Source organism: Azotobacter tropicalis, from assembly GCF_059739045.1.
In genome coordinates, this window is the sequence record NZ_AP046059.1 from 1,413,317 (window position 1) to 1,468,748 (window position 55,432).

Below are 55,432 nucleotides of genomic sequence, written 5' to 3' on the forward strand. Positions count from 1 at the left end.
GCCTTCAACTGGCCATGGCCGGACCACTTCCGCGTGGTCACCCTGCCGCGGGTCGACGACCTCGAGCAGGCCATCGGCCGCATCGGCAACTTCCTCAAGACCTACCGTCAATAAGAGACGGCGATGGACCTGCAGATCGACGACTTCCACAAAGACGCCGCGGCCGGCCTGCTGCGGCTGCACCAGGCCTTCCCGCGCAAGATCGCGCTCTATGTGGAAGACCTGATCGGCCGCGAAGAGCCGGACGAGTTCGGCCTGCCGAGCGTGCGCCACCAGAGCTGCTTGAGCGCCCTGCTCTGGCTGGCCGAGGAAGGCTACCTGCGCTTCGACTCGACCATCCGCCACGAGGCGCTGGATCAAGCCGTGCTCAGCGAAAAGGGCTTCCTGCGCCTGTCCCGCGCAGTTGCCTCCGCGCTGCCAGCGGACCCTGCGCTGCCGGCCAGCGTGCGGCGGGTGCGGGCGACCCTGGCCTGGCAGTTGCGCGAGGCGCTGGCAGAGGAAGACAGCGAACGCCTGGTACGCCTCGGCTGTCTGCTCTTCGACCAGGCACAGCCCCGTCCAGAGGACACAGTTTGAAATAGTCGCCCGGTTGAAGAGCCCGCGGACGCGACCTTATATACCCCGGCATGAAACCCATGCCTCTGTGAGGAGAACCTGATTCCATGATGCGCATCCTGCTGTTCCTGGCCACCAACCTGGCGGTGCTGGTCATTGCCAGCATCACCCTGAAGCTGCTCGGGGTCGACCGCTTCACCGGCCAGAACTACGGCAACCTGCTGATCTACTGCGCCGTGTTCGGCTTCGCCGGCTCGCTGGTGTCGCTGTTCATCTCCAAATGGATGGCGAAGATGAGCACCGGCACCGAGATCATCAGCCAGCCGCGCACCCGCCACGAGCAGTGGCTGCTGCAGACCGTCGAGCAGCTGTCCCGCGAGGCCGGCATCAAGATGCCGGAAGTCGGCATCTTCCCTGCCTACGAGGCCAACGCCTTCGCCACCGGCTGGAACCGCAACGACGCACTGGTCGCGGTCAGCCAGGGCCTGCTCGAGCGCTTCTCGCCAGACGAGGTGCGCGCCGTGCTGGCCCACGAGATCGGCCACGTGGCTAACGGCGACATGGTCACCCTGGCGCTGGTCCAGGGCGTGGTGAACACCTTCGTGATGTTCTTCGCACGGATCTTCGGCACCTTCGTCGACAAGGTGGTGCTGAAGAACGAGGAAGGCGAAGGCATTGGCTACTTCATCGCGACCATCGCCGCCGAACTGGTGCTCGGCATCCTCGCCAGCATCATCGTCATGTGGTTCTCCCGTCGTCGCGAGTTCCGCGCCGACGAGGCCGGTGCCCAGCTGGCCGGCACCCGTTCGATGATCGGCGCCCTGCAGCGCCTGCAGGCCGAACAGGATGTCCCGGTGCACATGCCGGACAGCCTGACCGCCTTCGGCATCAACGGCGCGAAGAAGGCCAGCCTCGCCGCGCTGTTCATGAGCCATCCGCCGCTGGAGGAGCGCATCGAGGCGCTGTACCGGCGCGGCTGACAGGACATGCCGCCGGGAACGGCGGCCTGTTAAGATGCCGGACGGTAAAAGGGGCGACCGCAGGTCGCCCCTTTCGTTTGTGCCGAAAACGGGAGATCCCATGCGCCGATTGATTCTCGCCTGCTGCACCCTGCTCACCCTCGGCGGCTGCCAGAGCGCCTATTACTCGATGATGGAAAAGGCCGGCGTCCACAAGCGCGACATCCTCGCCGAGCGGGTCGAGGCCGCGCGCGACAGCCAGCAGGAAGCCAAGCAGCAGTTCAAGGACGCCCTGGAGCGTTATCGCAGCGTGGTGCAGGTCCAGGGCGGCGACCTGGAGGCACGCTATACCGCCCTGGACCGCGAATACCGGGCCAGCGAAGCCAGTGCCAAGGCCGTGCGCCAGCGCATCGCCGCCGTCGAGGACGTGGCCGAGGCGCTGTTCGCCGAGTGGGAAGGCGAGTTGGACCAGTACAGCAACGCCACCCTGCGCCGGGCCAGCGCCAAGGAACTGGAGCGCACCCGCAAGCAGTACAAGACCCTGCTGACCCGGATGCAGGCCGCCGAGAAGCGCATCGAGCCGGTGCTCAGCGTGCTGCGCGACCAGGTGCTGTTCCTCAAGCACAACCTCAACGCCCGCGCCATCGGCGCCCTGCAGGGCGAGTACCGCAGCCTGCAGGGCAACGTCGATCAGCTGCTGCGCGACATGCAGCGCTCCATCGACGAGGCCGACAGCTTCGTGCGCCGCCTGCAGGCGCCGATCGGCTGAACTATCGACGCTCCAGGCGGTAGACGCGCTCCTCCAGCCGGTCGAGACCACGCTGGAGGAACTTCCAGTTCTCCCTGAGCACGTCGGGCGCCTCCAGCAGCTGCAGCTGCCAGTCATGCGTCAACAGGCGCTGCACCTCTTGGTCAGGAACCGCGAAGGGCGGGCCGTCCATCTGCGACTGGTCGTAGTCGAGGGTGACCAGCAGCCCTCGGCAACCCGACGGCAGGATCGCCGACAGGTGGGCGACATAGCGCTCGCGCATCTCCGTCGGCAGGGCGATCAGCGCCGCGCGGTCATAGAGTCCCCGGCAATCGGCGACATCGGCGGCGCCCAGGGCGAAGAAATCACCGCAGCGGATCTCCACCGAGCCGGCCCGGTAGACCGTGAAGGCGCCTTGTCGGCTAACCTGCGGGGCCAGCCGATGCTCGTCGAAGAAATCGCGCACCGCCTTTTCCGCCAGTTCGACGCCCAGCACCGCGAAGCCCTGCCCGGCCAACCAGGCCAGATCAAGGCTCTTGCCGCACAGCGGCACCAGCACCCGGCTTCCCGGCGCCAGTCCCAGCGTCGGCCAGTGGCGGCCCAGGTAGGGGTTGACCTCCGTCTGGTGGAAGCCGATCTCGTTGCGCGTCCAGCGCGCTTGCCAGAAATCCTCGTGCACCTGTTTCTCCTGCAAAGTCGATGATGCCCAGAAGACTCTACACGCGAAACGCCCGACCCGGCTGCAGAAACAAAAAAGCCCTGCCGACAAGGCAGGGCTTTTGCGGTTCGCCGGGACCTCAGTCCTCGCGATAGCGGCGCAGCTTCAGCTGCTTGCCGGCAACGCGAGTGTCGCGCAACTTGCCGAGCAGGCGCTCGAGGCCGTCCTCCGGCAGCTCGATCAGACTGAAGCTGTCGCGGACCTGGATGCGGCCGATGGCATCGCGGGCCAGGCCGCCCTCGTTGAGGATGGCGCCGAGCAGGTTCTTCGCGGCAATCCCGTCGCGCGCCCCCAGCGCGGCACGGCAGCGGACCCGGCCTTCCGGCAGGAGAGGCATCGGTGCACGCCGCTCGCGGTGCACACTGCCACGCTCGCCACGTTCGGCAGAACGGTCGCTGCGCTCGCGCCGCTCGCGCGGCACCGACACGCCCGGCACCAGCGGCTGCTCGCGCTCGACCTCGGCCAGGGTCAGCGCCTGGCCGTTGGTGGCCTTGCGCAGCAGCGCCGCAGCCAGGACGCGCGGGCTGCAGGCGAGATTGGCGGTCAGGCGGTCGAGCAGCTCGCCGTGGCTGGCCTCGGCCTCGGCCAGCAGCGGCTGCAGGCTGGCGGTCAGCTTGCGGATGCGCGCATCCAGCACCTGCTGGGGATTGGGCAGTTGCACCTCGGCGACCTTCTGCCCGGTGACCCGCTCGATCACCTGCAGCATGCGCCGCTCGCGCGGGGTCACCAGCAGCAGGGCACGGCCGTCGCGGCCGGCACGACCGGTGCGGCCGATACGGTGCACGTAGGACTCCGGGTCATAGGGCATGTCGACGTTGAACACATGAGTGATGCGCGGCACGTCGATGCCGCGGGCAGCCACGTCGGTGGCGACGACGATGTCCAGACGGCCATCCTTGAGCGACTCGATGACCCGCTCGCGCTGGTTCTGGGCGATGTCGCCGTTCAGCGCAGCGGCCTTGTAGCCCTTGGCCTCGAGGGCACTGGCCAGGTCCAGGGTGGCCTGCTTGGTGCGCACGAAGGCGATCAGCGCGTCGAACTCCTCGACCTCCAGCAGGCGCAGCACGGCGGCGGTCTTCTGGTCGGCGTGGACCATCAGGTGGGCTTGGTCGATGCGCGCCACGGTCTGGGTCTTGGCGGCGATCTTGACGTGCTGCGGCTCGTGCAGATGCTTCTCGGCGATCTCGCGGATCGAGTGCGGCAGGGTCGCGGAGAACAGCACGGTCTGGCGGCTTTCCGGCAGGGCGGCGAAGATCACTTCGAGATCGTCCATGAAGCCGAGCTTGAGCATCTCGTCGGCCTCGTCGAGGACCAGGTGCTTCACGGTGGAGAGCAGCTGCTCGTCGCGGCGCAGGTGGTCGCACAGCCGGCCGGGAGTGGCCACCAGGATCTGCGCGCCCTGGCGCAGCGCCTTCAGCTGCGGGCCCATGGGGGCGCCGCCGTAGACCGCCACCACGCCGACGCCGGGCAGCTGGCTGGCATAGCTTTCGAAAGCGGTGGCCACCTGCAGGGCCAGCTCGCGGGTCGGCGCCAGAATCAGCACCTGCGGCTCGCGGCGCGCCGGGTCGATGCGCGAGAGCATCGGCAGGGCGAAGGCGGCGGTCTTGCCGGTGCCGGTCTGGGCCTGGCCGATCATGTCGTGGCCGGCGAGGATCACCGGGATCGACTGGGCCTGGATGGGGGATGGTTCTTCGTAGCCCACCGCGGTGATGGCGGCGAGTACAGCGGGATGAATGCCGAGTGCGGCGAAGCCGCCGGTCTCCTGGGTCATGGGATCTGCCTCATGTGCATCCGCAAACCCAAGGCCCAAGGCTGCGCGCATGCCATGCAAAGACCCGAAGGTCACCCTGGCAGCCCGGTCGGCAGGAATTTGCGAGAACGCGTGATGGATAGGATGAATCGTCAAGGATAGTCCGCAGGACTGGCCTGCAGCCGAAGACAAGGCTTCGGGGAGGGTGCTACCTGAACGTGGCCGCTTGGGCCAGTGCCTACTATACAGCAAAAAGCCGGCCGGTGTGCGCTCTTTGCCGGACAGGTCGCACCGCCATTGGTCGGCATGGGCTGGCCTCAGCCGAGCCTGCCGCCCGCCCCCTCCTGCCGCGCAGCGGCCCGCAGCAGCTCCGCCAGCCGCCGCCCCGCCCGGCCCAGCGGCTTGTCCAGCCGCTGCACCAGCACCGGCGTGAAGCGATAGCGCGAGCCGCCCCGGTAGCGCACCTCGACCAGCGCGCCGCACGCCAGCTCGTCGGCCACCAGATACAGCGGCATCCAGCCGAAGCCCAGGCCCATGTGCAGCGCCTGCTTCTTGGCGGAAAAGCCCGAAAGGTAATACACCCGGTCGCCGCCGAACATATGGCGGTCGTCGCCGCGCTCGCTGGAATCCTGCACCGTCAGTTCCACGTGCTCGTGCAGCAGGGCCAGGTCCACCTCGCCGGCGGTGGCCAGCGGGTGGTGGGGCGAGGCGCAGAGCACGCATTCGATCTCCGGCAGCGGCTCGGCATGCAGCAGGCGATCGGGTTCGTAGTCCTTGACGATCATCAGGTCGGCGCGCTCCTTCTCGAAGCGGTACTGCACGCCGAACATGAACTCGATCTTCACCTGCACGCGGGTCGGCACATGCTCGTCGGCCAGGGCCTTGAGCGCCAGAAACACCGCATCGAGCGGCAGGATGCCGTCGGCCACCAGCAACAGGCGCGGCTCCCAGCCATCGATGAACTGGCGGGCCAGCGCCTCGAAGCGGTCGGCCTGCCCGAGCAGGCGGCGGCCCTCGGCCAGCAGCGCCTCGCCGGCCGGGGTGAGCCGTACCCGGTAACCTTCGCGGTCGAGCAGCGCCAGACCCAGCTGTTCCTCCAGCTTGCGCACCTGGTAGCTGACCGCCGACTGCACCTTGTGCAGGTGCTGCGCGGCGCGACCGAAGCCACCGTGACGCACTACCGCATCGAGCGCGATCAGAGATTCGAGATCAATCGACACAGAGCAATCTTCCCGATCAAGATAATCTATATTTTAGATCAACAAAGACGAATATTTCTGCTTTTTCAGATACAGATCAATACCTAAAGTCGTAATCGCGCGCTGCCCAGTTCCTTTCGGCGGTAGTCCACCCTTCAAGGAGATGCGACATGAACGACAAGAATCCCATCGGCCTGCGCGGCATCGAATTCATCGAGTTCACCGGCGAGACGCTCGAACAGCTCGACGCCCTGTTCTGGGCCTTCGGCTTCTCCAAGAAGTACCGCCACCTGAAGCTCGACATCACCGTCTACAACCAGAACGGCATCAACTTCCTGCTGAACGGCGAGCGCAACGGCTTCTCCGGCCGCTTCGCCAAGCTGCACGGCCCGTCGATCAGCGCCATGGGCTGGCGCGTCGACGACGCCGCCTTCGCCCAGCAGGAAGCCATCCGCCGCGGCGCACGCGCGGCCGATCCCCAGGACTGCGACCTGCCCTACCCGGCCATCTACGGCATCGGCGACAGCCTGATCTATTTCATCGAGCGTTTCGGCGCCAAGGGCTCGATCTACGCAACCGACTTCGTTTCGCTCGACCAGCCCAGGCTCCAGCCGGACAAGGGCTTCCTGGAGATCGACCACCTGACCAACAACGTACCGCAAGGCCAGATGCAGAAGTGGGCCGATTTCTACAAGGGCATCTTCGGCTTCACCGAAGTGCGCTACTTCGACATCAAGGGCGTGAAGACCGGCCTGACCAGCTACGCGCTGCGCTCGCCGGACGGCAGCTTCTGCATCCCGATCAACCAGCCGAAGGACGCCAAGGACCAGATCGCCGAATACCTGAACGAGTACCACGGTCCGGGCGTGCAGCACCTGGCCTTCAGCACCGACGACATCCTCGCCTCGCTGGACGCGCTCAAGGGCAGCGCCATCGAGATGCTCGACATCGACGACAGCTACTATGACGACGTGTTCCAGCGCCTGCCCAACGTGCGCGAGGACAAGGCGCGCATCCGCGCCCACCAGGTGCTGGTCGATGGCGACCAGGACGGCTACCTGCTGCAGATCTTCACCAGGAACATCATCGGCCCGATCTTCATCGAGATCATCCAGCGCGAGAACAACCTGAGCTTCGGCGAGGGCAACTTCGGCGCCCTGTTCCGCTCCATCGAGAAAGACCAGGAACGCCGCGGCGTGCTCTGAAGGAGGCCGGCGTTGCGCAAGCGGAATCTTCCGCCACGCTAAGGTTTAGAAGGCATGTCTTCCGACAGCCCCGGAAAAGACGGGAAGACCCGATGAACACCGCTCCGCTACTCGATGCCACCCACGACCCGGCCCTGCAGAGCTGGGTCGCCTCGGCCAATGACCCCGCCACCGATTTTCCCATCCAGAACCTGCCCTACGCCCGCTTCCGCCGCGCCGCCAGCGACGAGCCCTGGCGCATCGGCGTGGCCATCGGCGACCAGGTCCTCGATCTGGCCCGTGCAGCCGCCGCCGGCGGCTGGAGCGACGCGGTGCAGGCCGCGCTCGCCCCCCTCGCCGCCGGGGATCTCAACGCCCTCATGGCGCAGGGCCCCGCGCTGCGCCGCCGGGTGCGCGCCGAATTGTCCGCGGCGCTGAACGCCGGCAGCCCGCGCCAGGCCGACCTCGCCGGCGCCCTGCTGCCCCAGGCCCAGGCGGAGTACGACCTGCCCTGTCGGATCGGCGACTACACCGACTTCTACACCGGCATCCACCACGCCACCACGGTCGGCAGCCTGTTCCGCCCGGACAACCCGTTGCTGCCCAACTACAAGTGGATTCCCATCGGCTACCACGGCCGCTGCTCGTCGCTCGGCGTCTCCGGCCAGGCCTTCCACCGCCCGCGCGGCCAGGTGAAGGCACCCGACGCCGAACGCCCCGAGTGCGTGCCCTGCCGCCGCCTCGACTACGAGCTGGAACTGGGGGTGCTGGTCGGCCGCGCCAACGCCCTCGGCGAGCCGGTGCCGATGGACGCGGCCGAGGACCACCTGTTCGGCGCCGTGCTGCTCAACGACTGGTCGGCGCGCGACATCCAGGCCTGGGAATACCAGCCGCTCGGCCCCTTTCTGTCCAAGAACTTCGCCACCACGCTTTCCCCCTGGGTGGTGACGATGGACGCCTTGGCCCCGTTCCGCGTCCCCTTCGTGCGCCTGGCCGGCGATCCGCAGCCTTTGCCCTACCTCGACAGCGCCTTCAACCGCGACTCCGGCGCCCTCGACCTGCGTTTCGAGGTGCTGCTGCAGAGCGCCGCCATGCGCGAGCGCGGCGAGGCCCCGCACAAGCTCATGGAAAGCAACTTCCGCGACGCCTACTGGACCTTGGCGCAGATGCTCGCCCACCACACCGCGGGCGGCTGCAACCTGCAGCCGGGCGACCTGCTCGGCAGCGGCACCCAGTCCGGCCCGGCGCCCGGCCAAGGCGGCTCGCTGCTGGAGCTGACCCTCGGCGGCAAGCAGCCGCTCGCCCTGCCCAGCGGCGAGACCCGCACCTTCCTGGAAGACGGCGACACGGTGATCCTGCGCGGCCACTGCGAGCGCGAAGGGGCCCGGCGCATCGGCTTCGGCGACTGCGCCGGCACGGTGCTGCCGGCCCGCGAGGCGCGCCCATGATCCGCCTCTACAGCGCCGCGCGCTCCTCGGCCTCGTTCCGCGTGCGCATCGCGCTCAACCTCAAGGGGCTGGACTACGAGTACGTGGCGGTCGACCTGCGCGCCGGCGAGCAGCTCGGCGAGGCCTTCCGCGCCGTCAACCCGGCGACCCTGGTGCCGGTGCTGGAGATCGACGGCCAGCGCCTGGTGCAGTCGCTGGCCATCCTCGAATACCTGGAGGAAACCCGCCCCGAGCCGCCCCTGCTGCCCCGCGAGCCGGCGGCGCGGGCGCGGGTGCGGGCCGCCGCCCTGGCCGTCGCCTGCGACATCCACCCGCTCAACAACCTGCGCGTGCTTGGCTACCTCGGCCGCGAACTGGGCGCCGAAGAAGCCGCCCGCAACGCCTGGTATCGCCACTGGGTGGCGGACGGCCTGGCCCAGCTCGAAGCGCAGATCCGCGCCGGCGGCGCCCACGGCCGCTTCGTCGAGGGCGACCGGCCGAGCCTGGCCGATCTGTGCCTGGTGCCGCAGATCTTCAACGCCCGGCGCTTCGACGCACGGCTCGATCACGTGCCGCTGCTGATGGGCATCTTCGACGCATGCATGGCCCTGCCGGCCTTCGCCGAGGCGCAGTGGGCGCGGCAGCCGGACTTCCACTAGGCAGGCCAGGGCTCCGGAACGCTCGGACCGGCACGGCCCGATACAACGACAGCGAGGTCGCCATGCACACACCCGCACCACCGGAGCCGAACTACCAGACGGGCTTCGGCAACACCTTCAGCAGCGAGGCCCTGCCCGGCGCCCTGCCCATCGGGCAGAACTCGCCGCAGCGCCTCCCCTACGGCCTGTATGCCGAGCAGCTCTCCGGCAGCGCCTTCACCGTGCCGCGCAGCGAAGTGCGACGCACCTGGCTGTACCGCATCCGGCCCTCGGCCAGCCATCCGGAATTCCGACGCCTGGATGCGCAGATCAACGGCATCGAGCAGGGCCCCGTCACTCCCAACCGGCTGCGCTGGTCGCCTTTCGACGTGCCGGCGGAGCGCACCGACCTCCTCGACGGCCTGATCTGCCTGGCGGCCACCGCCCCGGCGGAGCAGGCCAGCGGCGTGAGCGTCTACGTCTACCGGGCCAACGCCTCGATGGAATCGGTGTTCTTCGACTGCGACGGCGAACTCCTGATAGTGCCCGAGTCCGGGCGCCTGGGCATCGACACGGAGCTCGGGCGGCTGGAGATCGGCCCCCTGCAGATCGCCGTGGTGCCGCGCGGGGTGCGCTTTCGCGTCGAGCTGCTCGACGCCACGGCGCGCGGCTACCTGTGCGAGAACCACGGCAACCCGCTGCGCCTGCCCGAGCTGGGGCCGATCGGCAGCAACGGCCTGGCCAACCCCCGCGACTTCCTCGCCCCGGTCGCCCGTTACGAGGACCGCGGCGGGCCGGTGCAACTGATGCAGAAGTTCCTCGGCGAGCTGTGGGCCTGCGAGCTGGACCACTCGCCGCTGGACGTGGTCGCCTGGCACGGCAACCACGTGCCCTACAGCTACGACCTGCGCCGCTTCAACACCCTCGGCACGGTCAGCTTCGACCATCCCGACCCGTCGATCTTCACCGTGCTGACCTCGCCCGGCAGCGCGCCCGGCCAGGCCAACGTCGACTTCGTGATCTTCCCGCCGCGCTGGATGGTGGCCGAGCACAGCTTCCGCCCGCCGTGGTTCCACCGCAACCTGATGAACGAGTTCATGGGCCTGATCCAAGGTGTCTACGACGCCAAGGCCGGCGGCTTCCTGCCCGGCGGCGCCTCGCTGCACAACCGTATGAGCGCCCACGGCCCCGACGCGGCGTCCACCCGCCAGGCCATCGCCGCCGACCTGCAGCCGCAGAAGATCGAGAACACCATGGCCTTCATGTTCGAAACCGGCCAGGTCCTGCGCCCAAGCCGCCTCGCCCTCGACTGCCGGGAGCGACAGACCGACTACGACGGCTGCTGGTCGGGGCTGGCCAGGACCTTCGATCCGAACCGGAAGTAAGTCTCGCCCCACGGACTCCGGGGACAATTCCAAGGGCCGTCGTTCACGACGCTGCTCTCCCCCGGTGCGGTTTCGCACGGGGAAATCGCGGTGAGCAGGCCCCCAGGCTCTCCTCTTAACCTGCACACCAGCCAGTCCTGCCCCGACCGCTGGCCGGGCATAATGGGGAAGTGCGCATATGCTTCCCTGAGCCCCGCAGGAACCTGCCGTGAAACCTCTGAGCCTTACCCGGTTTCTTGTCATTGTCGCTTTGCTCTGTGGAGTGTTCGGCTCCCTTCCCGGCGCTGCCGAACCCTTGCAGTTCGCCTTGCTCGCCAAGCGGGTCGACGACCCCTTTTTCATCGGAGTCGCCGAAGGCTGTGCCGAGGCGGCCCGGGCCCAGGGCGATACCTGTCTGTTGCTCGGCCCTTCGGGGACAACCCATTTCCGTCAACAGGACGAAGCCCTGGAGCGCGCCATCGAGCAAGGCTTCGATGGCATCGCCCTGTCGGTCACCCACTCGAAGTGGCTGGCCGATCACGCCCTGCAGCGCTTGGGCAAGACCCTGCTGATCACCTTCGACTCGGACCTGGAGCCCGGCGAACGGCATCTGCGACGTGGCTATGTCGGGCTCGACAACCTGGCCTTCGGCCGTCACCTGGGCCGGCTCGCCCAGCGCTTCCGGCCGCACGGCGGCTGGCTGTGCATCCTGGGCGCCAGCCCGCAGAACACCAATCTCCAGGAGCGTCTTCGGGGCATCCGCCAGCAGTTCGGCGGCATCGAGCCTTCTGCTCCGGGAGAGGTCGGACGGCTGAACGGCGAGAATGGCTGGAGCGAGTTGAAACGCTGTCCGCTGTACGGCAGCGGAGATCAACAGAGCGCATTGCGCCAGCTCACCACCCTGCTGAATGCCAACCAGGCCGACACCATCATCAGCCTCGGTGGCTGGCCGGTACACGAGGCCGCCGAGTTCCGCCGGCAGCTCGGCCCGCTGCTCGCCGAGTACGGGGCCAAGGGCACGCGCCCGGTCATCGTCGTTCCCACCCCACGGCTCGACAGCGCGCAGCGTGCGTTGCTCGAGGAGGGTCTGATCCAGGCTTACCTGAGCGTCGAAAGCCAGGAGATCGGCCGCCAGAGCTACTGGATGATGAAGCGCCTGGTGCAGGGCCTGCCCGTTCCCGAGCAGATTCTCCTCGACAGCCACCCCCATTTGCCCGAAGCGCTGCCGCACAGCGGCACGGAACCTTGAGCAGCGACGCCCTGGACATGCTCCGAGCGAAACGGTTTCGCCCGGAGCCCTGCAAGGCGCTCCCGTACCGAACCGCGTGGTCCCGGGGCTTTCCCAGGCGCAGACTTCACCCCGGCCGGCGGTCTGGCCAAAGGAATATTTGCGCGTATCATGTCCGCCACCCTACTGGGCACTGCAAGGATTCGCGGTGAAACGCTCATTCTTCACACGTCTCCTCTCCACCCCCCTCCTGCTCTGCGGACTGCCGCTCGTGCCGCTTGCCGACGGCAGCGAACCCCTGCGCTTCGCGCTCGTCGCCAAACAGGTCGACCAGCGCTTCTTCGTCGAGGCCGGCGAGGGCTGTGCCGAGGCCGCCCGGGGCCAGGGCGATACCTGTCTGTTGCTGGGCCCTTCGGGATCGTCGCATTTCCGCCTGCAGAACCAGGCCCTGATACAGGCGCTCGGCATGAGACTGGATGGCCTCGCCCTGTCGGTGACCCATTCGAAATGGCTGGCCGAGCATGCTCTGAAACGGCTGGGTCAGACGCCGCTGATCACCTTCGACTCGGATCTGGAGCCCGCCGAGCGGCATCTGCGCCGGGGCTATGTCGGCATCGACAACCCGGCCTTCGGCCAACGGCTGGGCCAGCTCGCCCAGCGTTTCCGGCCGCACGGCGGCAGGCTGTGCATCCTGAGCGCCAGCCCGCAGGACACCAACCTCCAGGAGCGCCTTCGGGGCATCCGCCAGCAGCTCCGCGGTATCGGAGCCTCCCATCATGGGAGGCCAGCCGGCTGACCGGGGAAAATGGCTGGAGCGAGTCGCAGCGTTGTCCCCTGTACAACGCCAAGGACCAGCAGGGCGTGCTGTTCCAGCTCGTCACCCTGCTGAACTCCGGTCAGGCCGACACCATCATCAGCCTCGGCAGCTGGCCGACCCAGCAGGCCGACGAGTTCCGCCGGCAACTCGGCCCGCTGCTCGCCGAACTCGATGCCAAGGGCGCCCGCCCGGTCATCGTCATCGGCACCCCCACCCCAACAGCGCCCAGCTCTCCCTGCTCGAAGAAGGCCTGGTCCAGGCTTATCTGGGCTTCGAAAGCCGGGAGATCGGCCGCCAGAGCTACCGGATGATGAAGCGCCTGGCGCAGGGCCTCGACGTCCCGGAAAGGGTTCTCGTCGATGCCCACGTCTATCTGCCCGAAGCGCCGCTGCAGAACCAGGCGCGCCCCTGAGAGAGGGAGCGGCGGATCAGCTCGCCGGCCGCAGGACCTCGAGCAGCGGCCGCAGCGAATAGCCCAGCTGTGGCGCCAGGGCCTCGGCGCGCGCCAGCAGGCCCGCGTGGTCGAGGGTCTGGTCGAGCTCGGCGGGCACCAGCAGGATCACGTTGCCCTCCTTCACCGGACATTCCCAATAGTGGCGGTGGTAGAGCCCGCGCAACAGCGCGGCGCCGAGGGGCTTGCCGTCGTCGCCGGCCCACTGATTGATGACCAGCCAGCCGCCCGGATTGAGGCGCTTCTGGCAATCGGCCAGGAAATTCCACGCCAGATGGGCGACGTTCGGTCCGGTGTCCATGTACAGGTCGACGAAGATCAGGTCGGCGCTTTCCGCGCTGGGCAGCAGGTCCAGGGCATCGCCGATGCGGATGGTCAGCCGCGGGTCGTCGGCCAGCCCCAGGTATTCCATGGCTAGGCGCGGCACGTCGGAGCGCAGCTCGATGACCTCGACGTCCTCCAAGGGCAGGAAGGCCAGGCAAGCCTGGGTCAGGTTGCCGCCGCCCAGGCCGAGGAACAGCGCGCTCTCCGGCGCGGCGTGGCAGAGCGCGCCGATCAGCATGGCGCGGGTGTAGTCGTACTCCAGCCAGCTCGGATCGCTGGTGAACACGCAGCTCTGCTCCACCGCCTCGCCGAATTCGAGGAAGCGGTAGTCACCGACTTCCAGCACGCGGATCAGGCCGAACTCGTCACGCACCTCGGCGAGCAGGCGCTCCTCTTTTTCCATTGCCATCCCCCTGCGATGAGCCGGCTATGTTACCAGTCGGCACGGGCGGTGATCGGTTAACATGCACGGTCATGCCAAAAACAGCCTGTCCGAGCCACCGATGATGAAGCAGAACTGGAGCCCCGCCAGCTGGAGGGCCAAGCCCATCCAGCAGCAACCCGAATACCCCGATGCCGCCCACCTCGCCCAGGTGGAGCAGACCCTGGCCGGCTATCCGCCGCTGGTCTTCGCCGGCGAGGCGCGCGAGCTGCGCCGGCTGTTCGCCGAAGTCAGCCAGGGGCGCGCCTTCCTGCTGCAGGGCGGCGACTGCGCGGAGAGCTTCGCCGAGTTCTCCTCGACCAAGATCCGCGACACCTTCAAGGTGTTGCTGCAGATGGCGGTGATCATGACCTTTGCCGCCGGCTGCCCGGTGGTCAAGGTCGGCCGTATGGCCGGCCAGTTCGCCAAGCCGCGCTCGGCCGGCAGCGAGACGGTGAATGGCGTCACCCTGCCCGCCTACCGCGGCGACATCGTCAACGGCATCGACTTCGATGCGAAGAGCCGGGTGCCGGACCCGCAGCGCCTGCTGCAGGCCTACCACCAGTCCACCGCCACCCTCAACCTGCTGCGTGCCTTCGCCCAGGGCGGCTTCGCCGACCTGCACCAGGTCCACCAGTGGAACCTCGACTTCATCGCCGACGCGGCGTTGTCGGAGAAGTACAGCCAGCTCGCCGACCGTATCGACGAGACCCTCGCCTTCATCCGCGCCTGCGGCCTGGAGAATGCGCCGCAGCTGCACGAGACCAGCTTCTTCACCGCCCACGAGGCGCTGCTGTTGAACTACGAGCAGGCCCTGACCCGTCAGGACAGCCTGACCGGCGAGTGGTACGACTGCTCGGCGCACATGCTGTGGATCGGCGACCGCACCCGCCAGCCGGACGGCGCCCACGTGGAGTTCCTGCGCGGGGTCGGCAACCCGATCGGCGTGAAGGTCGGGCCGACCACCGACCCCGAAGGGCTGCTGCGGCTGATCGATCTTCTCAACCCGGACAACGAGCCGGGCCGTCTCAACCTGATCGCGCGGATGGGCGCGGACCGGGTGGAGGAGCACTTGCCGGCGCTGATCCGCACGGTACAGCGCGAAGGCCGCCAGGTGCTGTGGAGTTCCGATCCCATGCACGGCAACACCATCAAGGCCGGCAACTACAAGACCCGGGAGTTCGGGAGCATCCTGCGCGAGGTGCGGCAGTTCTTCGCCGTGCATCAGGCCGAGGGCAGCCATGCCGGCGGCATCCATATCGAGATGACCGGGCAGAACGTCACCGAATGCATCGGCGGCAGCCGCGCAGTCACCGAGGACAGCCTGTCCGATCGCTACCACACCCACTGCGACCCACGGATGAACGCTGACCAGGCCTTGGAACTGGCCTTCCTCATCGCCGAAACCCTGAAACAAGTGCGCCGTTGAGGTGCAGCGGGGGCATCTCCGATGCCCCTGACGCGTGGCCCGCCCGACATCGGGCCACGCACGGCGCCGACCAGTGATCGGTGGCAATGGAATTGCATAGCCTTTCTGGCCATCGAAAGTGGCCTAGCCTTCAGAGGGTGGAGCAGTCCGAACAACAACAATGCCGAACCATCGGCCCTGATATCTGAGGGGGTTGGAAAAATCTCGTTTCCGAGGTGATCGACATGAAACTCTCGTATCTGGTGTTGCCCTTCCTGTGCGTGGCCGCTGTCAGCCAGGCCGCCGAAACCCCCGTCCAGCAGTACCACTATGGCTTACCCCTGGACATCGCCAAGGTCATTTCCATCGACGCTCCGTACGACCCCTACGTCTGCGAGATCATCGACGCCAAGATGACCTACCTGAATTCCGCTGGCGAAACCAAGGTCGTTGCCTATCGCAAGCTGTCCGCCGGCTGCCTCCTGAAGACCTGATCCGCAGCCTGCCTATGCCCCCACAGGGACGTGGGGTGCAGGAATCGGCGACTCCGCTCCTGCCCAGCCTGCCCTAGGCGAGCAGCAGAAGCAGCGCGCAGAAGGTCATGAAAGAACAGAACAACAGGGCCAATGTCCGCTCCGACAGGGCATGGGCCATCCGCACGCCCCAGCCGACGCCGGACAGACCGCCGATCGCCAGGGGAATGCCCAACAGCCAGTCGACCCGCCCGTGCAGGGCGTAAGTGGCCAGGCTGACTGCCGTGCTGGGGCGGCCAGCGCCAGCGAAAGACCTTGGGCGACGACCTGGCTGGCGCCGAACAGGGTGATCAGCAGCGGCGTCGCCACCAGTGCCCCGCCCACCCCGAACAGCCCGCCCAGGGTGCCCGAACCGATGCCCAGCGGTACCAGCCAGGGCCAGGACCGGCGCAGCTCGCCGCCGGGCGTGCTGCGCAGGAACAGGCGCAGACCGCTCCACAGCGCCAGCACGATGAGAAAGCCGCAGAAGGCCAGGCGCATGCGCTCGGCGTCCAGCAGGTTGGCCGCCTGGGCGCCTAACCAGGCGGCGCAGAAGCCGGTAACCACCATCACCAGCGCATGGCGCAGGTCGATGCGGTTGTGCTGGTGATAACGGCGCAGCGCCAGCAGCACGTTGGGCACCACCATGACCAGGGCCGAGCCCTGGGCCAGGTGCTGGTCGAGCCCGAACAGCAGGCCGAGCACCGGAATGGCGATCAGCCCGCCACCGATGCCGAACAGCCCGCCCAGGCAACCCAGCACGAGCCCCAGGCCGATATCGAGAAAAAACTGCAGCAGACTCATCGCACCTCCAGGAAAAGGCACATGCTAGACAGACATGGCTAGCCGGGAAATGCAAAGCAGCGCAAAATGGCTTTGCATATTTCGCATAACAGGCTCCCATGAATCCCGATGCCCTCAGCAGCCAGCTGGAACTGTTTCTTGAGGTGCTGGAGTGCAGTAGCTTCTCCGCCGCGGCCCGGCGCCGGCAGCTGACGCCCTCGGCAGTGGCGCGGCGTATCGACGGTCTGGAGCAGGCGCTCGGCAGCCCGCTGTTCCAGCGCAGCACCCATGAGGTGCGCGCCACCCCCGCCGGCCAGGCCTTCGCCGAACGCGCCCGGCGCATCCTCGACGAGCTGCGCCTGGCGCAGGCCGAGGTGGTCTCCCTGGACAGCGCCCCGGAGGGGCTGATCCGCGTCGACGCCCCGGCGCCCTTCGGGCGCCGCCGGCTGGCCCCGGTCATCGCCGAATTCCTCGTCGCCTATCCGCGGCTGGACGTGCAGTTGCGCCTGATCGACAGCTTCGTCGATCTGCAGGGCGAGCATCTGGGACAGGTCGATCTGGTCCTGCGCATCGGTCCGCTGACCGACAGCCGCCTGGTCGCCACGCCGCTGGCGCCGATGCGGCGCATCGCCTGTGCCAGTCCGGACTACCTGCAGCGCCGCGGCGTCCCCGGCGATCCGCGCGAGCTGCCGGAACACGACGGCCTCGACTGGGACGGGCTGGCCCCGCCGCATGCCTGGCGCTTCGCCATCGACGGACAGGTCCGCACCATCCGTCCCGGCCGCCGGCGGATGACCGCCAACAATGCGGAAACCCTGCTGTTCGGCGCTCTCGCCGGCCTGGGTATCGCCCACCTGCCGACCTGGCTGATCAGCGAGCACCTGCTGCGCGGCGAACTGCTGCCGCTGTTCTGCGAGAACGGCCTGCCGCCGCCCGAGTCCAGCGGCGTCTATGCCCTGCGCCAGCACCCGGCCGGCGCCTCGCGCATGCGCCTGCTGCTGGAGTTCCTGAAGAACCGCTTCGGCCCGGTGCCACCCTGGGATCTGACCCTGCTCAACAGCCTGAGCCGCGCCTGACTGGCCAGCCAGCCATGCTGGTTGCATTTTGCCCACGAAAGGCTTGCGCGCTAAATTAGTTGCTCATTATCGGGAGATCGCCATGTCCGCCGACGAAACCTGCCAGGAACTGCTGCTCGACAACCAGCTGTGCTTCGCCCTCTACTCCACCTCGCTGCTGATGACCAAGGTCTACAAGCCGCTGCTGCAGGAGCTGGGCCTGACCTACCCGCAATACCTGGCCATGCTGGTGCTCTGGGAACGCGACGGCATCACCGTCGGCGAGATCAGTGCGCGTCTGCTCAGCGATCCCGGCTCGCTCACGCCCCTGCTCAAGCGCCTGGAGGCCGAAGGGCTGCTGAGCCGCACCCGCAGCAGCAAGGACGAGCGCGTGGTGGAACTCCATCTCACCGAGCGCGGCCGGGCTCTGCACGACAAGGCCAGGAAGATTCCCTCCTGCATCGTCGCCGCCAGCGAGCAAACGCCGGACGCCCTTACCGCCCTCAAGGAAGAACTGATTCGCCTGCGCAACAGCCTGCAAAAGGCCCTCTGACCGGCTTATTCCAGTTCGTCCCGGTCGTTATCCCGAAATCTTCCAAAAATTACCTTGCGCGCAAGGTAAATACGCTCTAACTTTCACCTCACGCAATTACTTAGCACGCAAATTTTTATCGCACAAATCTACTGGAGATACCACCATGCAACGCATCCAAGCCCTCTATACCGCCACCGCAACCGCTACCGGCGGCCGTGACGGCCGTGCCGTCTCCTCGGACGGCGTCCTCGACGTGAAGCTGACCACCCCGCGCGAACTGGGCGGCCAGGGCGGCGAGGCCACCAACCCGGAGCAGCTCTTCGCGGCCGGCTACTCGGCCTGCTTCATCGGCGCGCTGAAGTTCGTCGCCAGCCAGAGCAAGCGGCAGATTCCCGCCGACGCCTCGATCACCGGCAAGGTCGGCATCGGCCAGATTCCCGGCGGCTTCGGCCTGGAGGTGGAGCTCGACATCCACCTGCCGGGCCTGGAGCGCAGCGTGGCCGAGGAACTGGTCGCCGCCGCCCATCAGGTCTGCCCCTACTCCAACGCCACCCGCGGCAACATCGAAGTGCGCCTGAACGTCGCCGTCTGAGCCTGCGGCAGGCGGATACCGGAAACGAAAAAGCCCGGCGCAAGGCCGGGCTTTTCGTGGCAGCGGGGAGATCAAGCCTTGACGCGGGACTTGTACTCGCCGGTGCGGGTGTCGATCTCGATGAAGTCGCCGATTTCGCAGAAGGCGGAAACCTGCAGCTCGGCGCCGTTGTTCAGACGGGCGGTCTTCATCACCTTGCCGGAGGTGTCGCCGCGCACGGCCGGCTCGGTGTAGGCGATCTGACGCACGATGGTGGTCGGCAGTTCGACGGAGATCACCTTCTCGCCGTAGAACACCGCTTCGCAGACGTCGGTCATGCCGTCCTCGATGAAGGCCATGACCCCTTCCAGGTCGCCCTTCTCGATTTCGTACTGGTTGAACTCGTTGTCCATGAACACGTACAGCGGATCGGCGAAGTAGGAGTAGGTCACTTCCTTGCGATCCAGGATGATCGGCTCGAGCTTGTCATCCGCGCGGTACACGGTTTCGGTGCCGGCGCCGGTGAGCAGGTTCTTCAGCTTCATCTTGACCACGGCGGCGTTGCGGCCGGACTTGTTGAACTCGGCCTTCTGGATGACCCAGGGCGAGCCGTTGATGTTGGCGACCTGGCCAGCACGGAATTCTTGAGCGGTTTTCATTCGGTGTATCCGTTTGGATGAATAACGAAAAGCAGGCCGCGTATCATAGCCAATCCGTGTAAAACTGCACCAGTGCCGCGGCCAGATCCGGCCGGATGGCCTGGCGGGCGCACCAGTGCTCGGCATGCGCGCACAGTTCCGGCCACTCGTCCTGCAGCGCCGTCCAGGCCGCGCCCATCCCCTGTCCGGCGTTCCAGGCCTGCCAGAGCACCTGCAAGGCGCCTGCAGCGTCCGGCGACAGACCGGCCGAATAAAGAGCGAGGAAGGCCTCCAGCTTGTCCCAGTGGGCCCCCTCCGCCTGCGGATAGATCTGCCAGAGCAGCGGCCTTCCGGCCCACTGGGCGCGCAGGAAGGAGTCCTCGCCGCGCACGGCATTGAAATCGCAGCACCAGAGCAGGCGGTCGTAGTCGTCCTGACGGACGAACGGCAACACCTGGATGCGCAGGGCGCCGCGTTGCGCCTGGGCACCGACCGCCAGCGTCGGCACGTCCAGCCAGCGCCGCAGGTCGCCGAGGATGCGCCCCTCCGGCACCAGCAGCAACGTGGAACTGCTGTCCTGCGCCAGAGCGTCCAGCCAGCCCGGCAAGGCGGCATTCTCGTAAGCGAACAGCGAGATCAGCCGCTCGCCGGGGCGCACCTGGACGCCGAGCGAGCGGAGAAACCCCGCGCGCGCCGCGGCATCGGCCTGAAAGGCCCGGCGCCGCTCGAGCAGGCCGCGCTCGCGGAGCAAGCCGCCGGTGTTCTCAGCAAAGCCGGGAAAGAAGAAGAACTTCTGCAGGCCCTCCGGTTGCAGGGATGGCAGGCCGTGGCAGCCGCCGACCCAGTCTTCGGCGCTGAGGTACTCCAGGTTCAGCCAGAGCACCCGGCGCCCGCAGTTCGCCATGGCCACGACGTGCGCCTCGGGCAGCTGGCAGGCAAAAGCCTCGATGACCACCTCGGCCGGTTCGACCGGCTGCCAGTCCGCCGGCCATTGGCAAATCTCCACCCCGGCCTGCCACTGCCGGGAAACGCTGGCGTCCGCCTCGGGACAGAGACGCACCAGGGCCGCCGGATCGTCGATCCACAGCCTGACCCACAAGCCGTGCTCGGCCGCCAGCTGGCGGGCCAGGCGCCAGGTCACGCCGGCGTCGCCGTAGTTGTCGACGACGCTGCAGAAGATCTCCCAGGAGGCCTGCATGTCCGCTCCTCTCTCCGATGCGCAGGAAAGGGCGGATTATGCCAGTAGGCACGGGGCGGAAGGTCGCGCCGGGCTCAGCCGGTGCAAAGGGAGAGCGGGAGTAGGCGGCGAACGAACGGGAAGCGGCGCAGAGGTGCCGTCAGGCGGCCTCGCTCCTGCCGAAGAAACGCTTCATGGAACGGGACAGCCAGCCGCCCGAGCTGCGGTCGCTGGCCAGGTTCTGCATCTGCATGCGAACCGCACCGACATAACTGGCATCCTCTTCCTTGATGTGGCTGAACAGCCAGCGCGACAGCAGCTCCTGCAGCTCCTCGGCGACGTCCTCGCCGGCCGCGTAGCGCCCGCGGTAGTCGGACACCCGCTTGATGAAGAGGTCGTGGATGCGCTTGTGGGCGCGGCTGAACTGGTAGCCGGCGTCCTCCATCAGCGACTCCTCGAAAGCGAAATGCGACACCGTGTAGTCGACCAGCGCCTCGATCACCACCCCGACCGCCGCCCGGTCCTGACCCTGGGTTTCGTCCAGCTGGTTGATCATCTCGACGATGCGCCGGTGCTGCGTGTCGATCACATCGATGCCGGTGTTCAGGTCGTTGCGCCAGGTCAGATAAGCCACTTCGGTACTCCCCATCTCGAGCGGCACGGATGCCAATGCCGCGCAGGGTAGAGGGAGGCAACCATGATGGCGTTGAGCCAGATCAATCCCTGACAAAGCGCCGCGATGGGTATCACGGACGTCCGTACAGCTCCGAAGCGCCCCTGAAGAACACCAGGGCCAGCGCCAGATGGGCGCCCAGCAGGGGCAGCACGGCCTGTGCCGCGAGCACCAGGGAGGCCAGCATGAGTCCACCGGCGATCGCCAGCCAGCCCATGCCGCGCAAGGCCTTGAAGCCTCCCGGTGCGGCGAGCAGACGCACCCCGAGCCAGACCAGCAGGCCGCCATAGCCGGCCAATGCGCCGGCGTACAGCCAAGCCTGCCAGAAGCCGAGCGGGGCGGGCTCGAAGAGCAAGACGGCGGCCTCCAGCAGCAGCCCCAGTGCGACACTCAGCCACACTGGCCAGCCCAGGCCGCGGGCGGCGAAGCGTGCCTCGGCGAAGCTCTTCAGGCGCAGCAACAGGTAATTGCCCAGCAGCGCCAGGGTCAGGCCGAGCCAGTCGACATACTGGGCCACCCCGCGCATCCGGGTAAGCCCCGTGACGGACAGCAGCACGACGACCAGGGTACCGAGCACCGAGGTCAGGGCGAGCCAGCCGAGCACTCGCAGCTGGGCGGACGACCAGCCGGGCATCGGCGGCGCCTCCGGCGCATCCAGCAGGGCTCCCCGGGGCGGCGCATAGGGGTTATCGTCGCGCAGGTCTGCCGGATCATCGCGCATCGGCCGACGCCTCCGCCGGCCGGGCGCATGCCCGGCGCAGGCTATATCCGTGCATCTCTCCCTCCACCCTGCAAGGAGCTTCGCTAGTGACCGCCGCCCCGAGGGCAGTCCTTCGCCCGCTGGCCGATTCGTCCCTCTCGGCGATCGTCGCCGGTTTCGTCGCCATGCTCACCGCCTATACCAGTTCCCTGGTGCTGATGTTCCAGGCCGGCCAGGCCGCCGGCCTGAGCGGCGCACAGATCGCCTCGTGGATCTGGGCGCTGTCGATCGGCATGGCGGTCTGCACCATCGGTCTGTCGCTGCGCTACCGTGCGCCCATCGTGATCGCCTGGTCGACACCCGGTGCGGCCCTGCTGGTCGGCAGCCTGCCCGGTGTCGGCTACGCCGAGGCGATCGGCGCCTACCTGCTGTGCGCCGCGCTGCTCGCCGCGGTCGGCCTGAGCGGCGGCTGCGAGCGCCTGATGCGCCGTCTGCCCGCCCCGCTGGCCGCCGCGCTGCTCGCCGGCATCCTGTTCGACATCGGCAGCGAGATCTTTCTCGCCGCCGAGCGCCGCCCTCTGTTGGTCGGCGCCATGTTCTTCGGCTACCTGCTGGCCAAGCGACTGAACCCGCGCTATGCGGTGCTCGCCGCACTGCTGATCGGCAGCCTGCTCGCCGCCCTGCTCGGCCTGCTGGATTTCCGCAGTGTCGCGATCCAGCCGGCGCAGCCGCTGTGGACCACGCCAGGCTTCTCCCTGCAGGCCATGGTGAGCATCGGCATTCCGCTGTTCGTGGTGGCCATGGCCTCGCAGAACATTCCCGGCCTGGTGGTGCTGCGCGCCGACGGCTACCAGGTGCCGGCCTCGCCGCTGATCGCCACGACCGGCCTCGCCTCCCTGCTGCTGGCGCCCTTCGGCGCCCACGGCATCAACCTGGCCGCCATCAGTGCGGCGATCTGCACCGGCCGCGCCGCCCACGAGGACCCGCAGCGACGCTACACCGCCGCGCTCTGGTGCGGGCTGTTCTATGCCGTCGCCGGCACCTTCGCCGCCACCCTGGCCTCGCTGTTCGCCGCCCTGCCGGGCGAGCTGGTGCTGTCGATCGCCGCCCTGGCGCTGTTCGGCTCGATCGGTGGCGGCCTGAGCAGCGCTATGGCCGCGCCCGCGAACGCGAGGCGGCGCTGGTCACCTTCATGATCAGCGCCTCGGGGATGACCCTGCTGTCGATCGGCGCGGCCTTCTGGGGCCTGCTCGGCGGCGTGCTGACGCTGGCGATCCTCGAATGGCGCCGGCCGGCCTGAGCCTGCTTCAGCGCAGCTCGGCGACCAGCGCCGCCAGCGCCTGGGCCGGGTCGGCGGCCTGGCTGATCGGCCGGCCGATCACCAGATAGTCGGAACCGGCCTCCAGCGCCTGGCGCGGAGTGAGGATGCGCCGCTGATCGTCCTGGGCGCTGCCGGCCGGGCGGATGCCCGGGGTCACCAGCTGCAGCCGTGGCTGGGCGGCCTTCAGCGCCGGCGCCTCCTGAGCCGAGCAGACCAGCCCGTCCAGCCCGGCCTGCTCGGCCAGTGCGGCCAGGCGCAGGACCTGCTGCTGCGGCTCGACATCCAGGCCGATGCCGGCCAGGTCCTCGCGCTCCATGCTGGTCAGCACCGTCACGCCGATCAGCAGCGGCCGGCGGCCGGCGATGCCGTCCAGGGTCTCGCGACAGGCGCGCATCATGCGCAGGCCGCCGGAGCAGTGCACGTTGACCATCCACACGCCCAGCTCGGCGGCGGCCTTCACCGCCATCGCCGTGGTGTTCGGGATGTCGTGGAATTTCAGGTCGAGAAACACCTCGAAGCCCTGCCCCTGCAGGGTCTCGACGATCCCCGGGCCGCAGCGGGTGAACAGCTCCTTGCCGACCTTCACCCGGCACTGCACGGGGTCCAGCCGGGCGGCCAGGGCCAGGGCGGCCTCGCGGCTGGGGAAGTCGAGGGCGACGATGATCGGGGTCTGGCAGGACATGGTGCGGGCTCCAGGCAAATCGCTAGGCGGGCATTGTAGCGGACGCCCTAGGACAAATGTTCCACGGCGAAGGCGAGCATGAAGCCGGCCAGGGTGATCAGCCCGGTCAGCGCGTGGGTGGCCTTGAAGGCCTCGGGAATCAGGGTGTCCACCAGCATGCAGAGCACCGCGCCGGCGGAAAAGCCCAGGGCGAACGCCAGCCAGCCCGGTGACAGGCCCGCCAGCAGGGCCGGGCCGAGCATCGCGGCGAGGCCCGAGAGAGCGACGATGGTGCCCCAGATGGCGAACACCTGGCGTCCGCTGCGCCCCTCCTTGCGCAGGCTGGCGGCGCTGGCCAGCCCTTCCGGCAGGTTGGCGAGCAGCACGGCGACCAGCAGCACCAAGCTCGGCCGGCCGTCGCCGAGCAGCCCGAGCCCCAGCGCCAGGGATTCGGGGATGCCATCGAGAAAGGCCCCGGCGGCGATCAACAGACCGACCAGCGAACCTTCGCCGACGTTCCTGGCGCGATGCTGCGCCTCCAGGCGGTCGAGTCCCTCGTTGGCCAGCACGAAGGCGACGCCGCCGGCCAGCAGACCGGCCAGGGTCGGCCAAAGTCCGCCGAGCCGTTCGGCCTGGGGCAATTGCTCGAAGCACAGGGCGGCGATCAGCACCCCACTGCCGAAGGCCATCACCGCGGCGACGAACCGCTCCGACAGCCAGCCCCCGAAGCCCAGCCAGGCGCCGAGCAGCAACGTGCTTGCCGCCAGCCAGCCCCACAACCCCGCCTGCAATATCAGCGATTCCGGCATGCCTTCCTCCTTACCGGAGCAAGGCTACCCATTTCCCCCGCCGGGCCGCCAGCGCCTGTCAGACGGTCAGCCGCTGGCGCAGGCGGCCCAACAGCCCCAGCAGGCTGCCGACCCTCTCCCGCTCGCGGGCCTCCTTCGGCGCCTCGGCCAGACGCGCCGGCGCGGCCAAAGGCTGCGCCCGCCACTGGGCCACCTGCTCGGCGGCGGCCTGCAGGCCCTTGTCGAACAGCCCGCGGCGGATCGGCTTGGGCAGATAGCGGAAGATCTGCGCCTCGTTGATCAGCCTGAGCAGCGCCTGGGTGTCGCAGAACGGCGTGACCACCAGGCTGAGCAGGCGCGGATGGGCCTGGGCCAGGCTCTTGAGCAGCGGTGCGGTGTCCTCGCCGGCCAGCCTGAGATCGCTGACCAGCAGGTCGACCGGCTCGGCGTTCAGCTGCGCCAGCGCCTCGTCGAGGCTGTGCGCGCGCAGCAGGCGGTGACCGCCGGCCGTGCAGAACGCCTCGACGCAGGCCAGGGTATCGGCCGCCTCGTCGAGCAGCAGCACGTTGAGCGCCGCGGCCGGGCGCGGCCGGACCGGCAGGTTGGCGACCGGCGTCTGGCGCACGACGATTTCCGCCGCCTGGCGCAGGGTGGCGGCCATTTCCGCGGGATCCCAGGGCTTGGTCAGGTAACGGAAAATGCCGCCGCCGTTCAGCGCCTCGATCGCCGCGTCCAGGTCCGAATAGCCGGTGAGCAGGATGCGCAGGGTCTGCGGAGCGATCTCCCGCACTCGGGTGAGCAGTTCCGCGCCGTTCATCCGCGGCATGCGCTGGTCGCAGACGACGATGTGCACCGGCTCGTCCTGCAGGCGTTGCAGGGCACGCTGCGGGTCGCTCTCGGTCAGCACCTCGTAGTGGCGGCGGAACTGCATGGCGAGGCTGCGCAGGATGCGCTCCTCGTCGTCGATGAAGAGAATGCGGATGGGCGGCGTCATGTCAGGCGCTCCGTTGCAGGCTGGCGGCTTGGGCGATGGGCAGGCGGATCAGGAAGCGCGTGCCCCGTCCGACTTCGGAGGCGACCTGGATGCTGCCGCCATGGACCTGGACGATCTTGAAGCTGATCGACAGGCCGAGACCGGTGCCCTGGCCGACCGGCTTGGTGGTGAAGAAGGGATCGAAGATGCGCTTGAGGACCTCCGGCGGCATGCCGCAGCCGTCGTCCTGCACCGAAAGGCACAGCGCATCCGGCTCGGCCCAGGTCTTGATCAGGACACGGCCGAAGCGCTCCATCGCCTGGGCGGCGTTGTTGAGCAGGTTGAGCAGCACCTGGTTGATCTGCGAGGGCGCGCAGGCGATGCTCGGCAGCTCGCCGAGCTGGGTCAGCACCTCGACCTTGTCCTTGATGCCGTTGCGGGCGATGACCAGGGTGCTGCGCACGCAGTCGTTGAGATCGACCTCCTCGCTCATGGCGCGGTCCAGGCGAGCGAAGTCCTTCAGGCCGGCCACCAGCTCGCCGATCTGCCCGAGACCGTAGCGGGTGTCGGCGAACAGCTGTGCGAGGTCGCCGGCGAGCAGCTCCGGAGCGGCCCGATCGCGGGCCCGGCTGGCGTTCTCCAGGGCGCGGGCCAGGGCTTCCTCGTCGCTGTCGGCAGCCTTCAGGCAGTCGCCCAGCGCGGCCTGGGCCTCGGCCAGCTCGAACAGCGGCTCGATCAAGCCGCGCAGCAGTTCCACGTTGTTCTTCACGTAGCCCAGCGGGGTGTTCAATTCGTGGGCGACGCCGGCGACCATCTGGCCGAGCGAGGCCATCTTCTCCGCCTGCACCAGTTGGGTCTGCGATTCGCGCAGCTCGATCAACGCCCGGCGCAGCACGCGGTTGCGCTGGGCGACGCGATCCTCCATGGCCTTCAGCAGGTCGAGCACCGTGCCCAGGCCCCGGTAGCCGCCCTCCCCGTCGACCAGCACGAAGTCCTCGGTGATCGGATACTGCAGCTGGCCGGTGATCTGCCGGGCAGCCTCCTCCAGGCCGGTCTCCAGGCTGACGATCAGGGGCTCGGGGTTCATCACCTCGACGACCGGACGCCGCCCCCAGAGATCGCGGCCGAAGCGCTGCATGAACATATCCTGCAGCCTGGAGCGGCTGACCAGCCCCAGCGGCCGGCCGTCGTCGTCGACCACCGGCAGGGAAAGAAAGGCCTTGTGCTCGGCAGTGAGCAGGCGGTCCGCCACATCGCTTATGCTCATGGTGGCGGGCAGCGCCGCGACGGGCCTGAGCAGACGGGCAAGGGCAGTGGAGGACATCGGCACGCTCCGGGTTTGCGGAAGGCGCCATTCAAGCAATATCAAGTTGCCATCATGTGACAATTGTCACGCACGTTCCGTACACCCCGTCCCGCCACCCGACGCCCCCGCAGCCCGCGGGGGCCCTGCGAGAGAACACGATATGCCCTGGTACGTCTGGCTGATACTGATAGTGGTGTTTGGCTCGGTGATCGGCAGCCTGCTGGCGCTGCGCGACTCGGCGAAGAAGCTGCCCCTGACCAAGGAGCAGCTGGAGCGCATCCGTCAGCGCAATGCCGAGCAGGATGCCAAGGATCGGGAGAAGTAGGCGGCGGGCGCGCAATCAGCGCTCCGCACCCAGCTTGCCCTCCTCGTCGGAGAACACGATCTCCACCCGGCGGTTGCGCGCGCGGCCCTGGTTGGAGGCGTTCTCGGCAATCGGATAGGCCTCGCCGTAGCCGGCGACCTGGATGCGTTCGTCGTCGACGCCCAGATCCACCAGCATGTCCCGGACCGACGCGGCGCGGCCGCGGGACAGTTCGAGATTCAGCTGGGCGTCGCCCTGGCTGTCGGTATAGCCCTCGATGCGCACCACGCGACGCTGGTTGAGGCGCAGGAACCTGGCTACCTGCAGCACGGTGCGCGTGGCCGCCGCCCGCAGCTCCGCCCGCCCGGTGTCGAACAGCACGTCGCCCAGGGTCATCACCAGGCCGCGCTCGGTTTCGGTGGTGGCCTGGCCGAGCAATTGCTCCTCGAGCCACTCACCCTGCTGCTCGGCGTTGAGCAGGCGGGCCTCGCTCAAGGCCAGTTGCAGGCGCTCGCGCTCCTTCTCCAGCTGGACGAGACGCTCGGCGGCCTGGCGCTGCGTGCCATGCTCGCGGGCGATCTGGCTGTAGCGCCGGCTCAGGTAGGCGTAGTGGAGGACATCCTCCTCGCTGCCCAGATAGCTGGAGAAACGCTCGGCCCGCTCCAGCGACTCTTCGGCGCGAGCCAGATCCTTCTCGGCGCTGAGCCGTACCGCCGGATCGGTGCGGATGGCCAGGAGTTCGGCCTGCGCCTCGTCGAGGGTTCGCCGCGTCTCCGGCGAAGAGGAGGCGCAACCGCCCAGCAGCGCCAGGGCCAGCAGGCCGAACGGGAAAGCATGGCGTCCCTTCATCAGAGTTCTCCCAGCTGCTGGCGCAGCACGCCGACCTGCTGCTCGAGTTCGCTCACCTGCTTTCCGCTCTTCTGGGTCAGCACCTGCGCTTCGGCCAGGCGCGCATCCAGCTCGGCCTGCTCGGCCAGCATGCGCGCCTGCTTGTGACGGCCGGCGCTCAGCGCGGCCTCGGCCTGCTCGAACTTGCCCTGCGCCTGGGCCAGCTCGGCCTGCTCCGCGCCGGCACCGACGGCGCGGGCCTGCTCCAGCGCCTGCTCGCTCAGGCGCAACTGCTCGTGCGGCGCGGGATCGCTGGCGCAGCCGGCCAGAACGAGGAACAACAGGGCGACGGAAAAACGTGCGCTATTCACGAGGGGATTCCTACTTGGCAACGGATGAAGACGGCAAGCCCTGCGCCTTCCAGCGCGCGGCATTGCGTTGCAACAGACCTTCCGCCAGCCCGGCGGCGCTCAGCTCGGCCAGCGCGGCCGCCAGCCGGGCGCGCAGCTGCGGTTCGTTGCAGGCGGAGTCGCGCCCGACGGCCAGATACAGGCCCTCGCTGAGCAGCGGCGGCGACAGCGGCAGGATCTCCGCGAGCATGCCGAGCGACTCGGCAACGGCCCGGACGGCGTGCGGCTCCCCGAGCAGATAGGCGACTTCGCCCCGCTGCAGCTTGTGCAGCGCTTCGGCCAGGGTCGGCAGCGCCTCGAACGGCAGCGAGGCGCCGGACAGCAGCTCGAAATCGCGGGCGACGCGGTTATCGGCCAGGATCGCCCCGTGGTGGCCGTACAGGTCGCTCCAGCCCTCATAGGGAAAGACCCGGTCCTTGTGCACCCAGACCACCGCGGACGGCACTAAGAGCGCCGGCTCGATGAAATCCAGCGACTCGCGCCGAGCGGCGCTCGGGAAGCTGCCGAGCAGCAGGTCGACGCGGCCGCTCGCCACGTTTTCCTCGGCACGCTCCCGGGAGCTGGAACGGATCAGGTCGATGTTGAGCTCCAGCGCCTTGGCCAGCAGCTCGAGCAGGTCGGCGCTGGCGCCGATCAGTTGCCCGGGATTCTGCGGATCGCGCCAGAGATAGGGCGGCTGCCCGGGGTCGCCGGTGGCGACCAGCCGCTCGCAGCTGCCGGCCGCGGCGGTCAGGGGCAATAGCAGACCGACCAGCGCCAGCAACGCGGGAAGAAGGCGGTTCGGCATGGGGTTTCCGCTGAAGGCGTGGATGGGGGAAATGCCGGCCCCCTTGCAAGAAGCCCGCTCGATGAGCGGGCTTCGGGGCCGGCCAGAGAGCGCTCAGAGCTGCTTTGCCAGCTCCGGCACGGCCTCGAACAGATCCGCCACCAGCCCGTAGTCGGCCACCTGGAAGATCGGCGCCTCGGCGTCCTTGTTGATCGCCACGATCACCTTCGAGTCCTTCATCCCCGCCAGGTGCTGGATCGCCCCGCTGATCCCCACCGCGACGTACAGGTCCGGCGCGACGATCTTGCCGGTCTGCCCGACCTGCAGGTCGTTGGGCGCAAAGCCCGCATCCACCGCGGCGCGGGAAGCGCCCACCGCCGCGCCCAGCTTGTCCGCCAGCGCGTACAGCAGCTGGAAGTTCTCCCCGCTCTGCATCCCGCGCCCGCCGGAGATCACCACCCTGGCCGAGGTCAGCTCCGGACGGTCGGACTTGGCCAGCGCCTCGTCGACGAAGCGCGAGGTGCCCGCCTCGCCCGTGCCGGCCAGCGCCTCGATGGCCGCGCTGCCGCCCTCGCCCGCCGCCGCGTCGAAGGCGGTGGCGCGCACGCTGATCACCTTGATCGGTGCGCTGGACTGCACGGTGGCGATGGCGTTGCCGGCGTAGATCGGCCGCTTGAAGGTGTCGGCGCTCTCCACCGCGACGATCTCGGAGAGCTGGTCGACGTCGAGCAGCGCGGCCACGCGCGGCAGGTAGTTCTTGCCGTTGCTCGAGGCCGGCGCCAGCACATGGCTGTAACCCCTGGCCAGGCCGGCGACCAGCGGCGCGACGTTCTCGGCCAGCCGGTGGGCGTAGGCCGTATCGTCGGCGACCAGCACCTTGGCCACTCCGGCGATCTTCGCGGCGGCCTCGGCCACCGCGCTGCAGCCGCTGCCGGCCACCAGCACATGGATCTCCCCGCCGATCTGCTGCGCAGCCGCGACGGTGTTCAGGGTCGCGGCCGCCAGGACCGCGTTGTCGTGTTCAGCGATTACCAGGATTGCCATGTTCAGATCACCTTCGCCTCGTTCTTCAGCTTCTCCACCAGCTCGGCCACCGAGCCCACCTTGATGCCGGCCTGGCGCTCGGCCGGGCCTCGACCTTGAGGGTCTTCAGCGTCGAGGCGACCGACACGCCCAGGTCCGCCGGCGTGACGGTCTCCAGCGGCTTCTTCTTGGCCTTCATGATGTTCGGCAAGGAAGCGTAGCGTGGCTCGTTGAGGCGCAGGTCGGTGGTGACGATGGCCGGCAAGGCCAGCTCCAGGGTCTGCAGGCCGCCGTCGATCTCGCGGGTGACCATGGCCTTGTCGCCGGCAAGTTCGACCTTCGAGGCGAAGGTGCCCTGGGCGTAGCCGGTCAGCGCGGCGAGCATCTGCCCGGTCTGGTTGTTGTCGCTGTCGATGGCCTGCTTGCCGGTGATGACCAGCTGCGGCTGTTCCTTGTCGACCACCGCCTTGAGCAGCTTGGCCACGGCCAGCGAGCCGAGTTCCTCGTCGGTCTCGATCAGGATCGCGCGGTCGGCGCCGAGGGCCAGGGCGGTGCGCAGCTGCTCCTGGGCCTGGGCCGGGCCGACGGACACGGCGACGATCTCGGTGGCGATGCCGCGCTCTTTGAGGCGCACCGCTTCTTCCACGGCGATCTCGCAGAAGGGGTTCATCGACATCTTGACGTTGGCCAGGTCGACGCCGGAGCCATCGGCCTTGACGCGGACCTTGACGTTGTAGTCGACCACTCGTTTGACAGCTACAAGAACCTTCATGGATTCCTCGTTACTCTCCGGTAGATGGAATGTCGCCAAGGCAGCTATGGCCTGTGGTTGACGGCCGGAGCCGACGTCAGCCTCCTGCGGCGAGCATGAAACGGGCCGTATCTTGACCGCAGGCCCCCGCCCGGTCAACCGAGAGCGGCCCGGCTTTCCGGGGCTCCGGCAGCCGCCTGCGGGGCAGTGCGCTCCCGTCTTTGCATTGGTCCGCCCGGAGGGCTCGGATATATAATGGCCGACCCCCATCCGGGAACACGCGAAGAGAGCCCCGAGCAGGAGATATTTGTGGAACGCGAATACATGGAATTCGACGTCGTCATCGTCGGCGCCGGTCCGGCAGGCCTGTCTGCCGCCTGTCGGCTGAAACAGCAGGCTGCCGAGGCTGGTCAGGAGATCAGCGTGTGCGTGGTCGAGAAGGGTTCCGAAGTCGGCGCCCACATCCTCTCCGGCGCCGTCTTCGAGCCGCGGGCCCTGAACGAACTCTTCCCGAACTGGAAGGAGCTGGGCGCCCCGCTGAACACCCCGGTCAAGCGCGACGACATCTATCTGTTCAAGAGCGCCGAGAAGGCTACCAAGCTGCCGAACTTCCTCGTGCCCAAGACCATGCACAACGAGGGCAACTACATCATCTCCCTGGGCAACCTGTGCCGCTGGCTAGCCCAGCAGGCCGAGGCCATGGGCGTCGAGATCTACCCGGGCTTCGCCGCCCAGGAGGCGCTGATCGACGACAGCGGCGTGGTGCGCGGCATCATCACCGGCGATCTGGGCGTCGACCGCGAAGGCCAGCCGAAGGACAGCTATACCCCGGCATGGAGCTGCGCGGCAAGTACACCCTGTTCGCCGAGGGCTGCCGCGGTCATCTCGGCAAGCAGCTGATCGCCCGCTTCCAGCTGGACGAAGAGGCCGATGCCCAGCACTACGGCATCGGCATCAAGGAAATCTGGGACATCGACCCGGCCCGCCACGAGCAGGGCCTCGTCGTGCACACCGCCGGCTGGCCGCTGGACGACGAGAACCCGGGCGGTTCCTTCCTCTATCACCTGGAGAACGGCCAGGTGGTGGTCGGCCTGATCGTCGACCTGTCCTACAGCAACCCCTTCCTGTCGCCCTTCGACGAGTTCCAGCGCTACAAGCATCATCCGGTGATCGCCCGGTATCTGGAAGGCGGCAAGCGGGTGTCCTACGGCGCCCGCGCCATCTGCAAGGGCGGCCTGAACTCGCTGCCGAAGATGGTCTTCCCCGGCGGCGCGCTGATCGGCTGCGACCTCGGCACCCTGAACTTCGCCAAGATCAAGGGCAGCCACACCGCGATGAAGTCCGCCATGCTGGCCGCCGATGCCGTCTTCGCCGCCCTCGCCGGCGGCAGCCAGGGCGGCGACGAACTGAACGGCTACGTCGAGTCGTTCAAGTCCAGCTGGCTGTACGAGGAGCTGTTCTGCAGCCGCAACTTCGGCGCCGCCATCCACAAGTTCGGCGCGCTGGCCGGCGGAGCCTTCAACTTCATCGACCAGAACCTGTTCGGCGGCAAGATCCCGTTCACCCTGCACGACGACAAGCCGGACCACGCCTGCCTGAAGCTGGCCTCCGAATCGAAGCGGATCGAGTATCCCAAGCCGGACGGCAAGCTCAGCTTCGACAAGCTCAGCTCGGTGTTCCTCTCCAACACCAACCATGAGGAAGACCAGCCCTGCCACCTGCGGCTGAGCGACCCGAGCATCCCGATCACCCGCAACCTGCCGCTGTACGACGAACCGGCGCAGCGCTACTGCCGGCCGGCGTCTACGAGATCGTCAGCCAGGACGACGGCAGCCCGCGCTTCCAGATCAACGCGCAGAACTGCGTGCACTGCAAGACCTGCGACATCAAGGATCCGGCCCAGAACATCACTTGGGTGGCGCCGGAAGGCGCCGGCGGGCCGAACTACCCCAACATGTAAGCGAAACCATCGAGGCTCCTTAGGGAGCCTCGAAGCTTTCCGACCCTACCAGAGCTTCCAAGTGTAATCGACGTTGATCCGCGTCTCGTTGTCGTCGCGCATCGTCGCGTTGGCCGCGAAGCTGTTCTGGTAGCGCGCGTTGCGCACGCGAAATGCCAGGTTCTTCAAGGGCCCCGACTGCACCACGTAGGACAGCTCCAGATCCCGCTCGCTCTCGCTCCGCCCGCCGCCGCCCAGGCGCGCCGGCAGCTCGACGTTGGTGCCCCGCATGAAGCGCGCCATGCCGGTCAGCCCCGGCAGGCCCAGCGCGGCGAAGTCGTAGTCGTAGCGCAGGTGCCAGTAGTGCTCGTCGGCATTGAGGAATTCCGAGCTGAGCGCGTACTCGGAAATCAGGTGCGGCTCCGAGCCGGCGATGTAGGGCATCGCCGAGTCGCCGCTGGACAGCGCCCCGCCCAGCGTCAGCCGGTGCCCGCCCAGCTTGTAGCCGAGGTTCAGCCCGACGTACTGGTTGTCCACCGAGCCGGCCTTGCCGTCGCCCTCCTCGTCGCTGAGAAACCAGCGGAAGTCGGTCTTGAACTCCCCCGGCCCCAGCCTGAACTGGTGGATCGCGCCCAGGTAGTGCTGCTGGTAGATCTCGTCGAGACGGGCGTGGTAGTAGCTCAGGGTCAGCGCTTTGGTCAGCGCGTAGTCGCCGCCGAGGAAGAGGAACTCGTCGGACTCGGCGGTGCCGTCGAAGCGGCCATTGGGCGCGGCGATGGCGATCTTCTGGTAGTCGGTGGAGTCGCGCTGGTTCATGCGGTTCAGGTAGCCGCCCTGCAGACTCAAGCCGGGGAGGTCCTGGGAGCGCAGGTGGCCGCCCTTGAAGGTCTGCCAGAGCAGCCGGGCCGGGCTGCTGATCAGGATCGGCAGGCGCGGCATCACGGTGCCAAGGTGCAGTTCGGTCTTCGAGTAGCGGACCTTGCCGGTGATGCCCAGCTCGGAATACTCGTCCGCGGCCTCGCCGCTGCCGCGCTGGACCGGCAGCAGGCCGGTGCCGACCCGGTCGCGCGAGGAGTCGAGCTGGACGCCGAGCATGCCCTGCAGGTCGAGGCCGAAGCCGAGCGGGCCCTCGGTGAAGCCGGACTTGAGGTTGAGGATGAAGCCCTGCGCCCACTCGCGGCGCGCGGAGACGTTGGACTCGCCCTTGTAGTCGCGGTCGAAGTAGAAGTTGCGCAGGGTCAGGCTGCCCTGGCTGTCCTCGATGAAGCCTGCCGCCTGCGCCTGAATTCCCTGGGCGAGCAGCAGCGCGGTGGCGCAGGCCGCGCCCCGTCGTGTGTCGAGCATGTCGGTTACCTTTTATTGTTCTTGTGGTCCGCCGCCGCCCCGCAGCGAGACGGCAGCGAGATAAACGCAATGGAATGAGGCACGCCCTCCCCCGGGCCGTACCGATCGACTCAGGCCGGCGCGCCCTGGTCGCGACGCCGGCCGAGCAGGTAGAAGACCGCCACGCCGGCCAGCACCAGGCCCGGCGCCGAGGCCAGCATCACCCCGGCGCTGCCGAAGCCCAGCGCCAGCATCTTGCCGGCCACCAGCGGGCCGCTCATGGCGCCGAAACGGCCGACCGCCACCGCGCTGCCGACCCCGGTGGCGCGCACCTCGGTGCGGTAGAACAGCGGCGCCAGAGCATAGAGCACGCCCTGCCCGCCGGTGGCGAACATGCCGGCGGCGAAGCCGGCCACCAGCATGCTGGCGAACGCCTCAGACAGCCCGAGCGCCGCCAGTGCGGCGAGCAGGCCGAGATAGATCAGCCCGGCCATCGCCAGCGGCCGCAGACGCTCCATCAGCACACCGAGCATCAGGGTGCCGACCGCCGCGCCGATCTGCAGGGAAAACATCACCCAGCTGGCCTGCCTGCCGGTGAAGCCCTGGCCGACCAGCAGGCTCGGCAGCCAGCTGATCAGCATGTAGACGACCATCAGGGTGAAGAAGTAGGCGCCCCACAGCAGCAGGGTCGGTAGCGCGCTGCCGTTATGGAACAGGCCCTCGACGACCGGCACGGATGCGCTCCGGGTTGCCGCCTGCTGGCGGGCGCGGAAGGCCGCCGACTCGGGCAGCCAGAAGGCCAGCAAGGGCACCACCACCAGCGGCAGCACGCCGCCGACGTAGTAGACCAGCGTCCAGTCGGCGGCAAAGCCGGCGATGCCGATGGCGGCCGCCAGCGCCGCGCCCAGCGGCACACCACAGTACATCAGGCTCACCGCGGTGCCGCGCAGGCGCTCGCCGGCGGCCTCCGAACACAGCGCGATCAGGTTGGGCAGCGCCGCGCCGAGGCCGACCCCGGTCAGCAGGCGCGCCGCCAGCAAGCTGTAGAGCTCCCAGGCATGGGCGGTGGCGATGGAGAACAGGCCGAACAGCGCCACCGAACCGATCAGCACCCACTTGCGGCCGATGCGGTCGGCCAGCCAGCCGCCGACCAGGGCGCCGGGCAGCAGGCCGAGGATGCCGGCGCTGAACACCCAGCCCATGTGCAGCTTGTCCAGACCGAAGGCCGCGGCCATGCCCGGCGCGGCGATGCCCGGCGCCTGGAAGTCGATGCCCTCCAGCACCGCGACGGCAAAGCACAGGGCGATGGTCAGCCAGGTTCGCCGGGCGTCCTGTTCCGTCTCTACGGACGCCGGATGTTGCGTGGTGTAGGTCGTCATTATTGTTGTACCTATGGTTTTTGGGGGTGTACGCAACCGGCCGGCGGCCCGGAGGCCGCCGGCGCAATCTCGGCTTTTCGGGAGTCAGCGCTTGAGTAGGTCCAGCGCCACGTCGACGATCATGTCCTCCTGGCCGCCGACCATCCGCCGCCGGCCCAGCTCGACCAGGATGTCCACGGTGCTCAGGCCGTATTTGCCCGCCGCCAGCTCGGCGTGGCGCAGGAAGCTCGAGTAGACCCCGGCATAACCCAGGGCCAGGGTCTCGCGGTCGACCCGCACCGGGCGGTCCTGCAGCGGACGGACGATCTCGTCGGCGGCGTCCATCAGGGTGTAGAGGTCGGTGCCGTGGTTCCAGCCGAGGCGCTCGGCCGCGGCGATGAACACCTCCAGCGGCGCGTTGCCGGCGCCGGCGCCCATGCCGGCCAGCGAGGCGTCGATGCGGTCGCAGCCCTCCTCCACCGCGACAATGGAGTTGGCCACCCCGAGCGACAGGTTGTGGTGGGCATGGATGCCGGTCTGGGTCGCCGGGTCGAGCACGTCCTTGACCGCGCGGAAACGCTCGCGGATGTCCTGCATGCCCATCGCCCCGCCGGAGTCGACCACGTAGATGCAGGTGGCGCCGTAGCTCTCCATCTTCCTGGCCTCGACGGCGAGGTTCTGCGGGCTGGTCATGTGGCTCATCATCAGGAAGCCCACAGTGTCCATGCCGAGCTTGCGCGCGTGCTCGATGTGCTGTTTGGAGACATCCGCCTCGGTGCAGTGGGTGGCCACGCGGACGATGCGCGCGCCCGCCTGGTAGGCGTTGTCCAGATCGTGGACGGTGCCGATGCCGGGCAGCAGCAGGGTGGCGATCCTCGCGTGCGTCACCACCTCGGCCACCGCCTCGATCCATTCGAGGTCGGTGTGCGCGCCGAAGCCGTAGTTGAAGCTCGAGCCCTGCAGGCCGTCGCCGTGGGCGACCTCGATGGAGTCCACCCTGGCCAGGTCCAGCGCGCGGGCGATGGCCTGCACGTTCTGGATCGAGTACTGGTGACGCACGGCGTGGCTGCCGTCGCGCAGGGTCACGTCGGAGATGTACAGCTTCTTGCCGGGAGTGAAGGTCATGGCGTGGTCCTCAGGCGTTGAGCATGGATTGCGCCATGCGCTCGGCGGTGGCCAGCGCGGCGGAGGTCATGATGTCCAGGTTGCCGGCGTAGGCCGGCAGGTAGTGGGCGGCGCCCTCGACCTCGAGGAATACCGAGGTCTTCAGGCCGGCGAGATGGCCGAGGCCGGGGATGTTCAGCGGCGCGGAGTCGGGAATCACGTCGAACTGCACCTTCTGCTTGAGGCGATAGCCCGGCACGTAGGCCTGCACCGCCTGGGCCATTTCCGCGATGGAGGCCTCGACCTGCGCCTGGTCGGCGAGATCGGACAGCACGTAGACGGTGTCGCGCATGATCAAGGGCGGCTCGGCCGGGTTGAGGACGATGATCGCCTTGCCCTTCTGCGCCCCGCCGATCACCTCGATGGCCTTCGAGGTGGTTTCGGTGAACTCGTCGATGTTGGCGCGGGTGCCGGGGCCGGCCGACTTGCTGCTGATCGAGGCGACGATCTCGGCGTAGTGGACCCTGGCCACGCGGGACACCGCGGCGACCATCGGAATGGTCGCCTGGCCGCCGCAGGTGACCATGTTGACGTTGGGCTCGTGGAGGTTCTGCTCCAGGTTCACCACCGGCACGCAGTAGGGGCCGATGGCCGCGGGGGTCAGGTCGATCAGGCGCAGGCCGGGTTTCAAGCCACGCAGGAGCACGTCGTTCTTCACGTGGGCGCCCGCGCTGGTGGCGTCGAAGACGAAATCGATGTCGGCGAACACCGGCAGGCGGCTCAGGCCCTCGACGCCCTCGTGGGTGGTGGCCACGCCGAGGCGCGCGGCGCGGGCCAGGCCGTCGGAGGCCGGGTCGATGCCGACCATCGCGCCCATTTCCAAGTGCTGGCCATGGCGCAGGATCTTGATCATCAGGTCGGTGCCGATGTTGCCGGAGCCGACGATGGCGACTTTCAGTTTCTTCATGCTGTTGGTCTCTTGTGCACGCAACGCGCCGATCACTCGGCCGAAAAGTTGACGGCGACCTGGCCGAGGCCGTCGATCACCGCCTCGAAGCGGTCGCCGGTGGCCACGCCGACCATCGGCCCGAGGGCGCCGGTGAGGATCAGATCGCCGGCCTTGAGCGGCTCGCCCAGGCGGGCCATGGTGCGCGCCAGCCACACCGCGGCGTTCAGCGGATGGCCGAGGCATTCGGCGCCGCTGCCGCTGGAGACTTCCTCGCCGTTGCGGGTCATGCGCATCGCCGCCTGGCGCAGGTCGACGTCGGCCAGCCGGCGCGCCGGGCCGCCGAGTACGAAGCAGCCGCTGGAGGCGTTGTCGGCCACGGTGTCGACGAAGCGGATGTTCCAGTCCTGCACGCGGCTAGCGACGATTTCCAGTGCCGGCAGCACCCAGCCGGTGGCCGCGACCAGCTCGGCGAAGGTGGTGTCGGCGCGCGGCAGGTCCTTTTCCAGAATCAGGGCGATCTCCGCCTCGATCTTCGGTTGCAGCACGCGGCCGAACGGCACCACCTCGTTGTCGCCGTAGCCCATGTCGGCGAACAGGGTGCCGAAGTCCGGCCGGTCGACGCCGAGCTGCTGCTGCACCTTGGGATTGGTCAGGCCGATCTTGCGACCGACCACGCGTCGGCCGGCGGCCATACCGTGGGCGATGTTGAGGCGCTGGATGGCGTAGGCGGCTTCGCCGTTGTCCTCGCCGATCATTCCGCGCAGCGGCTCGACGGCCACCCCGCTCGCCTCGGCCTCGCGCAGGACGACGGCCAGTTGTTCCAGGGTCTGTTGGGTCACGCTCATGGAGTACCTCGCAGGGTGCGGGCCGATCGAGCCGAGTCCGGCGACGCAGTTTCGTAGGCTGGCGGGTGTAGGCTTGGGCTCATTGTTGTTTCCCGCAGGGGGGCTTTCCGCCATCGGGGCGAGTATAGGAACGCCCTCAAAACCCCTACAATGAAAAACCGGCTCACCGTGCACTAAGTGCACTCGATTGTTTTTGAAAGGATTTTCAGCAGACATGAGCAGCGAGCGCGATACCGAATACAAGACCGTGCGCGGCCTGACCCGCGGCCTGCAGATCCTCAACGCCCTCAACCGGGTGGACGGCGGCGCCAGCCCGACGAGGCTGGCCGAGCTGACCGGGCTGCACCGCACCACGGTACGGCGTCTGCTGGAAACCCTGCAGGACGAGGGCTATGTGCGGCGCAGCGAGTCGGACGACAGCTTTCGCCTGAGCATGAAGGTGCGCGAACTGAGCGAGGGCTTTCGCGACGAGCAGTGGATCTCCGGACTGGCCGCGCCGCTGCTGGCCGAGCTGCTGCAGGAGGTGGTCTGGCCGACCGACCTGTGCACCCTGGATGTGGACGCCATGGTGGTGCGCGAGACCACCCACCGCTTCAGCCGGCTGTCGTTCCATCGCTCGATGGTCGGCCGGCGCCTGCCGATGCTGCTCACCGCCACCGGCCTCGCCTACCTGGCCTTCGGCCCGGAGGCCGAACGCGAGCGCATCGTCGAACTCCTGGCCAGCCGCGACGACGAGCAGGGACGCCTGGCGCGCGACCGGTCCAGCCTGGACAATCTGCTGCGGCGCACGCGCCATCGCGGCTACGGCGAGAACTACGGCAGCTGGAACAGCGAGGAAAGGATTGCCGCCATCGCCGTGCCGATCTGCGGGGAACAGCGGGTCTACGGCTGCATCAACCTGGTTTACGTGGCCAAGGCGATGACCATCGAACAGGCGGCGAAGCGCTACCTGCCGGCCTTGCAGCGCTTCGCGGCCACCGTCGAACAGGGCATCCGCGAACGCGAGCAGGCCGGGCCGGCGCTGGCCGGCAACTGAGCCCGGACGGCACGAACCCTCGTTGCCGGGCGGATCGCCAGCAAGCTGGCTCCTACAGTTGGTAGGGTGGATGGCCGGAGCCATCCACCTTGGCGGACAAGTCTGCGCCGTTGTCCGCCCTACGAACTCCTGCGGAGGGTCGGCCCCCCTCAGTGGCTCAAGAAGTCCAGCACCATGCGGTTGAACCTGTCGGCGTGCTCCCACTGCGCCCAATGGCCGCAGCGGTTGAACACGTGCAGCTCGGCGTTGGGCAGCCCGGCGAGCAGGCGCAGGCCGGTGTCCATCGGCACGAAGCGGTCGTTGCTGCCCCAGACGATCAGGGTCTGCGCCTTGATCTCGGCAAGGCGCGGGCCGAAGTCGGGGAACTGCCTGGGGTTGGCCGCCAGGCTCGCGACGAAGTTCTCCAGGTGGTCGCGCCGGCTCAGCATGTTGTCGAGGCGGGTCTGGAACAGCTCCTCGGTCAGCTCGCTGGTGTCGTAGACGAAGACGTTCATCATCCTTTTCAGGTTGTCGATGGTCGGCTCGCGGTACAGCCCCTGCAGCAGCTTGATGCCTTCGGTCGGCATCGGCGCGAAGGGGCTGGCACCGCCGGTGCCGCCGCCCATCAGCACCAGCTTGCCGACCCGCTCGGGGTTGGCCAGGGCGAAGGCCACCGCGCTGTGCCCGCCCATGGAGTTGCCGACAAGGTGTGCGCGGTCGATGCCGATGGCGTCGAGCAGGCCCTTCAGCGCGCGGGCGTTGAGGTCCGAACGCGAGCCGCGGCAGACGATGGGATCGCTCTTGCTCCAGCCCGGGCAGTCCATGAGGACCACCCGGTAGCCGGCGGCGACCAAGGGCTCGAGGTTGCGGTTGAAGTTGGCCCAGCCGCTGGCGCCGGGGCCGGAGCCGTGCAGCATCACCACGGTCTCGGCGCCCGCGCCGCAGTCGTTGTAGTGCAGTTGCAGGTCGAGATCGCCTTCGTGGATGCGCACGAACTGGCTGGTGGAGGCTTCGGTCAGGGCCTGGATGGTGGTCGTCATGTCGTGTCTTCTCCGTTACGGGGCGAGGCGGCGGAAGGCGCCGTTCAGGTACAGGAGCGGCTCGCCGCCCTGCTGGCCGCGGGTGGCCAGCACTTCGCAGAGGAAGGCGTGGTGGGTGCTCTCGTCGAAGACCTTGACCACCCGGCAGTCGAAGTTGGCCAGCGCGCCTTCCAGGGCCGGCATGCCGGTGATCAGTTCGTGCCACTGGCCATGCTCGAAGCGCGCCTCGCCATGCACGCCCTCGACCATGCCGGCGAACACCTTGGCCTCGTGCTCCTGATCGCCGGACAGCACGTTGACGCACAGCGCGCCGCTGCTGAGGATCGCCTCGCCGGCGGCGACCTTCTTGTTGACGAACACCACCAGGCGCGGCGGATCGGCGGTCACCGAGCAGACCGCGGTGGCGGTGAGGCCGAGGCGGACGTCGGCGTCGCGGGTGGTGATCAGGGTGACGGCGGCGGCCAGGTTGCGCATGCCGTAGCGGTGGTCGTCGGCGCTGACCAGCGGCAGTCCGGCCAGCTCGGTGTTCGGGGTCCAGTCGAGCAGTTGGTTGATCTCTTTGTTCATGGCATTCGCTCTCGCACAGCAGGCTGATGGGGAAAGGCCGGGCGAAGGCGCCAGGCCTCGCCGGCGGTTCGGCTCAGGCCTTGACGCCGAAGGGATTGGCGGCCGGCATGGGATTGCCGAGCAGTTGGCCGCCCAGCAGGTCGCCGATGTTGTCCTGGTTCTGGGTGATGTGGTTGGCGCCGACCAGGATGTCGCGCAGCTGGCGCTGCATCGGGTTGTTCAGCCAGACGCCGCGGGTCGAGGTCTTCTTGAAGATCATGTGCGCCGCCTCGAAGCACTCGCCGCCGGTGAACTGGTTGGTGGCGAAGTGGCGCACGCGCACGTCCAGCGGCACCAGCCGGCCCTGCGAGGCGTAGCTCCAGGCTTCCTCGGTGTTGTGCAGCACGCGCGCACTGCAAGCGAGGATCTTGGCCGACGCCTCGCCCAGCCGGCCCCGGATGAACGGGTCGTTGACCGCGGCGCCGACGGCCTGGTTGAGGTTCTGGCGCGGCACCATGTGCTCGATGTACAGGTCGGCCATGCCGCGCGCCATGCCGATGATCACCGAGGACACGGCGGCGTAGAACACGTAGAAGAACGGCATCTTGTACAGGTCGTTCACCTGGCCATGGGAGGCTTCGTCGTAGGCGGCGATGACATGGCTGCGGTAGGCCGGGACGAAGACCTCCCTGACGATCAGCTTCTTGCTGCCGGTGCCGGCCAGGCCGACCACGTGCCAGTCGTCGACGATCTCGAAGTCGCCGGCCTGGACCCAGAAGGAGCGGAACACCGTTTCGCCGTTCTCGGCGACGCGGCCACCGAGGAAGGCGCCGCCGGCGGCATGGTCGCAACCGCTGGAGGTCAGCCATTCGCCGTTGAGCAGGTAGCCGCCGTCGACCGCGGTGATGGTGCCGAACGGCGCATAGGAGGAGGACACCAGGCGGCTGTTGTCCTCGCCCCACAGCTCGTCGCCGCAGCGCGAATCGAGCAGGCCGACCTCGAAGGGATGCACGCCCAGCACCATCACATTCCAGGCGCTGGACGGGCAGCCGCGGGCCAGCTCCATCAGCACCCTGTTCAGCACGTTGGGGTTCATTTCGTAGCCGCCCCAGCGTCTGGGCTGCAGGATCCTGAAGAAGCCGGCCTCCTGGAAGGCCTGGATGGTTTCGCGCGACACCATGCGCGCCTTCTCGGTGGCGTCGGCCTTCTCGCGCAGCCAGGGGATCATGGCCTCGGCGCGCGCGACGATTTCGGCTTCGCTGGGGATGGAGGTATCGATATGGCTCATTGTTGTTCTCCGCGGGTGACGCATCCGCATTGTTGTTATAGGGGCTGTTGCCCGGGAAAGGCTCAGCGCTGCTCGGCGCTCACCACGCCATAGCCGGCGATCCATTCGTTGATCGGCCGGTAGTAGTCCTGCCGCGCGCGGTAGGCGCCGGTAGCCGCCAGCGCCGCGAAGGCGGCGACCCAGGTACGGACTTCGTGGGTCGAGCGGCCGGCGGCCCTGGAGATCTCCTCGATCCTGAAGTCGTCGACTTCCTCGAGGTGGCCCTGCACCAGCAGGTCGATGAACGCCAGGTCCCAGTCGGTGTTGAGCGGCGTCTGCGAGGACTCCGCAGTACCGTAGATCTGGCCGGCGGCGATGGTGCGCGCCTGGCGGGCGGCGCGCGCCTCGGGGGTCGGGTTGCGCCCGGCGATCAGGAACTCGGCGATTTCCTCGGGAGCGTCCGACAACAGCGGCACCGGCGGCTCGTGGGACAGGCCGCCGGTGCCCAGGACCAGCACTCGCTTGTCGAGTGTGGCGATGAAGCGGCCGACCGCCTCGCCCAGCCTGCGGATGCGCCGGTAGGGCGCGAAGGGCGGCGCCACCGAGTTGACGATGATCGGGATCACCGGGTAGCGGGTCAGGCTGCCGGTCAGTTCCTCGAGGGTCTGGGTGCAACCGTGATCGACCTGCAGGCGGTGCGACAGGGCGATGTCGACGTCGCTGTCGAGAATGAAGCGCGCCAGGTCGAGCGCCAGTTCCCGGGGGATCGACAGCGGACCGGGCAGGGTCTGGTAGTCGGCGACCGACTCGGCGGCGGTGGCGATCACGAACGGCGGCATCAGGTCGTAGAACAGGCCGTTGTAATGGTCGGGTGCGAAGATCACGATCAGTTCGGGGTCGAAGGCCTCGACCTCGGCACGCGCCTTGGCGAGAGCCGCGTCGACTTCGGCGACGACGTCGGCCCCCGGATCGTTCAGGCCGCGCAAGGGCGTATGCGACAGGCATTTCAGTTTGATGGTCATCAAGCCTCCTGGAGCCTTGGAGCGAACAGCCTCCTGCCGGCCGCATGGCCGGAATCCGCGGCGAATCGCCGGTATCGCCCCGTTCGGGCGCCGTCATTCGGCGGGTTGCCAGGTGGGTTCGCCTCTTGGCTGTTTTTTGTTCGTTTCGGGCCTGGCCATTCTAGGAGCGGGCAAGCGGCAGCCTCAAAAGCTATCTGCCCTGCCGTGCACTATGTGCACCTATTTGTTTTAAAAGGATTTTTTATATTGTGGGCGGTTCGGAGAAGCACTCCGAGGCCTTCGAACGAGCGCTGAAGGCGATGGGATGAAGAACACCGAGGGGCGATCGGAAGACACCGGAGCGGGCGGGCCGCCGAAAGCAGGGCCGCAGCGCAGCCCCGGCGCGACTCAGTCCTGCGGACCGAGGGGGAAGAAGGTGCCGCAGCTCCACACGCCCAGCCAGTCGCGACCGTCGATCCGCCGCGACTCGGCCAGTTCGACCAGTTGATAGAAGACGTTGCGGTGAACCAGTGCTTCCAGGTTGGCGCGCACGAGCAGATAGGGCGCCGGCTCCTGGGTGTCGGGATCAAGCACGACCCGCAGCGGATGCTCGGCGCCGGCCTCGACCTCGTCGCCGACCTGGGTGACGAAGCGCAGCACCTGGTCCTCGCCGCAGCCCTCGACCTGCAGGGAAACCGCCACGAAGGGCGCGTCGTCGACCCGAATGCCGACCTTCTCCACCGGGGTGACCAGGAAGTAATCGTCGCCGTCGCGCCGCAGGATACCGGAAAACAGCCGCACCAGCGCCTTGCGCCCGATCGGGGTGCCCATGTAGAACCAGTTGCCGTCGCGGGCGATGCGCATGTCGATGTCGCCGCAGAACGGCGGGTTCCACAGGTGTACGGGAGGCGGCCCCTTGCGACCGCCTTCGGGAATCTGCGCCAACAGCTCGTCGGCCTTGCCTGGATCGCTCATGGTCCCTCCTCGGATGGGCGGACAGTGGCTCGAAGTCGAATATGATGCCTGACAACACGATTGCAAGACTGCAAGGAGCAAGCCCATGCATGCCATCCACGACGAATTTCCGCAGCTGGCCGGGCTGCGCTACCTCAACCACGCGGCCGTCGCCCCCTGGCCGAAACGGGCCGGCAAGGCGGTGGCGGCTTTCGCCGAGCAGAACGTGCACATCGGCGCGCGCGACTATCCCCAGTGGCTGGGCATCGAGCGGCGCCTGCGCGAACGCCTGATGCGACTGCTCAACGCGCCGAGCACGGCGGATGTCGCGCTGGTCAAGAACACTTCGGAGGCGCTGTCCTTCGTCGCCTTCGGCCTGGACTGGCAGGCCGGCGAGCAGATCGTCATCAGCGACGAGGAATTCCCCTCCAATCGCATCGTCTGGGAGGCGCTCAAGCCGCTGGGCGTCGAAGTGGTGGCGATCAGCCTCAGGGGCGCCGATCCGGAGGCCGACCTCTTGGCCGCCTGCAGTCCCCGCACGCGCCTGCTGTCGATCAGCGCCGTGCAGTACGCCAGCGGCCTGCGCCTGGACCTGGAACGCCTCGGCCAAGGCTGCCGGCAACGCGGCGTGCTGCTCTGCGTGGACGCCATCCAGCAGCTCGGCGCCCTGCCCTTCGACGTGCGCGCCAGCGACTGCGCCTTCGCCATGGCCGACGGGCACAAGTGGATGCTCGGCCCGGAGGGGCTCGGGGTGTTCTACTGTCGCAGCGACCTGCGCGAGCAGCTCAAGCTGCACGAGTACGGCTGGCACATGCTGGAGAACGCCGGCGACTACGACCGGGTGGAGTGGGAGCCGGCGCGCACCGCCCGGCGCTTCGAGTGCGGCAGTCCGAACATGCTCGGAGCCGTGGCGCTGGAGAGCAGCCTGTCGCTGCTCGAGCAGGTGGGCATGGCCAACGTCGCCCAGGGACTGCACGAGCGGATGGCCTGGCTCGAGTCAGGCCTCCGGCAGATCCCCGGCCTGCGCCTGCGCAGCCCGAGCGATCCGGCACGGCGCGCCGGCATCCTGACCTTCGCCTTGGACGGCTGGGACAATCTCCAGCTGTTCGAGCGTCTCAAGCACGAGCAGATCGTCTGCGCCCAGCGCGGCGGCGGAATCCGCCTGTCGCCGCACTTCTACACGCCGACCGCGGTACTCGACGAAACCCTGGCGGTCCTGCGCCAACTGGCATCTGGCTAGGTGCTCAGCAACGGCGCAGGTATTCCAAAAGCGTTTAAAAAATGAACAACCTGTACTGGACGGCCGCCGATCCGGAGCGATACTTCCCCTACTGACATGGCATTTCCCCCGATGCCAGGCCAGCCGAAGGCATCCGAGGAACGCCTGCCTTCGCTTACTCCTAATGCTTTTGACCCGGTTTCCTCCCCCAGACTCCGGGTTTTTTTTGCGCGGCAGAAAACTCAGCGCCCGACCCGCGCCAGCGGAAACAGCCGGCGGAAGTTGTCGGTGGTCTGCTCGGCCAGGGCCTCGAAGGGGACGCCGCGCAACTCGGCGAGAAACGTCGCCACCTCGCGCACGTACTGCGGCAGATTGGGCTTGCCGCGGTGCGGTACCGGAGCCAGGTAGGGGGCGTCGGTCTCCACCAGCAGACGGTCCGCCGGCACCCGCCGGGCCACCTCGCGCAGGGCCTCGGCATTACGGAAGGTGACGATGCCGGACAGCGAGATGTAGAAGCCGAGATCCAGCGCCGCCCGGGCCATCTCCCAGTCTTCGGTGAAGCAGTGCAGCACGCCGGCCTGCGGCAGCGCCGCCTCACGCAGCAGCTGCAGGGTATCGGCCCGCGCCGCGCGGGTATGCACGACGAGCGGCTTGCCGGTGATACGCGCCGCCTCCAGGTGCAGACGGAAGGCCTGCTGCTGCAGGGCGGCGGCTTCCGGCTGGTAGTGATAGTCCAGACCGGTTTCGCCGATGGCGACCACCCGCGGATGGGCGAGCTCGCCGAGCAGCCAGTCGAGGGCGGGCACAGCATCGGGCTCGACGTCCAGCGGATGCACGCCGACCGAGCAGTCGACATCGGCATGCGTTTCGGCCAGCGCCTTCACCGCGGCCGCGTTGTCGGCGCTCACACCGATGCACAGAAAATGCCCGACGCCGCAGGCACGGGCGGCATCCAGCGCCGCCTCCAGGGAACCGCCATGGGCGGCGAGATCGAGACGATCGAGATGGCAGTGGGAATCGACCAGCATGGGCTACATCGTGTGGGTGGGACGGTCCGACTTCAGAGCGCCGGCCAGATAGGTTTCGATCTTGTTGCGGGCGGCATTGTCGCCGTCGGCGAACTGCACGCCGACGCCGGCGGCGCGGTTGCCTTGAGCGCCGGGCGGGGTGATCCAGACGACCTTGCCGGCCACAGGAAGCTTTTCCGGCTCGTCCATCAGGCTCAACAGCAGGAAGATTTCGTCGCCGAGCTTGTAGCTCTTGTTGGTGGGAATGAACAGACCGCCATTCTTGAGAAAGGGCATGTAGGAGGCGTAGAGGACCGATTTGTCCTTGATCGACAAGGGCAGGATGCCATTACGCGATCCCAGCCCAGATGGCATGCTCATGCGGATTTCCCGGCGGCTGACTCAGACGCCGATTCTAGCCCGGCCCGGGTAGGCTTGCCCACTGCACGAGAAGCGCCTCGAGAAGCAGGGCACGGTTGAGATTGGCCTTGGCGAGCACCTTCTGGCGCTGCGCCAGCAGCCAGTCCTGCACGGCCAGCACACGGGACTGTGCGCTCTTCTCCGCCAGGTAGCGGACGACCTTGGCCATGTCGTCCAGGCCCAGCCCCCGTTCGTCGCCGGTCAGTTGATAGCGCAGGATCAAGAGACTCCAGTCGCAGAACCAGTCGAACAGCAGCAGCAATGGCACACCGCTCCAGGCCTCGGCCAATTGACTGGGACCGGCCTGCTGCTTGAGCAGCTGCTTCACCCCTTCCACCACCTGCGCGCGCTGCTCGCGCGCACCCTCGCCCTGCAGGCGCAGGGCGGAAAGCGGCGAGCCTCCAGCCAGGGCGAGCAGCTCGCCCAGCGCCTCGTCGGCCTGCTCCGGCAAGGCCCCACGCAGCCAGGCGAGGCTGTCGGCAGCCCCCGGCAGCGGACAGGCCTGCTGCACACAGCGGCTCCTGATGGTCGGCAGCAGCCGGCTCGGCTGGTGGCTGATCAGCAGCAACACGCTCTCCCCGGAAGGCTCCTCGAGACTTTTGAGCAGGGCATTGGCAGCATTCGGATTCATCGCCTCGGCCGGCTCCAGCAGGACGACCTTGCGCCCGCCGAGCTGCGCCGTCTGTACAACGAACTCCACCAGCGCGCGTACCTGATCGACACGGATCGCCTTGTCCGCCTCCTCGGGCTCCAGCAGGAAATGGTCCGGATGGCTGCCAGCCTGCAACAGGCGGCAGGACTTGCACTGGCCGCAGGCTTCCAGGCCGGCCGGGCTCTGGCACAGCAGACGGGCGGTCAGGCACTCGGCCAGCGCCCGCTTGCCGATGCCGGCCGGACCATGCAGCAGATAGGCATGGGCGTGCCGAGAGCGTCCGGCCAGCCGTTGCCACAGCCTCTGCTGCCAGGGATAGACTTCAGGCACCGCGCAGCTCCAGCAGCTGCGGGAGCAAAGCATCCAGAGTGCGCTGAACATCTGCCAGAGGCCGCCCCGCGTTCACCACCCGGTAGCGCACCGGATCGCCTGCCGCTCGGCGCAAGTAGGTCTGGCGTACGGCTTCGAAGAAGGCGCGGCCCTCCTGCTCGAAACGATCCAGACGGCCGCGCGCAGCGGCGCGGGCCAAGCCCATCTCGACCGGCAGGTCGAAGATCAGGGTCAGGTCGGGGTGCAAGTCGCCTTGCACGAAGCTTTCCAGGATCGCGATACGTGCTTCGGGTACCCCGCGACCGCCGCCCTGGTAGGCATAGGACGCATCGGTGAAGCGATCGCAGAGCACCACGGCACCGCGCGCCAACGCCGGACGGATCACACCGGCCAGATGCTGGGCACGGGCGGCGAAGACCAGCAACAACTCGGTGTCCACCGCCATCGACTCGCAGCTCGGCGCCAGCAGCAGTTCGCGGATGCGCTCGGCCAGCGGCGTGCCACCCGGCTCGCGGGTCAACACTACCTCCAGGCCGGCCGCACGCAGGCCTTCGGCAAGATATTCGCGATTGGTGCTCTTGCCGGCCCCTTCCGGCCCTTCGAGGGTGATGAACAAGCCGCTCACGGGGTCTCCTCAGTATCCTGCTGCACGGAGCGCTCCAGCGTCTCGGGCGATGGGCTGGAGCGATAGTCCACACGCCGCTTGAGCTGGTATTCGCGAACCGCCTGGTTGTGCGCCTCGAGGGTCTCGGAAAAGACGTGGCTGCCGTCGCCACGAGCAACGAAATACAGCTCGCGACCTTCCGCCGGGTGCAACGCCGCATGAATCGCCTCGCGCCCTGGCAGGGCGATCGGGGTCGGCGGCAAGCCGGGCTGGACGTAGGTGTTGTAGGGCGTGGTTGCCAGCAGGTCGGCGCGCCCGAGCTTGCCGTTGTAGCGCTCGCCCAGGCCATAGATAACCGTCGGGTCGGTCTGTAGCAGCATGCCCTGCTCCAGCCGGCGCACGAAGACTCCAGCGATCTGCTGTCGCTCGCGGGGAATGCCGGTTTCCTTCTCGATGATCGAGGCCATGATCAACGCCTCGTAGGGAGTCGCATAAGGCAGGTTCGCCGAGCGCTCAGACCATTCTTCGGCCAACACCTGCTGCAGGCGCGCGTGAGCCTGCTTGAGCAGCTCGAAATCGCTCATGCCGCGGACATAGCGATAGGTGTCGGGGAAGAAACGACCTTCGGGATGAACGTCCGGCTGGCCGAGCCGGGCCATCAGCTCGGCATCGGAAACCCCTTCCAGGGAGTGCTCCAGCTTGTCCGCCTTGGCCAGAGCGGCCCGTACCTGACGAAAGCTCCAGCCCTCGACCAGGGTAAGGTTGTACTGCACCACCTCACCACGCTGCCAGAGATCAAGCAGTTCGATGGCGGTCATGCCTGGAGCCAGGCGGTACTCGCCGCTGCGCAGCCCCTGCTCGGATAGGTTGAAACGCCAGTACAGGCGCAGCCAGAAACTTCCACGCAGCAGACCATCGTCCTGCAGACGGTTGAGCAGACCACCGGGCGTGGCGCCGCTCGGAACCTCCAGCAGGCGCTCCTCGCTGAGCATCAGGGGCTGTTCGAGTGCGGCTTTCTGCTGCCAGACGGCAAACGCCAAGAGCAGCCCCCCACTAGCAGGCCGCTTTCCAGCAGCAGCAGCCATTTTCGCATCACGTATCAGGAGTCCAGTAGCTTGCGGATCAGGGCCTGCAGTTTACGGGTGAGCGTGCCGACCGGCCAGCCATGTCCTTCGAACCCGCACACAGGCCAGATGCCATAGAGGCTGTTGCTAAGAAAAACCTCGTCCGCCGTCAGCAATTCATCGAAGGCGATGTCGCGCACCTGAACGGGAACGCCCAGGCGCTCCGCCTGATCGAGAACCTCCGCGCGCATCACACCGGCGACACCGCAGCGACGCAGGTCGGCAGTCAACAAGAGGCCATCCTTGACCAGAAACAGATTGCTGAAAACCCCTTCGATCACTCGGCCGGACAGATCGCGCATCAGCCCCTCGGCGTGCTTCGCATCCTGCCACTCGGCACGCGCGAGCACCTGTTCCAAACGATTGAGATGCTTGAGCCCGGCCAGCAGGGGCTGCTCGGCCAGTCGGGTACGGCAGGGATAGAGACGCACGCCCTGCTCGGCATTGATCGGCGAATACTGCGGTGGCGAGCTACCCAGGAGGATGCGCCGCGGCTTCGGCGGCTGAGGGGAGACATAACCGCGCAGACCGTCGCCGCGGGTCAGCAATAGCTTGGCCACGCCCGCTCCCAGCTCAGTCGAGAAGGCCAGCAACTCGCTGCGGATCAACGGCAGGTCGCCGGGAATGGTCAACCGCGCACAGCCTTCGGCCAGGCGAGCCAGGTGCCGCTCCAGCAGCAACGGCTGTCCCCGGCGCACGGCAATGGTTTCGAACAGGCCGTCGCCATAGGCCAAGCCGCGATCGGCAAGAGACAGCGAGTCGCCGGGGCGGCCGTCGACCCAACAGGACATCAGCCGGCGAACCGACGGAACACCAGCGAACCGTTGGTGCCGCCAAAACCGAAGGAGTTGGAAAGCACTACCTCGATCGACAGGCTCTTGGCTTCGTGAGGCACGAAGTCCAGATCACAACCTACGTCCGGCTCGTCCAGATTGATGGTAGGCGGGGCGACCTGATCGCGGATCGCCAGCACACTGAAGATCGCCTCGACTGCACCGGCAGCCCCCAGCAGGTGGCCGGTCATGGATTTGGTCGAGCTGATCGACAAGCGATAAGCGCTCTCGCCGAATACCGACTGGAGCGCGGCTACCTCAGCCAGATCGCCAGCCGGGGTCGAAGTGCCATGAGCATTGATGTACTGGACCTGGTCGACATTCAGACCGGCATCGCGCAAGGCATTCTGCATGCAACGAGCTGCGCCGGCGCCATTTTCCGGCGGCGACGTCATGTGGAAGGCATCGCCGCTCATGCCGAAACCGACCAACTCGGCATAGATGGTGGCACCCCGTGCCCGAGCGTGCTCCAGTTCCTCCAGCACCAGCGCGCCAGCACCGTCGGAGAGTACGAAGCCATCGCGATTCTTGTCCCAAGGGCGGCTGGCGCGGGCCGGATCGTCGTTGCGGGTGGACAGCGCCCGGGCCGCACCGAAACCGCCAATGCCCAAACCGCAAGCTGCCATTTCCGCGCCGCCAGCGACCATTGCATCGGCCTCGCCGTAGGCGATGTTGCGCGCCGCCATGCCGATGCAGTGGGTACCGGTGGTGCAGGCAGTGGCCAAGGCATAGTTCGGCCCCTGCAAGCCCAGATGGATCGACAGGAAGCCGGAAATCATGTTGATGATCGAGCCCGGCACGAAGAATGGCGAGATCCGCCTCGGCCCTTGGTCGATGAGGGACTTACAGTTGTTCTCAATATTGGTGAGGCCGCCTATACCGGAGCCCATGGCCACGCCAATGCGTTCACGATTGGCATCGGTGATCTCCAAGCCGGAATCGCGCACGGCCTGAAAGCTGGCAGCCAGGCCATATTGAATGAACAAGTCGAGCTTGCGGGCTTCCTTGAGCGACAGATATTGCTCGACGTCGAAGCCCTTCACTGAACCGCCGAAACGGGTGGAATAGGCAGAAAGATCCATGTGCTCGAGCAGGGCGATGCCACTGCGACCAGCCAGGACCCCCTGCCAGCTGCTCGGCACATCGGCCCCCAGCGGCGACAACATCCCCAGTCCAGTGACCACGACGCGTCTACGTGACAAAGCAATCTCCTCGTTCTTCGTTACTGCACTGTGCAAGGGCGGAACCGGCAAGCTGCCTGCAGGCAATCAGCGACGCCCATGCAGGCACGTCCCCCGCATCCCCTTGCCGAACCGGTCAGGCCGACAAGTATCAGGTAAAGCTTTTGCTATTTCCGTTAAGAAAACTCTGAAAAAACCACGCCCTCCACACGCACTCAGTTCTGGAGGCCGCGTCATTACCGACCTTGACTGTTCGCCTGTGGAGCCGACACAGATTTTTCAGATGTTCCTTAAAGAAAAGCCGCACGCCTTTTGGGCAGTGCGGCTTTTCCAATCGAAGCAATGATTACTTATTGCGCGTGAGCATTAATGTAATCGATAGCTTCCTGAACAGTGGTGATCTTCTCGGCCTGTTCGTCCGGAATTTCGGTCTCGAATTCCTCTTCGAGAGCCATCACCAGCTCAACGGTATCAAGAGAGTCGGCGCCCAGGTCTTCGACAAAGGAAGCGCTGTTGGTGACTTCCTCTTCTTTGACGCCAAGTTGCTCAGCAACGATCTTCTTGACGCGTTCTTCGATGGTGCTCATACCTTATTTTCACTCCTATGGACAAACCAGGCAGATGGAATGCGAGTAAGTTTATAGAAAGGGATTTCAGCATTTCAAGCTGAAGCCCTGCCCCTCCGCACGGCCCCGACGATCTGCCATTTTTACTTTGGCAGTTCGGTGAGATTTCGGATTGCTATTTGACTGCAGTTCCGAAGGGCTCGTCACATCAACTCATGTACATTCCACCGTTGACCGGAATGGTAGCTCCGGTGACGTAGGATGCACCATCGGAGGCCAGAAAGGCGACAACCTTGGCAATCTCTTCGGCCTGGCCGAGGCGGCCCAGCGGGATCTGACCAAGCAGCACGTTACGCTGCGCCTCAGGCAACTCGCGGGTCATGTCGGTATCGATGAAGCCGGGCGCAACCGAATTGACAGTGATTCCGCGCGAGCCGACTTCGCGAGCCAAAGCACGGCTGAATCCTTCAAGTCCCGCTTTGGCAGCAGCATAGTTCACTTGACCGGCGTTACCCATGGCCCCCACTACCGAGCCGATATTGATGATTCGCCCCCAACGAGCCTTGGTCATGCCGCGCAAGACTGCCTTGGACAGGCGATAAAGGCTGTTGAGGTTGGTGTTGATGACGTCATGCCACTCCTCGTCCTTCATTCGCAGCATCAGGTTGTCACGGGTGATGCCGGCGTTGTTAACCAGGATCGCTGGCTGGCCGAGATGCTGCTGGATATGTTCCAGAGTCATGGCGACAGACTCGTCGCTGGATACGTCCAGTACCAGGCCGGCCCCCTGAATACCGTTGCCTTTCAGGGTTTCGGCGATGCTCTCAGCACCGCTCGAGGAAGTGGCCGTACCGATCACCACTGCGCCTTGCCGACCCAGCTCCAACGCGATCGCCTGACCGATACCACGGCTGGCACCGGTCACCAGCGCCACTTTGCCTTGCAGACTCATTGTCTTCTCCTTGTTCAGGCCAGCGCCGCGCGAGCCGCGGCGAAGGTCTCGGGGGTATCCAAGTTATGGGTATTAATGCCCTTGACACAGCGCTTGTTCAGCCCGGAAAGCACCTTGCCCGGACCGCACTCGACCAAGTCGGTGACACCCTGACCAGCCAGGCAGACCATGGACTCGACCCAGCGCACCGGGCTGTAGAGCTGTGCCAGCAGATCGCGCTTGAGAGTATCCAGATCACTTACCACAGCAGCGCTGACATTCTGCACCAAGGGAATGCGCGGCGCCTGCCAGGAGATCGTCTCCACTGCCTCGGCGAAACGCTCCGCTGCCGGACGCATCAGTGCGCAATGGGATGGCACGCTGACCGGCAAGGCCATGGCCCGCTTGGCGCCACGCGCCTTGCAGGCCTCGATGGCACGGCCGACCGCTGCGGCGGAACCGGCGATCACTACCTGCCCCGGAGCATTGAAGTTTACGGCACTGACCACCTCATCCTGCGCGGCCTCGGCACATGCCGCCAGCACATCGGCATCGTCCAGACCGAGAATCGCCGCCATCCCTCCTTGGCCGGCAGGCACGGCCTGCTGCATCAATTGTCCTCGGCACTCGACCAGCTTCACCGCATCGGCAAAGGGCAGACTGCCGGCAGCCACCAGTGCTGAATACTCGCCAAGACTGTGGCCGGAAACGAAGACCGGAAACGCGCCGCCTTCGGCCTGCCAAAGCCGCCACAGGGCGATCGAAGCAGTCAGGATCGCTGGCTGGGTCTTATCGGTCTGGTTGAGCAACTCTTCCGGCCCTGCTGGACCAGCGCCCAGAGATCGTAGCTGAGGGCTTCGGAAGCCTCGGCAAAGGTAGTACCGATCAGCGGGTACCGGGCAGCCTGCTCGGCCAGCATGCCGAGCGACTGCGAACCCTGGCCGGGAAAGACGAATGCGGGGGAAACAGACATAGGAACAGATCCCTGATGATCTTTCTTCGGGGAGCGTCCAGGCATACCGGACGCATGTTAATCAGTTGGATGGCGGGCCGTCACCCACAGTCACATCATTGCCCCGCCATCAACATTTCCAGTCGGTTATGTAGATGTTGCGGTAAATTTTCGCGAATTTCTGCCTGAGCGCGAAGTATTGCGCTGCGAAACCCTTCAGCGCCTGCCGCGCCATGGCTTTTCACCACGATCCCCTGCAACCCCAGAAAACTGGCTCCGTTATATCGCGCTGGCGCCAGACGAGTCTGCAAGCGGCGCAGGAAGGGCAAGGCCAGGACGCCAACCAGCCGCGAAGCGAGACTGTGCCTGAATTGTGCCCGAACCTCGCCGGCGATCATGGCGGCAAGACCCTCACTGGCCTTCAGCAGAATATTGCCGACAAAGCCGTCGCAGACCACCACATCGGCCTCACCACGGTAGAGACCATCGCCTTCGATAAATCCGACGTAATTGATCTCCCTGGCTCGCTGCAGCAGGACGGCGGCCTGCTTGACCTGCTGGTTGCCCTTGACCTCTTCGGTACCGACATTCAAGAGTGCCACCCGCGGACGCCCCACACCGAGTGCCTCTGCAGCGATCGAGCCCATCGCAGCGAACTGATATAGGTGCTCTGCGCTGCAATCCATGTTGGCTCCCAGATCGAGCAGATGGCAAACCCCTGCTCAGTGGGAAGGGCGGCGAACATTGCAGGCCGGTCGATCCCCGGCAGAGTCTTCAAGACATGTCTGGACAGTGCCATCAAAGCACCCGTGTTGCCGGCACTGACGCAGGCCTGGACCCGCCCTTCGCGCAGCAGATCCAGGGCCACGCGAATGGAGGAGTCGGTCTTGCTGCGCAACGCATGGGCCGGACGCTCATCCATGGCGATCACCTCTCCGGCGTGAACTATGCTCAGGCGCGCACGATCAACCCGGGGATGATGAGCAATCAACTCTTCGAGAAGGGGAGCCTGGCCGACAAGGACCAGATGCAGCGAGGGGATCTCGCCCAGACAAGCGAGACAGGCTGGAACAATACAGCGGGGACCGAAGTCCCCACTCATTGCATCGACAGCGATGAGCGAAGCAGACAAGACTTACTCGTCGGAGCCCTTATCGATCACTTTGCGGCCACGGTAGAAGCCGTCCGGGGAGACGTGGTGGCGCAGGTGCACTTCGCCAGTGCTCTTCTCGACGGACAGGGCGTTCGCCTCCAGCGCGTCATGGGAGCGACGCATGTCGCGTGCGGAACGGGACTTTTTGTTCTG

Annotated in this window: 54 protein-coding genes and 7 pseudogenes (2 of these 61 cut by a window edge); 21 read left to right on the forward strand and 40 right to left on the reverse strand. The window is 67.3% G+C overall.

Annotated features, from left to right (window positions below; all coding sequences use genetic code 11):
• The 4 genes from Atro_RS06540 to Atro_RS06555 form a co-directional block, all read left to right on the forward strand.
• On the forward strand, positions 1–114 hold the 3' end of the coding sequence (locus tag Atro_RS06540) for a pyridoxal phosphate-dependent aminotransferase (RefSeq protein WP_497926937.1). It extends 1,098 nt beyond the left edge of the window; 114 of the gene's 1,212 nt are visible here — the last part of the coding sequence; its start codon lies beyond the left edge, outside the window; it ends in the stop codon at positions 112–114.
• A gap of 9 nt (positions 115–123) precedes the next feature.
• Positions 124–576, forward strand: a complete 453-nt coding sequence (locus tag Atro_RS06545; RefSeq protein ID WP_497926938.1) for a hypothetical protein — start codon at positions 124–126, stop codon at positions 574–576.
• A gap of 86 nt (positions 577–662) precedes the next feature.
• Entirely contained in the window at positions 663–1,535 is an 873-nt protein-coding gene (gene htpX, locus Atro_RS06550; RefSeq protein WP_497926939.1) for a protease HtpX, read from the forward strand.
• Between the two features lie 100 nt (positions 1,536–1,635).
• Positions 1,636–2,283 (forward strand): DUF2959 domain-containing protein, encoded by a 648-nt coding sequence (locus tag Atro_RS06555; protein WP_497926940.1) that lies wholly within the window; start codon positions 1,636–1,638, stop codon positions 2,281–2,283.
• A gap of 1 nt (position 2,284) precedes the next feature.
• Here the strand turns inward: Atro_RS06555 and Atro_RS06560 are convergent, their stop codons facing one another.
• The 3 genes from Atro_RS06560 to Atro_RS06570 all read right to left on the reverse strand — a co-directional run bounded on the left by Atro_RS06560 (position 2,285) and on the right by Atro_RS06570 (position 5,950).
• Positions 2,285–2,941 carry a thiopurine S-methyltransferase gene (locus tag Atro_RS06560; protein WP_497926941.1) on the reverse strand — a complete coding sequence of 219 codons (657 nt, stop codon included), beginning with the start codon at positions 2,939–2,941 and terminating at the stop codon, positions 2,285–2,287.
• Positions 2,942–3,059: 118 nt separating this feature from the next.
• Positions 3,060–4,751: a DEAD/DEAH box helicase gene (locus tag Atro_RS06565; protein WP_497926942.1), complete on the reverse strand. Its 1,692-nt coding sequence runs from the start codon at positions 4,749–4,751 to the stop codon at positions 3,060–3,062.
• 296 nt (positions 4,752–5,047) lie between these two features.
• Positions 5,048–5,950, reverse strand: coding sequence for a LysR family transcriptional regulator (locus Atro_RS06570; RefSeq protein WP_497926943.1), 903 nt, complete (start codon positions 5,948–5,950; stop codon positions 5,048–5,050).
• Positions 5,951–6,099: 149 nt separating this feature from the next.
• Between Atro_RS06570 and hppD the strand changes: the two genes are divergently transcribed.
• The 7 genes from hppD (at position 6,100) to Atro_RS06605 (ending at position 12,898) form a co-directional block, all read left to right on the forward strand.
• Positions 6,100–7,134, forward strand: a complete 1,035-nt coding sequence (hppD, locus tag Atro_RS06575; protein ID WP_497926944.1) for a 4-hydroxyphenylpyruvate dioxygenase — start codon at positions 6,100–6,102, stop codon at positions 7,132–7,134.
• A 92-nt stretch (positions 7,135–7,226) separates the two neighbouring features.
• Positions 7,227–8,561, forward strand: a complete 1,335-nt coding sequence (gene fahA, locus Atro_RS06580) for a fumarylacetoacetase (RefSeq protein WP_497926945.1) — start codon at positions 7,227–7,229, stop codon at positions 8,559–8,561.
• Entirely contained in the window at positions 8,558–9,199 is a 642-nt protein-coding gene (gene maiA / locus Atro_RS06585; RefSeq protein WP_497926946.1) for a maleylacetoacetate isomerase, read from the forward strand. Before fahA ends, maiA begins: the two co-directional genes overlap by 4 nt.
• Positions 9,200–9,261: 62 nt before the next feature.
• Positions 9,262–10,563: a homogentisate 1,2-dioxygenase gene (gene hmgA / locus Atro_RS06590; RefSeq protein WP_497926947.1), complete on the forward strand. Its 1,302-nt coding sequence runs from the start codon at positions 9,262–9,264 to the stop codon at positions 10,561–10,563.
• Between the two features lie 208 nt (positions 10,564–10,771).
• Positions 10,772–11,791, forward strand: a complete 1,020-nt coding sequence (locus Atro_RS06595) for a substrate-binding domain-containing protein (RefSeq protein WP_497926948.1) — start codon at positions 10,772–10,774, stop codon at positions 11,789–11,791.
• Between the two features lie 187 nt (positions 11,792–11,978).
• Complete coding sequence (locus Atro_RS06600; RefSeq protein ID WP_497926949.1) at positions 11,979–12,566, forward strand: substrate-binding domain-containing protein; 588 nt, start codon at positions 11,979–11,981, stop codon at positions 12,564–12,566.
• 65 nt (positions 12,567–12,631) lie between these two features.
• The gene (locus Atro_RS06605; RefSeq protein ID WP_497926950.1) at positions 12,632–12,898 is read left to right on the forward strand and encodes a hypothetical protein; all 267 of its coding nucleotides are present in this window, start codon (positions 12,632–12,634) and stop codon (positions 12,896–12,898) included.
• Between the two features lie 117 nt (positions 12,899–13,015).
• Here the strand turns inward: Atro_RS06605 and Atro_RS06610 are convergent, their stop codons facing one another.
• Complete coding sequence (locus tag Atro_RS06610; protein ID WP_497926951.1) at positions 13,016–13,771, reverse strand: spermidine synthase; 756 nt, start codon at positions 13,769–13,771, stop codon at positions 13,016–13,018.
• A 97-nt stretch (positions 13,772–13,868) separates the two neighbouring features.
• Between Atro_RS06610 and Atro_RS06615 the strand changes: the two genes are divergently transcribed.
• Both Atro_RS06615 and Atro_RS06620 read left to right on the forward strand, forming a co-directional pair.
• A complete protein-coding gene (locus Atro_RS06615; RefSeq protein ID WP_497927625.1) occupies positions 13,869–15,212 on the forward strand; it encodes a class II 3-deoxy-7-phosphoheptulonate synthase in 1,344 nt (447 codons plus the stop codon).
• 224 nt (positions 15,213–15,436) lie between these two features.
• Complete coding sequence (locus Atro_RS06620; RefSeq protein WP_497926952.1) at positions 15,437–15,685, forward strand: DUF2790 domain-containing protein; 249 nt, start codon at positions 15,437–15,439, stop codon at positions 15,683–15,685.
• A gap of 73 nt (positions 15,686–15,758) precedes the next feature.
• Here Atro_RS06620 and Atro_RS06625 read toward each other — a convergent pair.
• Positions 15,759–16,507 (reverse strand): annotated as a pseudogene (locus Atro_RS06625) (sulfite exporter TauE/SafE family protein).
• A 98-nt stretch (positions 16,508–16,605) separates the two neighbouring features.
• Here Atro_RS06625 and Atro_RS06630 point away from each other — a divergent pair.
• The 3 genes from Atro_RS06630 (at position 16,606) to Atro_RS06640 (ending at position 18,668) form a co-directional block, all read left to right on the forward strand.
• Entirely contained in the window at positions 16,606–17,562 is a 957-nt protein-coding gene (locus tag Atro_RS06630) for a LysR family transcriptional regulator (protein ID WP_497926953.1), read from the forward strand.
• Positions 17,563–17,644: 82 nt separating this feature from the next.
• Positions 17,645–18,094, forward strand: coding sequence for a MarR family winged helix-turn-helix transcriptional regulator (locus Atro_RS06635; protein WP_497926954.1), 450 nt, complete (start codon positions 17,645–17,647; stop codon positions 18,092–18,094).
• A 145-nt stretch (positions 18,095–18,239) separates the two neighbouring features.
• Positions 18,240–18,668 (forward strand): organic hydroperoxide resistance protein, encoded by a 429-nt coding sequence (locus tag Atro_RS06640; protein WP_497926955.1) that lies wholly within the window; start codon positions 18,240–18,242, stop codon positions 18,666–18,668.
• Between the two features lie 71 nt (positions 18,669–18,739).
• Here the strand turns inward: Atro_RS06640 and efp are convergent, their stop codons facing one another.
• From efp to Atro_RS06660, 4 genes are all read right to left on the reverse strand, one after another.
• On the reverse strand, positions 18,740–19,306 hold the full coding sequence (efp, locus tag Atro_RS06645) for an elongation factor P (protein WP_152386826.1): 567 nt from the start codon (positions 19,304–19,306) through the stop codon (positions 18,740–18,742).
• A 43-nt stretch (positions 19,307–19,349) separates the two neighbouring features.
• Complete coding sequence (gene earP / locus Atro_RS06650) at positions 19,350–20,483, reverse strand: elongation factor P maturation arginine rhamnosyltransferase EarP (RefSeq protein ID WP_497926956.1); 1,134 nt, start codon at positions 20,481–20,483, stop codon at positions 19,350–19,352.
• 139 nt (positions 20,484–20,622) lie between these two features.
• Complete coding sequence (locus Atro_RS06655) at positions 20,623–21,096, reverse strand: bacteriohemerythrin (protein WP_497926957.1); 474 nt, start codon at positions 21,094–21,096, stop codon at positions 20,623–20,625.
• 112 nt (positions 21,097–21,208) lie between these two features.
• Complete coding sequence (locus Atro_RS06660) at positions 21,209–21,856, reverse strand: hypothetical protein (protein ID WP_497926958.1); 648 nt, start codon at positions 21,854–21,856, stop codon at positions 21,209–21,211.
• An 86-nt stretch (positions 21,857–21,942) separates the two neighbouring features.
• Between Atro_RS06660 and Atro_RS06665 the strand changes: the two are divergent.
• Positions 21,943–23,135, forward strand: a pseudogene (locus tag Atro_RS06665) (benzoate/H(+) symporter BenE family transporter).
• 7 nt (positions 23,136–23,142) lie between these two features.
• Here Atro_RS06665 and pyrF read toward each other — a convergent pair.
• From pyrF to Atro_RS06685, 4 genes are read right to left on the reverse strand one after another with little or no spacing between them, the layout of a single operon-like run.
• A complete protein-coding gene (gene pyrF, locus Atro_RS06670; protein WP_497926959.1) occupies positions 23,143–23,838 on the reverse strand; it encodes an orotidine-5'-phosphate decarboxylase in 696 nt (231 codons plus the stop codon).
• Between the two features lie 47 nt (positions 23,839–23,885).
• Positions 23,886–24,626 (reverse strand): ZIP family metal transporter, encoded by a 741-nt coding sequence (locus Atro_RS06675; RefSeq protein ID WP_497926960.1) that lies wholly within the window; start codon positions 24,624–24,626, stop codon positions 23,886–23,888.
• A 58-nt stretch (positions 24,627–24,684) separates the two neighbouring features.
• Positions 24,685–25,599 (reverse strand): response regulator, encoded by a 915-nt coding sequence (locus tag Atro_RS06680; protein ID WP_497926961.1) that lies wholly within the window; start codon positions 25,597–25,599, stop codon positions 24,685–24,687.
• Between the two features lies 1 nt (position 25,600).
• Positions 25,601–26,902, reverse strand: coding sequence for an ATP-binding protein (locus Atro_RS06685; RefSeq protein WP_497926962.1), 1,302 nt, complete (start codon positions 26,900–26,902; stop codon positions 25,601–25,603).
• Positions 26,903–27,044: 142 nt separating this feature from the next.
• On the opposite strand from Atro_RS06685, the gene Atro_RS06690 reads away from it, so the two are divergent.
• Positions 27,045–27,209, forward strand: coding sequence for a DUF2897 family protein (locus Atro_RS06690; RefSeq protein ID WP_497926963.1), 165 nt, complete (start codon positions 27,045–27,047; stop codon positions 27,207–27,209).
• Positions 27,210–27,224: 15 nt separating this feature from the next.
• Here Atro_RS06690 and Atro_RS06695 read toward each other — a convergent pair whose 3' ends face one another.
• From Atro_RS06695 to Atro_RS06715, 5 genes and pseudogenes are all read right to left on the reverse strand, one after another.
• A complete protein-coding gene (locus Atro_RS06695) occupies positions 27,225–28,037 on the reverse strand; it encodes an OmpA family protein (RefSeq protein ID WP_497926964.1) in 813 nt (270 codons plus the stop codon).
• Positions 28,037–28,387, reverse strand: coding sequence for a DUF4398 domain-containing protein (locus tag Atro_RS06700; protein WP_497926965.1), 351 nt, complete (start codon positions 28,385–28,387; stop codon positions 28,037–28,039). The genes Atro_RS06695 and Atro_RS06700 overlap by 1 nt, the downstream gene beginning before the upstream one ends.
• 10 nt (positions 28,388–28,397) lie before the next feature.
• A complete protein-coding gene (locus Atro_RS06705) occupies positions 28,398–29,213 on the reverse strand; it encodes a substrate-binding periplasmic protein (protein ID WP_497926966.1) in 816 nt (271 codons plus the stop codon).
• Positions 29,214–29,306: 93 nt separating this feature from the next.
• A complete protein-coding gene (locus Atro_RS06710; protein WP_497926967.1) occupies positions 29,307–30,236 on the reverse strand; it encodes an electron transfer flavoprotein subunit alpha/FixB family protein in 930 nt (309 codons plus the stop codon).
• Positions 30,237–30,238: 2 nt separating this feature from the next.
• Positions 30,239–30,987 (reverse strand): annotated as a pseudogene (locus Atro_RS06715) (electron transfer flavoprotein subunit beta/FixA family protein).
• Positions 30,988–31,275: 288 nt separating this feature from the next.
• On the opposite strand from Atro_RS06715, the pseudogene Atro_RS06720 reads away from it, so the two are divergent.
• Positions 31,276–32,926 (forward strand): annotated as a pseudogene (locus Atro_RS06720) (electron transfer flavoprotein-ubiquinone oxidoreductase).
• Positions 32,927–32,971: 45 nt separating this feature from the next.
• Here Atro_RS06720 and Atro_RS06725 read toward each other — a convergent pair.
• From Atro_RS06725 to mhpD, 5 genes are all read right to left on the reverse strand, one after another.
• Positions 32,972–34,249 (reverse strand): OprD family porin, encoded by a 1,278-nt coding sequence (locus Atro_RS06725; RefSeq protein ID WP_497926968.1) that lies wholly within the window; start codon positions 34,247–34,249, stop codon positions 32,972–32,974.
• Between the two features lie 110 nt (positions 34,250–34,359).
• On the reverse strand, positions 34,360–35,607 hold the full coding sequence (gene mhpT / locus Atro_RS06730; RefSeq protein WP_497926969.1) for a 3-(3-hydroxy-phenyl)propionate transporter MhpT: 1,248 nt from the start codon (positions 35,605–35,607) through the stop codon (positions 34,360–34,362).
• Between the two features lie 84 nt (positions 35,608–35,691).
• Complete coding sequence (gene dmpG, locus Atro_RS06735) at positions 35,692–36,711, reverse strand: 4-hydroxy-2-oxovalerate aldolase (protein ID WP_497926970.1); 1,020 nt, start codon at positions 36,709–36,711, stop codon at positions 35,692–35,694.
• Between the two features lie 10 nt (positions 36,712–36,721).
• On the reverse strand, positions 36,722–37,657 hold the full coding sequence (locus Atro_RS06740; protein WP_497926971.1) for an acetaldehyde dehydrogenase (acetylating): 936 nt from the start codon (positions 37,655–37,657) through the stop codon (positions 36,722–36,724).
• Positions 37,658–37,689: 32 nt separating this feature from the next.
• Positions 37,690–38,484, reverse strand: coding sequence for a 2-keto-4-pentenoate hydratase (gene mhpD, locus Atro_RS06745; RefSeq protein WP_497926972.1), 795 nt, complete (start codon positions 38,482–38,484; stop codon positions 37,690–37,692).
• A 214-nt stretch (positions 38,485–38,698) separates the two neighbouring features.
• Between mhpD and Atro_RS06750 the strand changes: the two genes are divergently transcribed.
• On the forward strand, positions 38,699–39,520 hold the full coding sequence (locus Atro_RS06750) for a DNA-binding transcriptional regulator (protein ID WP_497926973.1): 822 nt from the start codon (positions 38,699–38,701) through the stop codon (positions 39,518–39,520).
• A 149-nt stretch (positions 39,521–39,669) separates the two neighbouring features.
• On the opposite strand, the gene Atro_RS06755 is transcribed toward Atro_RS06750, so the two are convergent.
• The 5 genes from Atro_RS06755 to Atro_RS06775 form a co-directional block, all read right to left on the reverse strand.
• On the reverse strand, positions 39,670–40,539 hold the full coding sequence (locus Atro_RS06755; RefSeq protein ID WP_497926974.1) for an alpha/beta fold hydrolase: 870 nt from the start codon (positions 40,537–40,539) through the stop codon (positions 39,670–39,672).
• A 15-nt stretch (positions 40,540–40,554) separates the two neighbouring features.
• Positions 40,555–41,106, reverse strand: coding sequence for a flavin reductase (locus Atro_RS06760; protein ID WP_497926975.1), 552 nt, complete (start codon positions 41,104–41,106; stop codon positions 40,555–40,557).
• A gap of 73 nt (positions 41,107–41,179) precedes the next feature.
• Positions 41,180–42,373 (reverse strand): acyl-CoA dehydrogenase family protein, encoded by a 1,194-nt coding sequence (locus tag Atro_RS06765; RefSeq protein WP_497926976.1) that lies wholly within the window; start codon positions 42,371–42,373, stop codon positions 41,180–41,182.
• 62 nt (positions 42,374–42,435) lie between these two features.
• Entirely contained in the window at positions 42,436–43,374 is a 939-nt protein-coding gene (locus tag Atro_RS06770) for a 3-carboxyethylcatechol 2,3-dioxygenase (protein WP_497926977.1), read from the reverse strand.
• Between the two features lie 387 nt (positions 43,375–43,761).
• Positions 43,762–44,328 carry a DUF1285 domain-containing protein gene (locus tag Atro_RS06775; protein ID WP_497926978.1) on the reverse strand — a complete coding sequence of 189 codons (567 nt, stop codon included), beginning with the start codon at positions 44,326–44,328 and terminating at the stop codon, positions 43,762–43,764.
• A gap of 85 nt (positions 44,329–44,413) precedes the next feature.
• Here Atro_RS06775 and Atro_RS06780 point away from each other — a divergent pair, with 85 nt between their 5' ends.
• Positions 44,414–45,547, forward strand: a complete 1,134-nt coding sequence (locus tag Atro_RS06780) for an aminotransferase class V-fold PLP-dependent enzyme (protein WP_497926979.1) — start codon at positions 44,414–44,416, stop codon at positions 45,545–45,547.
• 221 nt (positions 45,548–45,768) lie between these two features.
• On the opposite strand, the gene Atro_RS06785 is transcribed toward Atro_RS06780, so the two are convergent.
• The 12 genes and pseudogenes from Atro_RS06785 to rpmF form a co-directional block, all read right to left on the reverse strand.
• Positions 45,769–46,554: a TatD family hydrolase gene (locus Atro_RS06785; RefSeq protein ID WP_497926980.1), complete on the reverse strand. Its 786-nt coding sequence runs from the start codon at positions 46,552–46,554 to the stop codon at positions 45,769–45,771.
• Between the two features lie 3 nt (positions 46,555–46,557).
• Complete coding sequence (locus tag Atro_RS06790; protein ID WP_497926981.1) at positions 46,558–46,914, reverse strand: PilZ domain-containing protein; 357 nt, start codon at positions 46,912–46,914, stop codon at positions 46,558–46,560.
• A 34-nt stretch (positions 46,915–46,948) separates the two neighbouring features.
• Positions 46,949–47,935: a DNA polymerase III subunit delta' gene (locus Atro_RS06795; RefSeq protein WP_497926982.1), complete on the reverse strand. Its 987-nt coding sequence runs from the start codon at positions 47,933–47,935 to the stop codon at positions 46,949–46,951.
• On the reverse strand, positions 47,928–48,560 hold the full coding sequence (tmk, locus tag Atro_RS06800; RefSeq protein WP_497926983.1) for a dTMP kinase: 633 nt from the start codon (positions 48,558–48,560) through the stop codon (positions 47,928–47,930). Before tmk ends, Atro_RS06795 begins: the two co-directional genes overlap by 8 nt.
• Positions 48,557–49,632 (reverse strand): annotated as a pseudogene (mltG, locus tag Atro_RS06805) (endolytic transglycosylase MltG). The gene tmk and the pseudogene mltG overlap by 4 nt, the downstream one beginning before the upstream one ends.
• Before the next feature lie 6 nt (positions 49,633–49,638).
• Entirely contained in the window at positions 49,639–50,454 is an 816-nt protein-coding gene (gene pabC / locus Atro_RS06810) for an aminodeoxychorismate lyase (protein WP_497926984.1), read from the reverse strand.
• Complete coding sequence (fabF, locus tag Atro_RS06815; RefSeq protein ID WP_497927626.1) at positions 50,454–51,698, reverse strand: beta-ketoacyl-ACP synthase II; 1,245 nt, start codon at positions 51,696–51,698, stop codon at positions 50,454–50,456. The genes pabC and fabF overlap by 1 nt, the downstream gene beginning before the upstream one ends.
• A 329-nt stretch (positions 51,699–52,027) precedes the next feature.
• Positions 52,028–52,264: an acyl carrier protein gene (acpP, locus tag Atro_RS06820; protein WP_003283670.1), complete on the reverse strand. Its 237-nt coding sequence runs from the start codon at positions 52,262–52,264 to the stop codon at positions 52,028–52,030.
• A gap of 187 nt (positions 52,265–52,451) precedes the next feature.
• Complete coding sequence (gene fabG / locus Atro_RS06825; RefSeq protein WP_497926985.1) at positions 52,452–53,195, reverse strand: 3-oxoacyl-ACP reductase FabG; 744 nt, start codon at positions 53,193–53,195, stop codon at positions 52,452–52,454.
• A 14-nt stretch (positions 53,196–53,209) separates the two neighbouring features.
• Positions 53,210–54,147: pseudogene (fabD, locus tag Atro_RS06830) on the reverse strand (ACP S-malonyltransferase).
• 95 nt (positions 54,148–54,242) lie between these two features.
• Positions 54,243–55,258 (reverse strand): annotated as a pseudogene (plsX, locus tag Atro_RS06835) (phosphate acyltransferase PlsX).
• A 3-nt stretch (positions 55,259–55,261) separates the two neighbouring features.
• Positions 55,262–55,432: the 3' portion of a 50S ribosomal protein L32 gene (gene rpmF / locus Atro_RS06840; RefSeq protein ID WP_007160601.1), read on the reverse strand. 12 nt of this gene lie beyond the right edge of the window; only the last 171 of its 183 coding nucleotides appear in the window; its start codon lies off the right edge, out of view; the stop codon is at positions 55,262–55,264.

What these genes read in the sequence shown, in the direction of transcription:
- Atro_RS06690 (WP_497926963.1), top strand. Translation starts at nt 27,045, where the DNA reads ATGCCCTGGTACGTCTGGCTGATACTGATAGTGGTGTTTGGCTCGGTG.
- Atro_RS06545 (WP_497926938.1), top strand. Translation starts at nt 124, where the DNA reads ATGGACCTGCAGATCGACGACTTCCACAAAGACGCCGCGGCCGGCCTG.
- Atro_RS06725 (WP_497926968.1), bottom strand. Translation starts at nt 34,249, where the DNA reads ATGCTCGACACACGACGGGGCGCGGCCTGCGCCACCGCGCTGCTGCTC.
- Atro_RS06680 (WP_497926961.1), bottom strand. Translation starts at nt 25,599, where the DNA reads ATGACGCCGCCCATCCGCATTCTCTTCATCGACGACGAGGAGCGCATC.
- dmpG (WP_497926970.1), bottom strand. Translation starts at nt 36,711, where the DNA reads ATGACCTTCACTCCCGGCAAGAAGCTGTACATCTCCGACGTGACCCTG.
- acpP (WP_003283670.1), bottom strand. Translation starts at nt 52,264, where the DNA reads ATGAGCACCATCGAAGAACGCGTCAAGAAGATCGTTGCTGAGCAACTT.
- mhpT (WP_497926969.1), bottom strand. Translation starts at nt 35,607, where the DNA reads ATGACGACCTACACCACGCAACATCCGGCGTCCGTAGAGACGGAACAG.
- Atro_RS06750 (WP_497926973.1), top strand. Translation starts at nt 38,699, where the DNA reads ATGAGCAGCGAGCGCGATACCGAATACAAGACCGTGCGCGGCCTGACC.
- Atro_RS06620 (WP_497926952.1), top strand. Translation starts at nt 15,437, where the DNA reads ATGAAACTCTCGTATCTGGTGTTGCCCTTCCTGTGCGTGGCCGCTGTC.
- Atro_RS06635 (WP_497926954.1), top strand. Translation starts at nt 17,645, where the DNA reads ATGTCCGCCGACGAAACCTGCCAGGAACTGCTGCTCGACAACCAGCTG.
- Atro_RS06565 (WP_497926942.1), bottom strand. Translation starts at nt 4,751, where the DNA reads ATGACCCAGGAGACCGGCGGCTTCGCCGCACTCGGCATTCATCCCGCT.
- earP (WP_497926956.1), bottom strand. Translation starts at nt 20,483, where the DNA reads ATGCAGGCCTCCTGGGAGATCTTCTGCAGCGTCGTCGACAACTACGGC.
- Atro_RS06765 (WP_497926976.1), bottom strand. Translation starts at nt 42,373, where the DNA reads ATGAGCCATATCGATACCTCCATCCCCAGCGAAGCCGAAATCGTCGCG.
- fahA (WP_497926945.1), top strand. Translation starts at nt 7,227, where the DNA reads ATGAACACCGCTCCGCTACTCGATGCCACCCACGACCCGGCCCTGCAG.
- Atro_RS06780 (WP_497926979.1), top strand. Translation starts at nt 44,414, where the DNA reads ATGCATGCCATCCACGACGAATTTCCGCAGCTGGCCGGGCTGCGCTAC.
- Atro_RS06685 (WP_497926962.1), bottom strand. Translation starts at nt 26,902, where the DNA reads ATGTCCTCCACTGCCCTTGCCCGTCTGCTCAGGCCCGTCGCGGCGCTG.
- Atro_RS06790 (WP_497926981.1), bottom strand. Translation starts at nt 46,914, where the DNA reads ATGAGCATGCCATCTGGGCTGGGATCGCGTAATGGCATCCTGCCCTTG.
- pabC (WP_497926984.1), bottom strand. Translation starts at nt 50,454, where the DNA reads ATGTCCTGTTGGGTCGACGGCCGCCCCGGCGACTCGCTGTCTCTTGCC.
- hppD (WP_497926944.1), top strand. Translation starts at nt 6,100, where the DNA reads ATGAACGACAAGAATCCCATCGGCCTGCGCGGCATCGAATTCATCGAG.
- fabG (WP_497926985.1), bottom strand. Translation starts at nt 53,195, where the DNA reads ATGAGTCTGCAAGGCAAAGTGGCGCTGGTGACCGGTGCCAGCCGTGGT.
- Atro_RS06640 (WP_497926955.1), top strand. Translation starts at nt 18,240, where the DNA reads ATGCAACGCATCCAAGCCCTCTATACCGCCACCGCAACCGCTACCGGC.
- Atro_RS06755 (WP_497926974.1), bottom strand. Translation starts at nt 40,539, where the DNA reads ATGACGACCACCATCCAGGCCCTGACCGAAGCCTCCACCAGCCAGTTC.
- maiA (WP_497926946.1), top strand. Translation starts at nt 8,558, where the DNA reads ATGATCCGCCTCTACAGCGCCGCGCGCTCCTCGGCCTCGTTCCGCGTG.
- Atro_RS06555 (WP_497926940.1), top strand. Translation starts at nt 1,636, where the DNA reads ATGCGCCGATTGATTCTCGCCTGCTGCACCCTGCTCACCCTCGGCGGC.
- Atro_RS06660 (WP_497926958.1), bottom strand. Translation starts at nt 21,856, where the DNA reads ATGCGCGATGATCCGGCAGACCTGCGCGACGATAACCCCTATGCGCCG.
- Atro_RS06705 (WP_497926966.1), bottom strand. Translation starts at nt 29,213, where the DNA reads ATGCCGAACCGCCTTCTTCCCGCGTTGCTGGCGCTGGTCGGTCTGCTA.
- Atro_RS06675 (WP_497926960.1), bottom strand. Translation starts at nt 24,626, where the DNA reads ATGCCGGAATCGCTGATATTGCAGGCGGGGTTGTGGGGCTGGCTGGCG.
- hmgA (WP_497926947.1), top strand. Translation starts at nt 9,262, where the DNA reads ATGCACACACCCGCACCACCGGAGCCGAACTACCAGACGGGCTTCGGC.
- Atro_RS06775 (WP_497926978.1), bottom strand. Translation starts at nt 44,328, where the DNA reads ATGAGCGATCCAGGCAAGGCCGACGAGCTGTTGGCGCAGATTCCCGAA.
- Atro_RS06760 (WP_497926975.1), bottom strand. Translation starts at nt 41,106, where the DNA reads ATGAACAAAGAGATCAACCAACTGCTCGACTGGACCCCGAACACCGAG.
- mhpD (WP_497926972.1), bottom strand. Translation starts at nt 38,484, where the DNA reads ATGAGCGTGACCCAACAGACCCTGGAACAACTGGCCGTCGTCCTGCGC.
- Atro_RS06785 (WP_497926980.1), bottom strand. Translation starts at nt 46,554, where the DNA reads ATGCTGGTCGATTCCCACTGCCATCTCGATCGTCTCGATCTCGCCGCC.
- Atro_RS06770 (WP_497926977.1), bottom strand. Translation starts at nt 43,374, where the DNA reads ATGACCATCAAACTGAAATGCCTGTCGCATACGCCCTTGCGCGGCCTG.
- pyrF (WP_497926959.1), bottom strand. Translation starts at nt 23,838, where the DNA reads ATGTCCTGCCAGACCCCGATCATCGTCGCCCTCGACTTCCCCAGCCGC.
- Atro_RS06710 (WP_497926967.1), bottom strand. Translation starts at nt 30,236, where the DNA reads ATGGCAATCCTGGTAATCGCTGAACACGACAACGCGGTCCTGGCGGCC.
- Atro_RS06695 (WP_497926964.1), bottom strand. Translation starts at nt 28,037, where the DNA reads ATGAAGGGACGCCATGCTTTCCCGTTCGGCCTGCTGGCCCTGGCGCTG.
- htpX (WP_497926939.1), top strand. Translation starts at nt 663, where the DNA reads ATGATGCGCATCCTGCTGTTCCTGGCCACCAACCTGGCGGTGCTGGTC.
- Atro_RS06630 (WP_497926953.1), top strand. Translation starts at nt 16,606, where the DNA reads ATGAATCCCGATGCCCTCAGCAGCCAGCTGGAACTGTTTCTTGAGGTG.
- efp (WP_152386826.1), bottom strand. Translation starts at nt 19,306, where the DNA reads ATGAAAACCGCTCAAGAATTCCGTGCTGGCCAGGTCGCCAACATCAAC.
- Atro_RS06610 (WP_497926951.1), bottom strand. Translation starts at nt 13,771, where the DNA reads ATGGCAATGGAAAAAGAGGAGCGCCTGCTCGCCGAGGTGCGTGACGAG.
- Atro_RS06615 (WP_497927625.1), top strand. Translation starts at nt 13,869, where the DNA reads ATGAAGCAGAACTGGAGCCCCGCCAGCTGGAGGGCCAAGCCCATCCAG.
- Atro_RS06740 (WP_497926971.1), bottom strand. Translation starts at nt 37,657, where the DNA reads ATGAAGAAACTGAAAGTCGCCATCGTCGGCTCCGGCAACATCGGCACC.